This window comes from Allohahella marinimesophila (assembly GCF_039538005.1).
Taxonomy (GTDB): Bacteria; Pseudomonadota; Gammaproteobacteria; order Pseudomonadales; family Oleiphilaceae; genus Allohahella; species Allohahella marinimesophila.
Genome location: NZ_BAABBO010000019.1, coordinates 57,672 through 115,342, shown reverse-complemented (window position 1 = coordinate 115,342; position 57,671 = coordinate 57,672). Strand labels below are relative to the sequence as shown.

Sequence of the window (57,671 nt, the reverse complement as noted above, 5' to 3'; positions counted from 1 at the left end):
AGGCGGAGGCCTCGATCAGCATCTTGAACATGCGGTAGAGTGCCTGCTTGGCCTTGGGCATGAACACCAACAGCTGAGGATCCGCCGGCAGGTCATCAAAGCTGATCTGACCGAGCCCGGTGACTGCCGATGTGACCCTGGTAGCCTCTTGTGGCCAACACGACAGATAGCGGTCGGCAGCAGCAGCTGTCTCAACGATGGCTAGCCGATGTTCTGCTTCAAGTGCGGCCGGGAGGGCATCCGCCGGCGGCCATATCAACACGCAGTCGGGCCGCAGAAGATCCGCCCGCTTGTGAATGGCTGCAGAAGGCGGCGAGAGCTCGTCGCTGGCGCTGACAGATATACCCTGTGATCCTATGAAACGAACCTGCAAGTTCAATAATCCTTTTTCCATTTCAGCTCGACGCCGCCGAAACCACTCTGTCCACCAGTAGAGGTTTCAAGGCTGATGTTTGGCCTGAGTTCAATTTCGACGCTACCTTTCCAGGGTTGGTTGACCTCTGGTGTGCGCTCCAGTTCAAGGTACACTTTATCACTGATGTACTTGCCCACGCCGACATTTACGCCCTTGCCCTCATCTGTTTCCTGTGTACCCACGGTGAGGGAGTCGACACCGAGCAATTGCTGTGCACTGCCAAGCGGGTCGAAGCCACCGCCACCGCCCTGCAACGATCTGACCGCTGCCGCCAGCTGCACAGCCTGTATGGGCGTGATGCTCTGAATCGACTTGCCGAACAGGATGCGCGAAATGATTTCATCCTGAGGCAGCGTAGGTACTGAACTCAATTCGATCTTGAGATCTGCGGTAGTACCAGACACCTGGGCCTGATAAGTGTAGGTATCGTCGGCATATTCACCGGTGATCACCAGAGCGACAGCATCGTTGGCAAAGGACACCTGCCCCCGTACAAGTTCGAAACGCTTGTTGAAAAGATCCATATGCCCGCGTTTGATGCCAAGCTCGCCGGAGTAGATTGGATTACTGGCTGTGCCGACGACCCTGATCTTTCCCTGTAACTCGGCGTCGAGACCACGACCTTTCAGGAAAACCTGCTGCGGCGCATTAATGATGATATCCAGCGGAATCGTCGGCATCGCGCTCTCCGCAGCGTCCTCACCCGGCGTCGTCTCAGCGCCGGCTAGCCCGCCAGAGGGTTGCTGGCCTGCCTGTCGGTCTGGCGAGCTATTGTCGACCACTGTAACGTCGATCGTAGGTATGGAGGACTTGAGGGCGTTATCGAGCAGAATTTTCATTGGCCGAGCTTCCAGCCTGCCGGTGACGGCAAGCTTCTCGGCATCACCCTCGGCAGACAAATCGCCACTAATCGTTGCACTCAGACCGGGTTGGCGTAAAAGATTGGCATCTTTCAGATTGACCCTGATGTCAACCGTTCGTGCCTGCCAGTCGGCCTCGCCGTCGAGCCCGATTCGACCATCTTCAGCGACCTGAATATCACCTTTTTCAATGGCGATACGGCTGCCATCGAGGGCCAGCCGCAAGTCGATATTGCTGAGCTCGGTACCGAAGGTTTTCTGTTCATAAAAGCCGTTCTGCAAAGCCAGAAAACCCTTGCCCTGAGGGCTCTCGGTGTCGCCCTGTACATCGAGATCCAGTTGCAGATCGCCGCGAATGGTCTGCAGCGGGTCGTTGAGGAACACATTGACGAAACCAAGCTGACTCGTGCCCTTCACCTGCAGGTCCAGCGGCCAGGCTGAAGTCGAGGTCGAATCACTGGCAGAAGACAGCATTCCGTACAGACGCTCACGATATGGTGTGAGGTTGGCCGCCACCGACAGCTCCAGTGGCTTCTGTACGTCTGTTCTCGCGTCGGCCATCTGAAGCTTTCGTAGCGCTTCCGACACAAAATCGACATCCAGCCTGAGCTGTTCATCGGTCGTTGCCCAGTCTGCTTCAATTTGCGCCTGCGCGGGTCCCGAGAGGCTTAGATCGGCCTCACGATTCGTACGCAACTTCCGGCGTTCTTTGAGCAATGCGTCAAGATAAGATGCCGGCTGAACGAAGGTGAAGCGACCGCTGGTTTGTAGCTGCTCTGGTTGAAGCGCTAATGTGAGTCTTCCATCGAGCATGCCAGTCGCTTCCGGCGGCAGCTCGAGCCCGGCCAGGCTCAGGAGCCGCAGATCGACATCAGTCACATCGAGCTCAAGATCTGTTCGGAGCCCTTCTATCTGCCCACTGTCCCGAAGCGCCTGCAGGTCAGCCTGAAGGCTACCCTGAAGCGCTATGACTGCATTGGGCGGCAACGCGGGTAGAATTCCAGGCTCTTCGGCGGACTCATCAGCGTCTTCCTCATCATCTTCAAGTCTGGCCTCGGCACCAGGACCGGGCCTTGCTTCCAGCGTCAGCTCTGAAATTGTCACGAGATCTTCTCGACGTTGGGCATCGAGCGCGACGCTGTACCTCAGGGTGTCGTAGAGGCCCTTGACGTCCAGGTCTATATCAAAGGCAGGGTCGGTCAACTCGCCCTCGGCCTGGGCATCGAGATTGATTCGTGCACTCAGATTGGCGAGTTGATCAACGGTGGCTTGCGGCAGGAAGGGCTTGACGATGTCGAGCTCGAAATCGTTGACACTGGCATCGAGCTTCATTGTGCCCTCGCCCATGGCGACCCACCCGGATACAGCCGAAGTCGAGCCCTGATAGGTCAGCTGACTGCTGGCAATGTCAATTCGCTGGCGTTCGCCAAGATCGGCTTTGAAGCTTGCGAACAAATCCGCAGGCCGACCTTCAGGACAGAGGCTGAGCTTGAGCTCACCAGCCACGACAGGTGTCGCAAAAGGTCCAGCAGCGGTGAGCTGCTCTACGGTGAGGCGGCCGAGATCACCTAGTCGTGCTCGGCGCGCTGTAATTGAACCGGCTATGGCGCTGTCAATCCCTTCCGAGGCCTTCGTCGCTGCCGCACACTGCAGGACCTGTGGCTCTGCAATCAGGGCGTTCACCTGGGGGATGTCCAGCGACAGCGCATCGGCCAAGGCAAGCGCTGTGTTCAATGGCACCGCCAGAGACTTGAGCTGAACATCCATCTTCCCAGCATCGACCTTTCCAGCCGCCCGCAGCGAAATATCCGCCCACTCCAGCTGCGTATCGGCAAAGGTCAAGGCTTCGCCAGCAATACCCAGGTCACTGGAGAGGCTCAGTGGTGAGTCAAAGACCGCGGCGTCAGCCGCCAGAGCCCCGTCGGCAGTCAGACTGGCCGGCGCGTCCCAGGGGAAGCTGCCCTTGAGCGCGGCGTTCACCTCTTCGGGGCGAACCTCATCCAACGGCAAGGTGGCTGTAGCCTGTTCATCGAGGAGAGGCTGAATGAGCAGCAATGGCAGTGCTTCTATTCTGGCATCGAAGGCCAGTGCTTCACGACCAACCGTTGCTGAAGTCGCGACCAGACCATCCTCGACTTTCAGCTGCAAGGTTTCGATCTCGATTCGCTGGGACTCGTACTCGGTGCCGGCAGTTCGAGCCATCAGCTGCAACTCGGGCTGCCGAGTGAGTTTGACCGGAAGCCATTGGTTTAAAAGGGCTGGTGGTATCTGCGAAGTCTGCAGGCTCAGCTGTTTCATCGCCGGGCCGCTCTCCTGCGGAATGGCTTCCAGTTTCGCACTGATTCCCGGAAGTCCTGGCGCATCGGCAGCATCGGTCGTGCCGTCCTGCTCGTCGGCGTCCACGGCTTGAATGGTGAGTTCGGCCCGGGCCTCCGGCAGACTGGCTTCTCCAGCGATTTGCCAGACCAGGGGGATTTCTGCCTTCTGCTCAGGGCTGAGTGCATCACCTTGCAAGACATCATCTGTGATCTCGATGCGATCGATCGCGAGACTGTTGACTATGACATGGGGCAGCCCTGAGCTGTCGACTTCGAAGAGTTGGTCAATCAACTGATTCACCTGAGCCTTCAGGTCAGTGGGCGCTTCCTCTTCGTCGACCACCTCCTCTTCGGCCTCAGCCGCACCCCAGGCCGCGCCATCGGAATTGATCCAGATCGAATCGGCAGTCAGGGCTTCGACGATGTATTTCTCGTCCAGCGCCTCGCTCCAGAGAACATTCAATTCAAAGTTACTGGCATTCAGGAGTTCGACTGCAGTGCCACTGGCACCGTCTGCAGTTGTCGCAGTCTGTTGCGTCGACACCGCAGTCGGATCCGACGCTGACTCACTGCCGGAATCAGCAGGCGCAGTGTCAATGCGGCTGACTGTCAGGTGTCCGATCAACCAGTGAGTCAAACCCGGGCTCTCGACATTCCCGAGCTCGATTCGCCAGTCGGTAAAGTCGTTGGCGAGGGCTGCGCCACGTTCAGCCAGCCAGACACGACTGTCTGGCTGCGATAATGCCAGCACAAGTGCCAGCAGAAGAATGATGATGAAGGTGAGCAAGGCAAGCAGACCACCGAGTGCCCATCGGCCGATACGCAGCAGCACGCTGCCGGTTCGTGACAATGCAGACATCAATACGCCTCCCCTATGCTGATATACAGCTGGAAACTGTCGTCGATACCATCACGACGGCTGAGCGGAAAGCCGAAGTCCACCCGGAAGGGCGCGAAGGAGGTGTAATAACGCAGGCCGAAACCGGCACCGTATTTCAGATTCTGATCAAATCGTGGCGCAGACTCTGGCATGGCCAGACCACCGTCGAGGAAGAGCACAAAGCCGAGATTTTCGCCGATGTGAAAGCGGCCTTCTGTCGCCATTTCAATGAAAGACAGGCCGCCTACTGGATCACCCTCTTCATCCAGCTCACCCAGTGTCTGAAACTTGTAGCCTCTGACCGATCCGCCACCGCCCACATAGTAGCGCTCATCCGCTGGCACGGAATCGATATTGGCACCCGAGATCGAACCGACGCCCGCTTTCAAGGCCAGCGTAGGCTTCAGTGACCAGCTCTCAGCAGTAAAGTAGGTCGTGGCCGAAATATTCGACTTGATGAATCGTGTGTCGGTGTCCTTGAGGTCCATGAAGGGTTCGACACCAAGGTTGAGCGTGGCACCATCACGCGGGTCGAGTATCTGGCTCGTGGTATCGAGCCTGAGGCTCGTCGGAAATGACAACAGGACATACTGCTCAGTTTCGCCTTCATCATCGATTTCACTGAGCCTGAAGCGAGGACCAGCACTCGCGGCACGATTTTCAGTGATCTGCCGCGTGACGATAGCTGAGGTTTCTACCGACTTGGATCTGAACGCTTCGAGATCACGCTGACTGGCGCTGGCCGAAATTTCCAGCTTCTGGTTTCTGGCGTAAAACTTCGGGAGGGTCAGTTTTGACGTCAGCGCCTGTGTCACCTCGGTCAAGGTCAACTCCGTCTGCAGCAGCTGGCCGGCCCCGAAGAAATTCCTGTGCTCCCATCCGAGCGAAACGCCGACACCCTCATCACTGGTATATCCGCCACCGGCCTTGATCGTGCGGTGACTCCGCTCCTGCAGGTCGAGCATCACATCGACGGTGCCGGCTGATCTGTTCAGTGTAAGGTTCTGATCCACCCGGGCGATCAGATTGGTCCTCAGAAGCTCGAGACGGGCTTCATTCAGCTTTGACCGATTGAAACATTCACCGGACACCAATGGCAGGTCTTCGCGTAGAAAGCTTGGGTCCACTTCTTCCAGGCCCTGCATGTCCACCGTGCCCACCTTGACCTGGGGGCTATCCTTGACGCGGAAGGTGATGAACGCCAGCTGGTCTGGCGGATAGATACTGGCTTCATAGTCAACGTTGACTTCATAAAGGCAGTTCTGGCTCGACACGAAGGCTTCAATCTCATTCTTCGCATTGAGGATGCGATCGGCCACCAGACCGTCGCCCTTCTTGAGCCTGAGATCCGAGAGGCTAGGCACTTTGATACTCTCGGGGGACGTCAGCTCCAGCTTACGAATGCGATACAGGGGGCCTGGCTCGATGGTATAGAGCAGACGGCGATCGTCGCTGTTCGGGTTCTGGAGTTCTGGCTCGACACTCCCCTCGTAGTAGCCCTGGGAGCGGAGATACTTGAGTATGAATTCGCGCTCGGCGTCCATGTATTGCTGAGGCGTTTCGTAGAACTCGTAAGCAGGGTTCTGCCCACGATAGGTCTCCAGATCTTCGGCAATGGTGTCTGCCAGATCCTGTTGGCTTTCGCTCTTGAGCTTGAACTCGGGATGCTTGTCGCCGAAAAATGGCAGGTCGATTGCTGCAGCCGGTCCACTGAGCAACACAAGCAGGAAAAAAGCGGGTATCGCGGATTGATGATGCATAAATACCGTTAGTTGTAATTCTGAAGACTTGCAGCCAGCACTGCCCGAATATCCTGCCTGATAATGTCAGGCTGCAAGACTGTAGCGCGGCTCCCGAGGGAGAGAATCCAGTTTCTAAGCTGGATAGTACGACGAACCCGTACTCGAACGATTGCTTCTGTGGCGGACTCAAGCGTAACGGTTTGTGTCCCGTTCAGCGGATAATCACCCAGGTCTTCGAGCAATTTGTCACCCTGCTGCCGCGAAATCAGTAGTTTCAGCTCGTAGTTACCCCTGTCTGTGTTGTCGACGAATACATCCATGTGCCCCGCATCGAGATAGGCCTGCAGCGAGAAGTCGTCATCCGAAAAGCTTTGTCGAAGCAATTCGACGTGGCGGATTCGATGCAACAGAAAATGGCGAAATTCGCCAGCTTCGTTCCGCGCCACAAGATACAGCTTTGGCAGCATGAGCACGACCCCTAAAGGGCTGAGACGATAGGTCTTGCCGGCATTGCGTTCTGCCGGAGCCACACTGTAGACAATTTCAATTCCCTGCCCCCTGATAATTGCCTGGTAGATGGTATCCAGCCAGCGCATATCGAAATCTGGAGACTCCAGCGACTGTCCGCGCTGGTAGAACTCGATGGAGTCCCTGAGCCGAAGATAGTGCTGAGGCGCGAGTTTTCGCTCGGACCGCTGCAGAACCCGCTCCGCTTCAGCGAAAAACGCGGTCATCTCATTGAGGGTATTCTGTGGCAGCAGATGGGAAAGATGCTTCGCGGTCATTGCAAAGGCGACAGCCAGGTAGCCCGGCATCTTTTCGAAATCGAAGCGCTGTCTGTCCAGCGGATCTAGCATCCACGCCCGTCCCTTCCCCGCAGCAGGCACGCTTCGCAGGCCAAAGGGGTTGAGCGGATCGTCCTCATCTTCGTCCGCCTCACGCGGGTAGGCATCGAAGAACCCAGGGTCATCACCCAGCAGAAACTTCAGATCGCGTTGCACTACCCGGAGCTGACTATCACGCCGGCGACCGCCATCGTCATCGAGATAACCCTGATCCTGAAGATGTTCAAGGATGGCCTCGGTAGAGCGTGGGGTAGAGGTCCGACGCAGAAAATCGAGAATGGCGAGTCGTCTGACAAAAGTCTGCATACTGTGATTTCATCCAGTTGACGACATAATTTGTCGTTTTGCTGGCTTAGACTAGGCTCGTCGATCGGAAATGTCCATCTCCCGGGCAATTCCGGGTTCATTGTTTATCGAGGATCTGCGTATGTATCGAATCAATGCCATCACCAGCCGGGGCACCCGTTTCCGTTTTCGAATCACCAGCAGCCACATCGATGATCTCAGCAACATGCTGGATAAAATTTTCGCCGGGACGGCAATGCACCTTGTGCTGATACAGCCGATAAAATAGCCTTGCGGCGATGAGCCACAATCACACCCCTCGCCTGCACTGGATTCGGCAGCTGCTTTCTGCAGATACGACTGGACCCAGCGGCGTCCCGACCAGACCCGCCAGCGCACAGATGGTCATGTTGACCGTTCTGATGTGCACCCTGCCGGGTCTGCTTGCCATGCTCTGGTTTTTTGGTGCTGGCGTGCTGCTTCAGCTCTGTGCAGCGCTGGCCGGTGCACTCGCCATGGAGAGTCTGGCGGCCCTGCTGAGAGGTCGATCAGTCTGGCGTCACCTGAAGGACGGATCCGCGTTGCTGGCAGGATGGCTGGTCGGCCTCTGTTTTCCACCGCTGGCACCTTGGTGGCTCGCAAGCCTCGCCGCAATACTGGGTGTCGGGCTCGGTAAGCATGTTTATGGTGGGCTGGGACAGAATATCTTCAATCCGGCCATGACTGGCTATGCACTCGTACTGGTATCGTTTCCCCTGCAGCTGACTCAGGGCTGGCCGGATGCGGCGACCGGTTCTGCGGTCATGCTTATCGATGATAGAGGTCAGGTACTTGCCGACGCCATCTCTGCCGCAACACCGCTCGATCAGTACAAACAGGCGCTGGTACGAGACCTTTCCCAGGGGGCCCAGCTCACGATTGATGCTACAACCTTTGCATGGCAGATGATCAACCTGGCTTTTCTGGTTGGTGGCTTAATTCTTCTATCCCGGGGCCTCATACGTTGGCAGATACCTGTGAGCATGCTGACGGCCTTTACGCTCTGCAGTCTGATTGCCAGTCCATCCGGCGATCAGGTCCTGTCGTTCTCCCTGTTTCAACTGAGCTCCGGTGCTGTAATGCTTGGTGCATTCTTTATAGCGACTGATCCTGTTACGGCCGCCACCAGTCGCCAGGGACAGCTGCTGTTCGGGGCGGGTATCGGCCTTTTGCTGTTCCTGATCCGACGCTACAGCGCCTGGCCTGATGGCATAGCCTTCGCTGTTTTACTCATGAATCTGTGTGTGCCGCTTCTGGACTACTATACCCGCCCCAGGGTCTACGGCCATTCAAAGGCCACTCGGGGCATACAGGGGCGATGATGCGTTTCCCGCAGTCGCCAGCCGTCACGCTCGCCCTGTTTGCAGCGGTCTCTGCTGCACTGGTCACAGCGGTATACCTGCTCACACGGGCCCCTATTCAGGCGGCAGAGGCACGTTGGTTCCAACAGAGACTGTCTGCAGTGCTTCAACCGGCCACGGGTTTAGAGCCGGTCGATTATGAGGACATCGTGCAGCTGCCGGACAGGCAGCGCTGTCCACAGTGCTGGCAGAACAGCGAATTAATCGATCCGGCTCACGCCATTCATTTGAACAGTCAAAGTGCTGGCGCCCCGGTATTCGCCATACCCACCTTCAGCAGTCGCGGTTACAATGGCCGAATCGATGTCATCACCGGGGTAGCTATAGTGAGGGAGCAGCAGTCGCCAGCCATCGTCGCAGTCCAGGTCAGTCGACATCGGGAAACGCCAGGTATCGGCGACAGGATAGAGGCTGACAAGAGCGCATGGCTTGAGAACTTCCGTGGAAAAGCGACGGTCAACGACATCGATGCGCTCAGTGGTGCCACCATCAGCGCATCGGCGGTAGAAGATGCTGTTGAGAAGGCGCTGCGATTCGCGCGCCAGAACCGTGATCAGTTGATGAGCCACACAGGCTCATGACAACAGCCGCCACTTCCGTAACGCAGACTTCTCCCGCCACTGCGACCCCTGAAGCAGGCCGGCTGTTCAGGCAGGGCCTGTGGACCAACAATGCAGCCACCGTTCAGCTGCTGGGACTCTGCCCACTGCTGGCAGTGAGTAATACGGTGCAGAATGCGCTCGGCCTTGGCCTGGCGACGTTGTTCGTATTGATGCTGTCCAGCACACTCATCTCGTTACTACGGCACTCTATTGCAGCAGAAGTTCGCCTCCCTGTTTTTGTGCTCGTCATTGCTTCGGCGGTCACCTGTGTCGAGCTGCTCATGCAGGCCTATTCGATATCACTCTATCGCAACCTCGGCATTTTCATCCCACTTATCGTGACGAACTGCCTGATACTCGCTCGTGCAGAAGCATTTGCCAGCCGACAGCCAGTGCCGATGGCGATCGCGGATGCCGCCGCCATGGGTATAGGCTTCCTGCTCGTCATAGTCGTTCTGGGCGGAATAAGAGAGTGGCTCGGCATTTCGCTACAGGTATTGGTAGTTACACTGCCACCAGGCGCATTCATCGTATTGGGCCTGTTGGTAGCCTGTGTCAGAGGTATCCGGACATCATGAATAAACAGACACGGCAAAAGATGTTCGAGATTTTCCGGGAGGAAAATCCGGAGCCGAAGACAGAGCTTGAGTACGCCGACGAGTTTCAATTGTTGATCGCAGTCATACTCTCCGCGCAGGCCACTGACGTTGGCGTTAACAAGGCCACCAGAAAGCTGTTTCCCGTTGCACCGACGCCTCAGGCCATTCTGGATCTCGGACTCGAGGGCCTCAAATCTCACGTGCGCACCATTGGTCTGTACAACACCAAGGCTGAAAACGTCATGAAAACCTGCCGGCAGCTCGTCGAACAGCATGAGGGCCAGGTGCCAGCTGACCGGGCGGCGCTGGAAGCCTTACCAGGCGTCGGCAGGAAAACCGCCAACGTGGTTCTGAATACAGCCTTTGGTCAGCCGACGATGGCTGTCGATACGCATATTTTCCGGGTGAGCAACCGCACAGGATTAGCGCCGGGCAAGACTGTTCTGGAAGTCGAGAAAAAACTATTGAAGAACGTGCCGAAGGCATTTCTACAGGATGCCCATCACTGGCTCATCCTGCATGGTCGTTATATCTGCATCGCCCGCAAACCACGTTGCATGGCCTGCGCTGTAAGTGATCTATGCGACTACAGGCACAAGAACCTGTAGCCACCAGTTATGATCAGCTCTCTACGAAAGCGCGTTCGATAACATAGTGACCGAAGTCGCCCTGCCTGGCTTCGACGAAGCCACGCTCATCCAGAATCTTGCAGGTGTCCTTCAACATGCTCGGGCTACCACAGACCATGAAGCGGTCGCTTTCGAGGTCAAAAGTCGGCAGACCAATATCCTGGAATAGCTGTCCGCTTTCCATGAGGTCCGTCAGACGGCCCTTGTTGTGGTAAGGCTCGCGCGTCACGGTGGGATAGTAGATCAATTGATTCTTGATCAGCTCTCCGAAGAACTCGTTCTGCGGCAACTCATTCTGAATCATATCCTGATAAGCCAGTTCCGACACGAAGCGCACACCGTGAGTCAGAATGACCTTGTCGAATTTTTCGTAGGTCTCAGGATCCTTGATGATGCTCATGAAAGGCGCGAGACCGGTACCGGTGCTGACCAGATACAGGTTTCTACCTGGCAGCAGGTGGTCGATGAGCAACGTGCCCGTTGGCTTGTTGCTCATGACAATCGGGTCACCGACCTTGATCTTCTGCAGCTTCGATGTCAGTGGGCCGTCCTGAACCTTGATGCTGAAGAACTCCAGTTCTTCCTCGTAGTTCGCGCTGGCAATACTGTAAGCCCGCATCAAGGGGCGCGCCGCACCTTCCTGCTCCAGGCCGATCATGATGAAGTGGCCGTTCTTGAAGCGAAAGCTGGGGTCCCGGCTGGTTTTGAAACTGAACAGGGTATCGTTCCAGTGATGTACGCTTGTGACCGTTTCCGTTCTGAGATTTGCCATTCCAAAGACCCCGAATAAAGAGAATGTGACTGCCTTAACCTGACTGCAGCCATACTATCGCGTACGGTTTCTACTGGAAAACCTATTATTCGGATATACTAAATCGGATTAACCGATAACCAAGGAGGCGAGCCATGCGTTTCACGCTCAGACAACTGGAGGTGTTCCTCGCCACCGCCCGCCTGGGTAATCTGAGTCAGGCCGCTGAAGCGCTCTCCCTTTCCCAATCAGCCGCCAGCGAATCGCTGAAGACACTCGAACAGCAGTTCGACATTCAGCTTTTCGATAGAACCGGTAAAAAGCTCAGACTCAATGATCTCGGCGCGGTGCTTCGCCCGAAAGCGCAGGCCCTGTTGGACCGAGCTATCGACCTCGAACTGGACCTGCAGCATCATCAGGATGCAGGCGGACTCAACCTGGGCGCGACGATGTCCATAGGGAACTACAACGCGATCCCTTTGCTGGCGAGATTCGTCGACCTTTATCCTGCTATATCTCCTACTCTTGAGATAGCCAATACCAGGCGGATATCGGAGAAACTTATCAATTTTGAACTCGATGTCGGACTCATCGAAGGAGAGATCAATCACCCCGAGCTTATCATCGAGCCCTGGCAGGATGACGAGCTCATTCTCGTCTGCGGGGCCAGACACCGACTGGCTGAAGCAGGTATTCAGGAGAGCGGGCAGGCTGCCGTACAGACTTTGTCAGATGATGAGCTGCGAGACGCTGAATGGATCCTTCGCGAACAGGGCTCGGGGACCCGACAGACTTTCGAGCGCGCAATGAGTGGGCTGCTGCCGCAGTTGCACGTTCGCATGGAACTTCAGCATATCGAAGCCATCAAGCAGTCAGTCGCGGCTGGGCTCGGTATTTCCTGTCTCTCGCGACTTTCGGTGGAGGATATGCTGGAAAGCGGTCGTCTGGTCGAGCTGAAAGCAGAAGCCAGGAACTTCAGACGACAGTTCTTCCTGGTTTGGCACAAGAAAAAGTTTCTCACTGCAGCCATGGCTGCGTGGATCGATCTGTGTCGGGAATCTGCCTGAGCATTATTAGACAGCTGAGAGGCTTGTTTCTAGAATTAGGCTTTGCTGGCATAGATCATGCCACCCATGTCAGCTCAGAGGACCACGACCATCACCATCCCGATTCGCTCACTGCTACTGACTGTTGCATCAACCTGCCTGCTCTGGTCGTCGAGCGCAGGCGCGGACAGCGAAATCACGGCGAAGTCAGCTCCGGCGACAGCTCTCTATGTCACCAGACCGACGAATGCCGATCAGGATTCCACGGCCTACGTCTGGCAGATGGTCAACGCAGCCTACCAGTCGCTGGACATAGAACTCGTCCCCATTGACGTACCACTCGCACGCATGTATGTCATGGCTGACCAGGGCGCTGCCGATGCCGCTCTGGCTGGCGTAGCCGAACAGATAGAACCGCGCTACACCAACCTGATACGCGTACCGGTACCGGTATTTGAAAGTCGGTATCATATCTATGGTTTTGATCGGAATAATAGCGTCAATAGCTGGGTGGATCTGGGTACTGAGACCATTGCGGCCATTCGGGGTTTTGAAACCATCAAGCGCTACCTGCCGCAAGAGCAGATCATCTGGGTCAATTCAGCAGAGCAACTGCTCGGTATGCTCGAGAAGAAAAGAGTGCGCTACGTGGTGGGTCTGGAAAATCAGATGACAGCCGAACTGGCTCAGACCATGAGGCCAACTTCAAAGCTGGTCAGGCGCTTGAACGACGCCCCCTTGCATGAGGTCGTGCTCTATCATTATCTGGCGCCCAGGCATGCGGGCTTGAGGGAGGCCCTTGCGGAGGCTATCGAGAAGGAAAAGGCCAAAGACCTCATCGACGGAGTAGATCGGCCGTTGTTAGACGAGCCGATCGATTCCAACTAAACCGTGCCGACGCAGAGACGTCGACAACGGTTCAACTGACCAGTGCGTCTTACTTCTTGCCAAGCATGGCAGTTTTCAGATCTTCCTGGGCTGGCTTGTCAGACAGCCAGATACCAAATACAGCTTCCTTGAATTTCATGTCAGACTCGACGGTCTGGAGAAGCTCTTCGTTCTTGTACAGTTCGATGCCAGTGCCTGGCACATAAACCAGGTCGAATACGTCGTTTTCCTGAATTTCTTCATCGAACGCGCTCATGAACTGGTCGATTTCCTTCTGCAGTGGCGCCATGTTGCCATCTGTAGAGGCTTCGAAACCTTCCATTGTCGCTTCTTTCATCTTTTCGCTGGTGACCATTCCGGATACCACGTGCAGCTTGACAGCCATTGGCTTGTCTGCAGACACGACAGCTGCGCCGTCGTTCATTGACTCAGGCAGGTAAAGGCCTCCAACGTAGACATTGAAGAACCACTTTTCACGGATGCCAGCGCCATTCAGGCGAAGATCAGTGCCAGCGGCTTCCATAGTGTCCGGAATTTCTACGTCGGCTACTGTTGCGGCCTGCGAAATTGTGCTGACCGAGAGCGCAATGGCTGCACCGGCAATCAGATTCTTGATGGTGTTCATTCTTTGATCCCTTCGTGATGAATATTTATTAGAGTTGAGCCTGCTCGTATCTGAGTAGCTTTTTCTTCCCAGCTTTCCGCATTGGTCAACCGGCCTGTAATGGGCAATCCCTGTCCAGCTCTCTGGCTGAATTCGGGACCCGGCCAGTCTGCGGCGCGCTCGGCAGTGTAACAAGATGTTAAACGGTGAAATGCAGATCAGTTCTCACTCCAGTCATGGATCCACCACTCGCGAAAAGTACCTATGTAACGATCTACGTCCGCTAAAGTGGCGTAAGATACCCGGGAGACACATCCAAGCCTGCACAACCAAGGCATCGGTGGAGAGCTCTCAAGTTGTAATCAATTATAGAAATGGAGCATACAAGCATGGAAATCTCTAAGGTAATGGCCAGGTTCATGACGCTTCTGACTGCAGCAGTCTTCACAGTAGGTCTTAGTGCCTGCGATACAGACGGCCCAGCAGAAAATGCCGGCGAGAGCATGGATAATGCAGCCACTGATACAGGCAATGCTATCGAAGACGCCTGTGAAGATGTCAAGGAAGGTGCGGGCGCAGACGATACTGACTGCTGATTTCGCTGGCGTGGTGGCCCGTCGGGCCCTCACGCCCCTTCTCTAATGCCAGGCCAGGCATATCCAGTCAAGGCCCACCATGAATATTGATGTTGCCCCCCTCAAGATTATCAAAGATCAGATCGAAGCTTTCACTACCAGTCTCATTGCCACACTGCCAAATATCCTCGCAGCGCTTGTCTTTCTACTGTTGGTCTGGCTTGCTAACAGGTTGATCGGCTCTGTCTATAGCCGTGTGCTGGCACGCACCCATATGCGGTCATCGCTGAAAGCTGCCCTTGAGTCCCTGGTCAGTGTGCTGGTCTGGACGATCGGCATTCTAATAGCCGCCACGATAGCCATGCCAGACCTCACACCGACGAAATTGCTGGCCGGCCTCGGTCTTGGCTCTATTGCTGTCGGGCTTGCGTTCAAGGATATCTTCGAAAATTTTCTCGCAGGCATTCTTATTCTCCTGCGTGAACCGATGCGTATTGGCGATTATATTGAAGTTGAAGGCATCACTGGTGAGGTCAAGAAAATCACCCTGCGTGACACCTATCTACGCCAGGTCGATGGCGACCTTATTCTGCTGCCCAACTCCATGCTCTATAAAAATGCTGTATCGGTACACACCGACTGGGAGCGCAGACGTGTCACGATCATTGTCGGTATTGCTTATGGCGAGGACGTGGCGGAAGGCCGCCGTGTTATGGAAGCCGCATTGAAAGGTCTTGACACCGTAGATCAGCAGCGACCCATCGAGGTCTTCGCCCAGGCCTTCAATTCAAGCAGTATCGACTTTGAAGTGACCTGGTGGACCGGATCCAAACCTGTGGAAATACGGCGGTCAAAAGACAAGGTTGTGGAAGCCGTCAAATCTGCCCTGGATGAGGCTGGTATCGAGATCCCGTTCCCTTATCGCACACTGACCTTCAAGGAGCCGCTATCGCTCAAAGGCAGCAACGATAACGACTATGAGCGCGGCGAAGATGGTGGCAGCTCCAGCGATTAGCCCCCAAACCACAGACATTAAAAAGCCCGGCTAATCACCGGGCTTTCTATTGTCTCCCAACAGGCGCCTACCTGAGTAGACCCCTATCTGGCAGATTGGTACTAGCCGAACAGTGTTTCGCCGGACAGACCTTCCTTCTCCATCAGCTCGCGCATTCTCTTCAGCGCTTCGACCTGAATCTGACGAACACGTTCACGGGTGAGACCGATTTCCTGGCCGACTTCTTCCAGAGTGCTCATCGGGTAGCCTCTGAGACCGAAGCGTCGTGAGATCACCTCCTGTTGCTTGTCAGTCAGCTCGTCGAGCCAACGATCAAGACAGGAGTTCATGTCATTGTCCTGTAATACCTGCGCAGGATCTGCACTGCCTTCATCTGCAACGGTGTCGAGCAGCGACTTGTCTGCATTGCCTGCCAAGGGTGAGTCGACAGATGTGACGCGCTCATTGAGGCCCAGCATGCGCTTGACGTCCTTTACAGGGCGCTCGAGCAACTCAGCGATATCCTCAGCCGTTGGCTCATGATCGAGCTTTTGAGTGAGCTCTCTGGCTGCTCTGAGGTATACATTGAGTTCTTTCACAACATGAATCGGCAGACGGATGGTTCTGGTCTGGTTCATGATGGCGCGTTCAATGGTCTGACGAATCCACCAGGTCGCATAGGTAGAGAATCGGAAGCCACGCTCCGGATCGAACTTCTCGACCGCACGAATCAGACCAAGGTTGCCTTCCTCAATGAGATCCAGCAGCGTCAGACCACGATTGACATATCGTCGAGCGATCTTGACCACCAGACGAAGGTTGCTTTCTATCATCCGCTTACGACCGCGCTCATCACCCTTGCGGGCCAGACGGGCGAAATGCACTTCTTCTTCAGGCGTAAGTAGTGGAGAGAAACCAATCTCGTTAAGGTAGATCTGAGTCGCATCAAGGTTGCGATAGGATTGCCCATCAGCCAGTTTGAATCGACCGGAGTTCTTCAACTCATCGAAGGAATCATCGTCGCTATCGTCGTCAAGGCTATCCTGCGCATCGTATCCTGCATCCATGTCTTCCTGCTTCTCAGCAGTCTCATACTCGAATGCATTCTCTTCTGCATATACTTTTGCGTTAGCTGCCATTGTCATTCCAACCTTTTCTGTCTGCCCCGGCGCCCCGAATCAGGGACCGCCGCCGGCTTGCGCTGCTGTTGATGTGCTGCTGAGCACTCTTCGTTGCCTCTCGCTCGCACACTCATTTTGTTCAGAACACTATCCAGTCCTTGCGCACAATTTCCGGCTTTCTGATGTCTTACAGGGATCACCTGTTCAACGTTTGGGCAGATAAGCCATCGGGTCGACCGGGACGCCTCGCTTGCGGACTTCAAAGTGCAGCTTGACGCGGTTGGTTCCGGATGACCCCATCTCTGCGATGGGATCGCCTGCCTTCACTGTGCCACCCTCAGCCACCAGTATCTTGCTGTTATGAGCGTAGGCACTCAGAAACTCTTCATTGTGCGTTATGATCACGAGCCGCCCGTAGCCGAGTAACCCACTGCCTGCGTAAACCACTTCTCCCGCTGCAGCGGCGACTACCGGATCGCCCTCTTTGCCTGCTATGTCGAGCCCCTTGCTCCCATAGCCTGCATTGCTGAAACCTTCAATAATTGGGCCAGCGTGTGGCCACCTCCACAGTGCAGGTGCTTTACCAGTATGTTTGGTAATTGCGGGTTTGGCGGTTTGTGTTTTTTTGTTACTGGCAATGGAAACAGGCCTTTGCGGGGGCTTTTTAACAGGCTGTTGAGCGCGGGGTTTTGAAGACACAGTGGAACTCGGCTTCCAGGCGCCGGTATCTTCAAGCGTTATGAGCTGGTCGGGGTACACTTTGTAAGGCGCAGCGATATCGTTCTCGGCGGCAAGCTCACGAAAATCTCGCCCATACCGCCAGGCGATCGAATAGAGCGATTCCCCCGGTTGAACACGATGGGAACCCCAACGAACTGGCGGGTTGAAGCTTGGATCCTGATAGATATCAGGTGAGGTACAGGACAGGAGCGCAAGGACGAGAACGCAGAGAAAGAGGCGGAGCGGCCTAGACATCTGTACCTACAGCCGGGGAAGCCCAGACAGTAGCAAGAGAGGCGACGATTGGCTTAGCACAGTTCATGCCAGATCTCCTATACACACAGTTACAAAGAAGCCAGAATTTGGCAGTTTCCAGGCTACAAAAGACCCTTTTTAATAACTGAAAATGCAGTAAAAGCCGACACCATATAGCTAAATAGCGTAAAGAACGAGAGATGACCCGCCCTAAGTAACTAATATGCCGACATATTCTCAATTATTCTAGCCGCGTCCTCCAAGAACATCTCAATGGTAATGCTACCACCAGTAACGCCTCTGAGAGGAGCGGTAACACCACTTCCTACCAAGTTGAGTCCATCTACCAAGACTAGTTGATAAGCGGCTAATTTAATTGGCCTGGCGCCTTGAAGCGATTGAGCACAACGATCAGCACCACGCCTGCAAGCGCGAGCAGGACCACTGCAAGAATTTGTGGATCAAGTCCACTTCCGGAGGCGAAATCGGCTGGGCCAACATTCACTTGCACCAGTGGCGTCTGCTCACCATGGCTGTTGGTGCGATAACTCACGGTCTCTTTCCAGGGCCAGACTTTGTTCAGCGCGCCCAGCATGAGCCCCGTGAGCGCCACCATCAGCGTGGTGTAGTAACGAGCCATCAGGAAGCTCAGCACGCGTGAAAACAGCAGGAGCCCCACCACACAGCCGGCTGCAAAGATACTGAGAATTTCAAAATCGAAGGTCTTGATAGCGTCCATGATCGGTGGATAGAGACCGAACATGAGCAGCAGGAAGCTCCCTGACAGTCCGGGCAATATCATCGCCGAAATAGCCACCACACCACCAACGAACAGGTTTAGAAAGTTCGGCTCGATGCTTACCGGGGTCAGATCCGTAATCAGCCACGCCATCACCGCAGAGACGATCAGTACAATCCAGTGTCTGACCTGAATGGTCCCGGCGACTCGCAGAATAAAGATGGCAGATCCCAGTATGAGGCCAAAGAAGAAGCCCCAGAGTAGATGCGGATAAGTGGCCAGCAGGTGCGAGATCAGACTGGCGAGCAAAACGATACTTGTTAGCACGCCTCCAAATAGTGACAGTAGAAAGGTCCCGTCCATGCGCTGCCATACTGCAGTGAACCCTTCCTTGCGGAACAGTGGCCACAAAGCCGGGCCAATACTGCTTAGCGCGATCAGAAGTCTCTGGTAAATCCCTGTTATAAAAGCAATTGTCCCACCGGAAACGCCCGGTATGACATCTGCAGCGCCCATTGCCATCCCTTTCAGAAACGTCACTATCATCAACTACCCACCAAGCCACTCAGTAAAGGAACAAAACGAACTTCTTCAATTTTCGTACTCACGAAATCATCACCCTGTCGACGAATCGTGGTCAGGTGCTGCCTCTCTTCGCCGACAGGCAGTATGAGCGTTCCGCCATCGACCAGCTGATCGAGTAAAGGCTGAGGTACTGCGCCGGGCGCTGCTGTAGCAATGATGACATCGAAACGTTGCCTGCGATCTGGCCAGCCAAGCATGCCATCAGCCAGTTGGCAATGAACGTTATTCATGCCAAGTCGACGAAAACGATCCTGGGCCTGGGTAAGCAGTCCCGATATGCGCTCAACGCTGTACACCGTTTCGCAACACTGAGCCAGGACTGCGGTCTGGTAGCCGGAGCCGGTACCTATTTCCAGTACCTTCCTGCGTCGTGGCGTTACGGTGTCGGAGACTTCACTGGCCAGCGCATCACGAATCGCCGCCACCACAAGCTGCGTCATTCGGGCGACGATGTAGGGCTGGCTCAGTGTCTGGTTGTAACCGATCGGCAAGGACGCGTCTTCATACGCGCGATGTGACAAGGCTTCATCGACGAAAATGTGCCGCGGTACTTCAGCCATGGCAGCCAGCACGACCGGATCGGCGATGCCCTTGTCTTTCAGGCGCCCAATAAGTCGCTGCCGGGTACGCAGAGAGGTCATACCGATACCATTGAAATTTTCCCCGGCCTTACCGCTCGATGGGCCGCGCTTTGTTGGCTCAGTCATGATCAACGCTGCTGATCCAGTTCTGCAGAGATTCGAAAGCATCATGCCGTGTCATATCCGCGTGTATGGGTGTGACGGACACGTAGCCCGCTTCAATAGCCGCAAAGTCGGTACCTTCGCCAGCATCGTCACCAGCACCGGCCAGCGCGAGCCAGTAGCGCTTGCGACCGCGAGGGTCGAGTATCTCCTGAGGCGCTCCGCCTTTGGCACGATGACCAAGCCGGGTGATGCGGATGCCCCGAAGGTCATGGAAGGGCACGTCGGGCACGTTGATATTCAATACAGTTCGAGGTGGCACCGACAGGCTCTTTGGACTCTCCAGCAGTTGACGCACGACGCGAGCGGCGGTGTCAAAATGATTGTTGCCCGCGTTTACCAGCGAAATAGCGATGGCTGGATAAGTCAGGAAACGGCCTTCCATGGCTGCAGCTACGGTACCTGAATACAGCACATCATCACCAAGATTGGCATGGGTGTTAATGCCTGAGACCACACGATCCGCATCGAAACCGAAGCGGCCGCTGAGACCGAGGTGAACACAGTCAGTCGGCGTGCCGTCCACCCACATAAAGCCATTGGCTGCCTTTTGCAGCATCAGTGGGCGATTCAGTGTAAGCGAATTGCTCGCACCGCTGTGGTCACGCTCTGGAGCGATGACCCGAATCTCGGCAAGGTCTTCGAGTGCGTCGGCCATCGCCGCCAGTCCGGCGGCATAAACGCCGTCATCATTGGAAAGAAGTAGTTTCATTGCGAGGGCGAGCATCCTGTATCAAGTGAGCGACCTGGGAAAGCGCCACAGACGCATAAGCGCCCGGAGGCAGTCCGAAGCATACCACCAGTGCGCCATCTTGCCAGTCCCAGCTCAGGTCTGTAGGTGTCATCCACAGTGCGCGCGGTGTATCACGCTCACCCTGGGAATGAAGTGCTTCGAGCCAGCCAGTATAGTCGCCCCAGGCCTGTTGACGAAAAATTTCGCTGGCAAGCGGTGCCTCGGGCGTATTGTGACGGAGCGGACCACCCGGAAGGAGGCCTGCCGGGCCACTCATCGATGATGCATCGGCTGCGAGCGCTTCGTCACCTTCAACAAGCGTTCGTGCGAAGCCAGCGGCCTGCCTCGACGCCAACAGACAATTGAACAAGTGCGCTCTGGCAGCACTGATATACATCGGATTGATGCGCCGCCCCTTCCCCTTTCCGCCTCGGCCACGCCTGCCGCGGGTATCTCGGGTAGCTTCGCGTGAGTCAGCTGCAGGTTGGCAGAAATTGAGTTCAAACTGGGTCAGGTTGCCATGATCGAAACCGAAGCGCTGGCTGCCGAAATAGTTTGGGAAGCCTTCGAGTCGCAAATATTCGAGGTCCGCCTCGACAGCCGTCTGGACCACCGAGCCGGCGGGAATGTCTCTCAAAGTGATGCGGAAGTCATTGCCGACATGCTCACCCCTGCGAAGTTTTTTGGCATATCGACCGATATGCAGTATCTCGCATCCCTCAAGTGCCCAGTCTCGCCAGTCCGGCGCATCGCGCTTGCCCAGGTAGATCGAAAACCACTGACTGGTGACCGCCTGCCTGTCTTTCAAACCAAAGAACCCGACATCTACCTGCCTAACGCCAGCGAATGCGGCGATACTGTCGGCGACCCACTGAGTGTTCTGCAGGCGCTTCCGCACCTTTAGCAGGTGGTGCTCACCCTCTTCCGTCTCCGGCTGCCAGCGTTCCTCGACAATGAAATCTTCAGGCACGATTTTCCAGTGGGCTTCCAAAGGCGGAGTAGCGTATTTTGGAGGGCAAATATATCGATCTATGCGTGCAAGATCATCCGCCAGCTTTTCGGGTGACGGCATCAGGAGAGCGACTCGATCAGGGCAACTGCATGGCAGGCTATGCCTTCCTGGCGCCCAACGAAGCCAAGCTTTTCGGTCGTGGTGGCCTTCACATTGACCGAGGACAGACTGACTTCGCAATCCTCAGCGATATTTCGCTGCATCTGCGAGACGTGTTCGGCCATTCTCGGCGCCTGCGCGACGATAGTGGAATCTATATTACCCACACAGAAACCGATATCCCGCAGACGGGCTATCACCGTTCGCAAGAGTTCCCGGCTATCGGCATTCTCGTAGTCGGGATCGGTATCTGGGAAATGACGGCCGATATCACCAAGACCCGCCGCGCCAAGCAAGGCGTCGCAGATCGCGTGAATGAGTACGTCACCATCTGAATGCGCTAGCAGGCGGCGTCGGGCCGGTATATGAACCCCGCCTATGACTATGCTTGCGGACGTATCGCTATGGGATAGTGCTTCGGCATCACCGTCAAATGCATGGACGTCGTAGCCGTGGCCAATTCTCATGGATCATCACCTGGACAGGTTAAGCCGGCGTTACGTGGATGCCGGCGCTCTGGCGAGAGCCATGCCATCCTCGTGCTGCTGACGATATATGAAGGCCGCGAGGGCGAGATCCTCGGGCTGCGTTATCTTGATGTTATCACTCCGGCCCGCCACCATCAGCACCTCGTATTCAAACTGCTCGAGCGCACTGGCTTCATCGGTGACACGGGAGCGGTCAGCCTGCTCGAGTGACTGACGCAAGACAGCATATCGGATCACCTGAGGCGTGAGCGCTCGCCAGAGCAGATCACGTGACACGGTTTCTGTGATCGGCAGGTCGTCTCGCCGTGCCCATGGCACACAGCGCTTGAGCGTATCGCTGACAGGCGTGCCGAGAATGGCACCGGCGCGGCTGCCAGCGGCAGTAGTCAGCACAGCGTCGAGGTCTGCCCCGCACAGGCAGGGTCTGGCCAGGTCGTGAACCAGAATGAGATCATCGTCGGCAGCGCGGCCGGACAGGGCCTGCAAGGTGTTGAGCACAGTATCGGCACGTTCTAGACCGCCGGTGGTCATGACTTCAACACGATCTTGCTGCGCGGGATCGAGCAATTCGCACACAGCTGCCGCCCTCGAGTCGCCTGGCGCAATCGCCACAATGAGACGTTGGAGGCCGAGCGCAAGCAGACGTTCGAGCGTACACTGCATCACCGATTTACCATCAAGCAAGTGCAGATACTGCTTCGGTGTTGCAGCGCGCATGCGGCGACCTGCACCGGCAGCCGGCAGTATGGTCCAGACGGTCTTCACTTCAGACATGATCGGCAGCACAGGGGTGGATGGCTGATATTGATGACCACGGCCTGAGATCAATCCGTGACGATATAGAAGGTCTCATTATGACCGATAAGACCAAGCTGTTCTCGAGCGCGCTCGGCAATGACTTCGTCGACATGCTTGAGTTCCTCGACTTCCGCCCTGAGTTGCTCGTTACGCATGAGAAGCTGGTTATTGCGCTCAGCCTGTACACCAATCGCGTATCTGATGTCGCTGAGCGAGTTGAGGGATCCATGGGCGAACCAGAGACGGTATTGCAGGTACAGAACACTCACAGACAGCAAGGCCCAGAGCACGATCTGCACATACGGCACGTGCACCATCGGACTACGCGACTGCTCATCTGTAAATTCACTGCGGCCAGCTGGCTGCATCACCGACATTCTCTAGCTACTCGCTTCAGGGGAGCTCCGCAAAATACAAGGCTCCAGTGCGAACTAGCTTAGCAGGTATGGCGGAAATTTCTGTAGTGTACGGATGTCCAGTACCAGGTCAGAGTGGCTGACTGATTGTGTCAGCCACTCTCCTCGGCGCTAGCGGCTGGCTTTGATTTCAGCCATTCCACGATATACCGCTCGTGAACCGAGCTGCTCTTCGATGCGCAGAAGCTGGTTGTATTTGGCGACGCGATCAGAGCGGCAGAGTGAACCTGTCTTGATCTGTCCCGCAGCAGTCGCTACTGCCAGATCCGCTATCGTCGTGTCTTCGGTTTCACCAGAGCGATGGGAAATAACGGCGGTATAACCGGCGTCCTGGGCCATGCGAATGGCTTCGAGCGTTTCGGTGAGGCTGCCGATCTGATTGAACTTGATCAGAATCGAGTTCGCAATCTTCTCATCGATACCCCGCTTGAGGATCTTCGTATTGGTGACAAACAGATCGTCGCCAACCAGCTGAACTCGGTCACCCAGCTTCTTGGTCAGAATAGCCCAGCCCTTCCAGTCACTCTCGTCCATACCGTCTTCAATAGAGACGATGGGGTATCGATCGCACAAGCCAGCGAGATAAGTCGCAAACCCTTCGGAATCAAATGACTTACCTTCACCTGACAGGTTGTACTTGCCGTCCTTGTAAAACTCGGAGGCAGCACAATCGAGCGCCAGGGTGACATCATCGCCAAGCTTGTAACCCGCTTTCTCGACGGCCACCTGAATGACTTCGAGTGCCGCTTCGTTCGATGGCAGGTCCGGTGCAAAGCCGCCTTCGTCACCAACCGCTGTGCTCAGGCCACGGCTCTGCAATACCTTCTTGAGGTTATGAAAGATTTCCGCGCCAATTCTCAGGGCTTCAGCGAAGGTCTTGGCCTTCACTGGCTGAATCATGAACTCCTGGATGTCGACATTGTTGTCGGCATGCTCGCCACCGTTGAGGATATTCATCATCGGCACTGGCATTGAATATCTGCCGGGGGTGCCGTTTATTTCCGCGATGTGCTCATAGAGAGGTACGCCTTTCTCGATGGCCGCGGCTTTCGCCGCTGCGAGGGACACGGCGAGTATGGCGTTGGCACCGAGTTTCGCCTTGTTTTCTGTGCCGTCGAGATCGAGCATGATGCGGTCGAGGCCTTCCTGGTCGGCTGCGCTCTTACCCAGTAGCGCCGGCGCTATACTGCCATTGATAGCGTCGACGGCCTTGAGAACACCCTTGCCCATATAGCGGCTGGCGTCCTGGTCCCGCAGCTCGAGCGCCTCGCGCGAACCCGTGGAAGCACCCGATGGAGCACAGGCACGCCCCATGACACCCGATGTCAGCGTGACTTCAGCCTCGACGGTTGGGTTGCCACGTGAGTCCATCACTTCGCGTCCACGTATCCCAGCAATTTCTGCCATTCTCAAATCTCCGTTTGTCATCTCAAAGAACAATAAGGGTCAACTGTGTTCGCCGCTCAGGCGGTATCGAGCTGAGCGAACGATTTCACGAGCTCGTCCAGAGCCTTGACCTGTTGTAGAAAGGGCTTTAACTGAGACAGCCGCAGTGCGCAGGGGCCGTCACATTTCGCGCGTTCGGGATCCGGATGGGCCTCGAGGAACATGCCAGCCAACCCGACGGCCATGCCTGCCCTGGCCAGGGTCACGATCTGCTCGCGTCGTCCGCCAGCGGCCTCAGCCAGTCCACCAGGCTTTTGCAGCGCATGAGTCACATCGAAGACGACGGGAAAGCCTGTCGACTTCATGATATCCATGCCGAGCATGTCGACCACGAGATTGTTATAGCCGAAACTGGAGCCACGCTCGCAGAGAATGATCTCGGCGTTGCCAGCCTCCTGGCATTTCTTCGCAATATGAGCCATTTCGCGCGGCGCGAGAAACTGTGCTTTCTTGATATTGATGGGCTTGCCAGTCTGCGCCATGGCGGTAACCAGGTCAGTCTGGCGGGAAAGAAAGGCTGGCAGCTGAATGATGTCGACGACCGCAGCTACAGGGGCGGCCTGATGCGGTTCATGCACGTCAGTAATGACGGGCACCTTGAAGGTGTTTCGAATCTCTTCGAAGATGCGCAGGCCCTCATCCATACCCGGACCCCGATAGGAGTTGATCGAAGAGCGGTTGGCCTTGTCGAAGGAGGCCTTGAAAACATAGGGAATGCCGAGCTCTGCACAGACGGTCACATAGTGTTCAGCAATCTGCATGGCCAGGTCACGCGACTCCAGCACATTCATGCCACCCATCAGGGCGAACGAACGTTCATTGCCAAATTCGACAACGGACGTCTGGCCCGACCCTACCTTGATGATCCGTTGCTGCATTTCGGTCATTCTTTCGCCTCATGATAGGCCAGCGCGGCTTCGACGAAGGCCTGGAACAATGGATGGCCATCGCGCGGCGTCGAGTTGAATTCCGGGTGGAACTGGCAGGCCACGAACCAGGGATGATCCCGCACTTCAATGACTTCTACCAGCGCCTTGCCGTTGGAGTCTGTATTCGATGAATAGCCTGCGACCGTCAGACCGGCCTTTTCCAGATCCGGTAGAAGATTGTTATTCACTTCATAACGATGACGATGCCGCTCACGTATCGTAGCCGAGCCATAGCAGCTGCGAACATGCGTACCCTCCACAAGACTGCAATCCTGGGAACCAAGCCGCATGGTGCCGCCGAGGTCTGAATCGACATCACGAATTTCCGTCTTGCCAGAAGCATCGACCCACTCAGCGATCAGGCCAACGACCGGATACTCGGTATCGTGATTGAATTCGGTACTGTTCGCGGTCGGCATACCGACGACATTGCGTGCATATTCGATCACCGCCACCTGCATGCCGAGGCAGATGCCGAGATAAGGCACCTTGTTCTCACGGGCAAAACGCACAGCCTGCAACTTGCCTTCTATACCGCGCTCACCAAAGCCGCCCGGCACAAGAATGGCATCGGCACCTTCAAGTGCATCAGTGCCCTGCTGTTGAATCGACTCCGAATCGATATAGTTGATATTGACCCGCGTTCGCGTCTGTATGCCGGCATGCATGAGCGCTTCGTTCAGAGACTTGTACGCATCCAGCAGCTCCATGTACTTGCCGACCATCGCGATGGTGACTTCGTGCTGCGGGAACGTCTGCGCGTCCACTACTGCCTGCCATTCGGACAGATCAGCTGCATCACACTTCAGGCGCATTCGCTCTACAATGAACTCATCGAGACCCTGTGCGTGCAGCATCTTCGGAATGTTATAGATGGTCTTGGCATCTTCAAGTGAGATGACAGCACGCTGCTCTACGTTGGTAAACAGGGCAATCTTTCTTCTGGCGGACTGATCTATCGGCTGTTCGGAACGGCAGATCAGAATGTCAGGCTGCAAACCGATAGAGCGCAGTTCCTTCACCGAGTGTTGCGTCGGCTTCGTTTTAACTTCGCCGGCAGTGGCGATATAAGGCACCAGTGTCAGGTGCATGAGCATGGCGCGATCGCTGCCCACTTCCAGCTTCAGCTGTCGAGTGGCTTCAAGAAACGGCAGTGACTCGATGTCACCGACGGTTCCGCCGACTTCGACGATGGCCACGTCGGCATTGCCCGCCCCTTCGACGATGCGACGCTTGATCTCGTCGGTCACATGCGGGATGACCTGCACGGTTCCGCCCAGGTAGTCACCGCGGCGCTCCTTGCGCAGCACGGTTTCGTACACACGGCCAGTGGTGAAGTTGTTCTTCCTGGTCATGCGTGTACGAATGAAGCGCTCGTAGTGGCCAAGGTCGAGGTCAGTCTCGGCGCCATCTTCTGTCACGAAGACCTCACCGTGCTGAAACGGCGACATGGTGCCGGGGTCGACGTTGATATAAGGATCGAGCTTGAGAATAGTGACCTTGAGATTTCGCGCTTCAAGTATCGCCGCCAGAGAGGCTGATGCAATACCTTTGCCCAGAGAAGAAACGACACCACCGGTGACGAATATATAGCGCGTCATACAGATTCCAGGCTACTTGAGAAAGGAGAGGCGAAACGGCTTCTTGCTGAATTCACAGTGAATGCCATTTGCGTGCTTCGATGGCGCGCCAGAATACCAGATCGCTGGTCTGTCCATCAACCGATCAGGAGCACCAAATAACATCACGCCGTCTAGCATGAGTAGCCAACGTCGAAGTTCTGGCACAAATCTGGCATCAATGCCTGTACCGGCGCCAATGCGTCAACTTTTTGCCGCTGCCCATCCCTTGCAAGGCGGGCACTATCGTTATCCTTATCTGGAGCTGCAAGCGAATGATACTCACGCTGGTACTCGGCAGCCTGTCAGGCATATTCTTCATTGTGCTGGCGGTCATGCTCTCGACCGACAACCCGATGATCTTTTTCAACATTCCCGGGCTGATACTGGTGGCTGGTGGCTGTTTCGCCGCCCTCTTCGCGGGATACCCGGGCAAGGAGATCAAGGCTGCCTTGAGGGCAGTGAAAACGCTTGGGCATCCAGATCATCTCAACGACGTTCAGCAGATTGACGAACTGGTACAGTTCGCCCGCGACTACAGCCGAAACGACGTTCGCAAGATAGAAGCCCGACTGCACCAACACATCAATCCATTCCTGGCCATGGGCATGCAGATGATCATTGCCAAGCTACCTGTAGCCGATGTGGCGGGCACGCTGGCCTGGCGTATCAAGCGGCTGAAAGCGCGTGAGCAGGCAGAGGCCAGAATCTTCCACGCCCTGTCATCTTACGCGCCGGCTTTCGGTATGGTCGGCACCCTGCTCGGCCTGGTCAATATGATGCTGGTGCTGGACGCCAAGAATCTCGATCTCATGGGCGGACATCTGGCCATCGCGCTGGTGACCACCTTCTATGGCCTGCTTCTGTCGAATCTCTTCTTCAAGCCGATTGCCACCAAGCTCGAGCGTCGAACCGAGAAGCGACTTCTACACATGAGTCTGATACTCGAAGGTCTCACCCTGATTGGCCTGGGCCGCAGCCCCGCTTTCATTCGCGAAAGTCTTTACTCTTTCGTGACACATTACGACGATGAGCTCGGCGCCAGACATTCGACCAAGCATACCGGCCACAGCGACAGCGAGTCAGCTCATGCCACGCTCCCCTGATGTCTCCCGCTCTGGCCGGCTGAATCGCTTCCAGCACGCTGGCGGTGGCAACGAGCAATCCGCACAGATTCTGGCGAACTCACATCTCGGCGCCCTGGACGATCTGACCGTGCAGGATAACGAGGGTGATGCCTGGCTCACGAGCTATCTTGATGTCTTCGTGCTTATTACGGCCGTGTTTGCGCTCATGCTCGCCATTCAGGCTCAGCCGATCACCGAGACCGAGGAGAAGAACATTACGCCGACCACCGGAGAGCCGGTGCTCAGCGAACTCGAGCTTATTCAGCCAATCATACCGGCGCAGATCACCGGCAGCCGGGAGCAGAACGCCTGGTATCAGAGTATTCGCGATGCCGTAAACGAGCAGCAGCTGGAGGGTTTCCTGAGCCCTAGTTTCGAAGAAGGCTTTGCTGAACTCGAGATTGGCAGCAATGTCCTGTTCGACTCTGGCGATGCCGTGTTGCTGACCTCTGGCGAAGATGTGCTGCGCGCGGTAGTGCCGATTCTTCAGAAAAGTTCGGGCGCCATTCTCATCGAAGGCCACACTGATTCGACACCGATCCAGACAGCGCGTTTCAGTTCTAACTGGGACCTGGCCGCCAGTCGGGCCACTGAAGTGCTGCAGTTTCTGGCCGAGAATGGTATAGAAGGACCACGACTCAGGGCGATCAGCTATGGCGATACCAAGCCGATGGCGCCAAACGATACGGAAGATAACAGGGCGAAGAATCGGCGTGTGAGCCTGGTGATTCAGGCGCCCTGATTCGCGCAGCCACGCCAGGTCGGGTTGCTGCGGTCACTGTTCAGGCTGTAGAAGGACATCGCCCACAAGGACCTTGCCAGCGCGGTTCAGGGGCTCAAAAAGCCCCTGTGGTGATCTTTGTGGTCAGTTGACCGGTGTGATCGTCACGGCGTCGAGGTACATCGTATAGCTTGGTGATGGACCAAACACGTGCAGACGAAGCTGGGTGACGTTACCCGTTGTGTTGAGCTTGAAGTTGCCTTCGAGCGAATTCCAGTAGCCGGCGTTGCCTGAGCGGCTAATCAGCTTCTCCCACCGGGCGCCTCTGTCGTCGACGATATAGGCCCACAGTTCATTGTTGGTCGAGCTGCCGTAGCCGGTAAGACCAACCTGCCCCTTGAAGGTGTAGTCCTGACCAGTCTTCAGCACGCCGCGTACGTTCAGGCCTGGGCCGGAGTACCAGCTGGTGCGGTTTGTGGAACGCAGTGAATAGCTACCGGCGTAAGCCGTTTGAACTCGAGCGACGTTGCCGCCCATGTAGGTTTGCCAGCCATCAGTAGTCTGCTCGAAGGTGGCCTTATAGCCGGTGGCCGGTGGCGTAGGCGTGGTAGGCGTGCCGCCGCCGTCCGTGCCGCCGCCATCATTGCCGCCACCGGTCGTTTTGGTGGGGCGGAATGCTGCGAGTTGAGTTGCCAGCGCATTCAGGTTGCCCACGGCATCTGCGCCATTCGACTGATTTCGGCTGACGCCACAGGGCTGGTTTTCGCAGGTCCGGATGTTCGGATTGGAAAAACGCTGCAACTGATTGCTGGTACCGTAAGACTGAGGGTAGGCCATGACGGTACTGAAGGAGCCGTAAACACCGTGTCCGCGTGCCCAGTTCCAGATGCCGCCGCCGGTACCCTGAGCCGCTGAATGGCCCAAGGCAAGGTTATGACCGATTTCATGAGCAAAGGTGCTGTAGCCACAATCGACACCAACCAGGTTGAAGGCGAGTGATTCAGCGTTGCTATAAAGCTGGCCGTTGCTGTTCCCTGAAGGAACATATCCAATACCGCAAACATAACCGCCCTGCATTGGCTGTCTCAAATTCAGCACGCTGACGACGTCAGCACCATATTGTTCGCGCATTGCGGCAACTTCGCCATTTCTGCGCAATGCGTCGAGGTTCTGGCTGTTGACATAAGTCCAGCCCTTGCTGATTGGCTTGGCAGCCACCAGACGCAGGCGCAGGTTCACACCACTATTGATGTAAGCCTGATTGTTGTATTCGATGTAAGACACGATTCTCGCATTGATGTCGCGGCCATTCGTGGTCTGACTGACTTCAGGCTGGTACAGCACCAGCACATCGATCGTTTCGGGCGCGGCCTGGGCCGCAGCAGACATGGCAAGGCCGGTGACGGCGCTCAGCACTCCGAACTGCATTTTTTTTGCAAAGGTCATATCAGCTCCTGTGAAGCTTATCTTTCTTATGTTGAGGGTGTAGTGCTCGTAGTGTGGGGTCAGGAACCCTGACCCCGTTCAGGTAGCGGCATTTCCACTGGTGCTACCTCAATACCATCGGCTATGGGGACTGCGCGTGCATTGACGTCAGCCTCATTGACGAGACTACCCTGGCCGGTGCGATTGTTGACGATTGCGGTATAGACGCCTGTCGACGTCGACACCACGAAGATGGTATCGATTTCACCGCGGGTGACGATGACGTTGTCATCCGGATGGCCGTCGTTCAGGCCACCCTTGAAAACGTTAATACCATCAAGCGGGCTATGCGTGGATTCAATGGTGGCTTCAGGCAGGGGCTGCAGATCGGGAATGGGCAGCGTGACCTTCTGCCCCACCTGAAGGGATTGCAGAGCTGCGGGATCAGTCTGGATAGCCAGACCTTTGACGCCATCGACCTGGATGGGCTCTGCGTCGGCAACTGACCAGGCTGATAGATCGGCAGCAACGGGCTGGTCAAGAGGCGCGTCATCGCTGGCCTCGTCGGCGTCGGCCTGGGTATCTGGCTGCACAGGTTCTTCTGGCAAAGAGGGCTGCTGGCCCGCGGCGGCGCTGTCCGCGTCATTGAAAGGTCGATCTATCAGCGGTCGTTGGGCGCCACCATTATCAACCGGACTGGCCGGTTTGCTGGCCGTTGAAGAAACAGGCGCTGGTTTATCGTCGACCTGGATAAAGAGTACAGCGCCTACAGCAACAAGCACGCAGGCGGTCATGAGGATAATCTTGTTCATCTCGAGCCACTCTAGCTAATAAAGCAGAAGCGGCATGCTTACTTATTGTAGGACGATCCGAATCGGTCAAAGGGCGTAAGCCCCCCGTTTGAGGGAGAGAAATGGGACACAGTTCGGTAAATTCATGAATGAAATGAGGTTTTTGGCCTGATCATCCTGCCTCAGGCCTCCTTCAACCGCCGCGTATCGATCACATTCGGCACTTGCCTGAGACGATCGAAAATCTTGTTCAGCATACCCAGACTTTCAATCTCAACCGTAAGCCGCATCGTCGCAGTACTATTCTCCTTGTCGGAACGCGTAGAGACCGCCAGTACGTTGACACGATCGTTGCCGAGCACATTCGAGATATCCCGAAGCAGACCAGGACGATCATAGGCTTCGACTTCGATATCAATCGGATAGGTTTCCTGGGCACTGCCCCAGCTGACCTCGATGATCTTGTTCGGCTCTTGCGCTTCAAGCTGTAGGACGTTGAGGCAGTCTTGCTTGTGGATGCTCACCCCTCGACCAAGCGTTATGAATCCGATAATGTCATCACCTGGCACCGGCTTGCAGCAGCTTGCCCGATGCGTCAGCAGATTACCGACGCCAAGAATCCTGATCGACTGGGTGTGGTCTTCAAGTCGAGCAGGCTTGCCGCGCTTGCGCGGTGAATCGCCCGCTTCCTCGAGCGCACGCAGCAGGGAAGCCTTGCGAGTCTGCTGCCCCGGCTTCGGCGGTATCCGACCATCGAAATCCAGTTCCGGCGAACGGGCTTCCAACATCGACTGCGCCTCCTGCACCACCTGCATGGGCTTGAGATCACCGGCGCCTATTGCCGCGTGGAGATCTTCCACACTCTGAAAGTGCAGAGACTTTGCGAGCAAGTCACCGCTGACGCTATCGACCGAGAAACGCTTGAGCATTTCATGTAGCAGCTGCGCGCCTGACTCCACGTGCTGCTCACGGTTCTGCATCCTGAACCAGTGGGCAATCTTGGCGCGGGCCTTCGAGGTCTGGGTGTAGCCGAGATCGGGATTCAGCCAGTCGCGGCTTGGCTTGGGCTGGCTTGAGGTCAGCACCTGCACCTGCTCACCAGTCTTCAGCTTGTAATTCAGCGGTACGATGCGCCCGTTAACCTTGGCGCCACGACAGCAATGCCCAATCTCGGTATGCACCTTGTAGGCGAAATCTATCGGCGTGGAGTTGGCCGGCAGATCGACGACATGCCCTTCAGGCGTGAACAGGTAGATCCGGTCTGACACAAAGTTGTTCTGCCACTGTTCGACGAGATCATGCGTGGTTTCGCCGGTCTGGTCGCCAAGATCCTCCTGCCATTCGAGTACCTGACGTAGCCAGGCGATCTTGTCCTCGTAGCTCTGGGACTTCTGATCCAGATCCGTGCCCTTATACAGCCAATGTGCACAAACGCCGAGCTCGGCATCCTGGTGCATGGCGTGGGTACGAATCTGCACCTCCATGACCTTGTTACCAGGTCCCGCAACCGCCGTATGCAGGGACTGATAGCCATTGGACTTGGGATTGGCAATGTAGTCATCAAATTCGTGAGGAATGTGGCGCCACAGCGAGTGCACCGCACCCAGGACTGAATAACAGTCTCGTATGGTCGGCACCAACACCCGAATCGCCCGAATATCATAGACCTGAGAGAAGTCGATACCCTTGCGGTGCATTTTTCGCCAGATGCTGTAGATGTGCTTCACGCGGCCATCGACGTCGGCCTGAACGCCCTGCTCCTTGAGTTCCTTCGAGAGGGCTTCGATAACTTCGGTGATGTACTGCTGCCGGTCGATACGACGCTCGTCCAGCTGCTTGGCAATCTTCTTGTAAGCCGACTCGTGCAGGTAACGGAACGACAGGTCCTCCAGCTCCCACTTGAGCTGGCCGATGCCGAGGCGATGCGCGAGCGGCGCATAGATATCGAAGACTTCCCTCGCCACACGATGGCGCTTGTCCGGCTCGGCATCTTTCACGGCCCGAATGGCGCAGGTACGCTCCGCCAGTTTGATGAGCGCGACACGTACATCGTCGATCATGGTGACCAGCATGCGCCGCAGATTATCGACCTGGTTCTGGGTCTGGCCCAGCACGCTGCCCTGCAGGGGATGCCGCAGGCTCGAGATGGCAGCCATCTGCAGCACACCCTCGATCAGATGTTCGCAGGCACTTCCAAAGCGCTTGCCGACGGCTTGCAGGGTGATTCTCTTTTCGCGGACGGAGCGGTAAAGAATGGCCGCGATGATGCTTTCACTGTCGAGGTGGAGCTCGGCCAGTATCACTGCCATTTCCAGCCCCGTTAGAAAACTGTTGCTTTCGGCACTCCAGCGGCTGCCTTCGACCTCTGCCTTTTCGGCGAGCGACTGAGCGACTTCGCAGGCCTCGAGAATGGCTGCTGAGTCTTTCACAGGCGTAAATCGGCCGAGCTGTTCCAGCCAGCTGGGAATATCTACACGGCCGTTACTGCCGACCGGATAGTCTTCGCGTACCTTGACCACGGTATTATCGACTCCGTTCTGTCTTCTCGAAAAGCGCCATCGATTCGACATGCGCTGTTTGCGGGAACATATCCATTATTCCCAATCTACGCAGCCTGTAGCCCTGGGTTTTCAGAATGGCTGCGTCACGGGCCAGTGTCGCCGGATTGCATGATACATAGAGTATCGCCGACGGCGAAAAAAGCCCGATGGAGCGTACCACATCTTCGGCGCCAGCTCTGGGAGGGTCAAGTAACACTTTGTCATAATGTCGTATCCACTCAGCACCACCATCTGCATTTCGCAGTGCTGCAATGTCGAACAGATCACCAGCGGCGAAGGTAACATTGTCAATGCCATTTTTTCTGGCGTTATGCTCGGCCTGGGAAGTCATGTCCAAGCTGCCCTCGACGCCGCTGACCTGAGCGGATAGCCGGGCCAGAGGCAGCGTGAAATTACCTAATCCGCAGAACAGATCCAGCACGCTCTCTTCCGCCTGAGGCTGAAGCCAGGCCATGGCCTGGGACAACATCTCGCGGTTCAGTGGCATGTTCACCTGAGTGAAGTCCGTCGGTCTGAACTGCATCGACAGATCAAACTCTGGCAGTTCGTAGAACAGCTCACCAGCAGGGTCAGCGACCTTTTCCGGATCCAGATAGCTCGCCAGCGGCTTCACAGTGTCTGGTCCCTTTGATTGGCCATACATCAGGAAGTCGTGTTCACGACCAAATTGTTCAAGCAGCTCGATATCGCCATCTGCGAGCGGCTCCAGGTGTCTGATAATCAGAATGACTGCATTCTCACCTGCCGCCAGCTCGACCTGCGGCACCGCCTCGCGCACTGAGAGCTGGCTCAGACAGGCCCGAAGTTCGGTAATGTGTTCACCGACTGCCGGGATGAGTATCGGACATTGGCTAAGATCAGCCAGAAAACTGGAGAAGCGCTCGCGGAAACCGACCAGGGTCTCTTCTTTCTTGAACACATAGCGAGCGCCCATGCGTGCCTTGGAGCGATAACCTGCCGGAGCAGACCGCAGCGGTGGAGCGACCTGCTCAGGTACATCTGCGCCTGCGTGTTTGAACAGCTCCAGCACCACTGCCTGCTTGTGCTCGAGTTGCAGGCTCTGCGGCATGTGCTGTAGCGAACAGCCGCCACAGAGTTTCGCGTGCGGACAGAAGGGCTCAATGCGATCGGCACTGGGCTCGAGCACCTCGATAACACCACACTCGTCGTAAGTTCGGTGCACACGGAGCCGACGGGCCATGACGACTTCGCCAGGCAAGGCCCCATCGACGAATTGGGTTTTGCCATCCAGCCTGGCGACACCGCGCCCCTCATGACTGAGGGACTCTATCGTCAACTGAACTGGCGCAGGGTCAGGCTTTCGTCTTGATACACGGCGCTTGCTCATTTGAACACGCCTGTCGACAGATAGCGGTCTCCGCGGTCGCAAATAATGGCGACGATCACCGCCTTTTCTACTTCAGCATCGATTTGTAGCGCACCGACCACAGCGCCGCCAGAGGACACCCCGGCAAAGATCCCTTCTTCTGTTGCCAGCCTCCGCATGGCCACTTCTGCAGCGTTCTGTTCAATATCTATGATTCGATCCACCCGTGATTTTTCGAAAATTGAAGGCATGTAGGCTTCAGGCCAGCGACGAATCCCGGGGATCGAAGCACCCGAGGCAGGTTGCAGCCCAATGATCTGAATGTCTGGATTCTGTTCTTTCAGATATCGCGACACGCCCATGATAGTTCCTGTCGTCCCCATGGAGCTGATGAAGTGCGTGATCCGACCACCGGTCTGCTGCCAGATTTCGGGACCAGTCGTCTTGTAATGAGCCAGCGGGTTATCGCTGTTGGCGAACTGATCGAGCACAATGCCCTCGCCCTCGGCTTCCATCTTCTTTGCCAGATCGCGCGCACCTTCCATACCCTCTTCACGCGTCACGGAGATGAGCTCAGCACCATACGCACTCATGGCGGCCCGGCGCTCTTCACTCATGTGAGCTGGCATGATCAGCTTGAGGCGATATCCCTTCATGGCAGCCACCATGGCCAGTGCAATACCGGTATTGCCGCTGGTGGCCTCTATAAGGCAATCGCCCTGCGTGATGCGGCCCCGGGCCTCGGCCTCACTGATCATGCTCAGGGCGGCCCTGTCCTTCACCGAGCCAGCCGGATTCGTACCCTCGAGCTTGCCGAGCACGACGTTGCCCGAGACCACGGGATCTCTCGGCAGGCGCTGCAGGCGTACCAGAGGCGTGTTGCCTACGAGAGAGGCAACGGTGGGCCATTTCGGGGAGTCTGAAGCGGTATCAGGGGACTGATCCGAGGGGGAGACGGGGGACATAAAGTCGCTCTATGATGCGAAAGGGTTGCTAGAATACAAAAACATCCAACGCAGAACCACGTTAAATATGATTGACTATCCCGGGGAGCAGAACTTTCTCAGCTATTTCGGCTCGGCCGGGAAGCACTGGAGTTTGCGTAGAAAGATCTTCACCTACGTGATGATACCAGCTGCACTCTTTGCCATCGTCATCGGCAGCGTATTCATTACTGCGCGAATGATGGAACTCGAGCGCATTGTCACTACCAGATCGCAGGAGACTACCGACCAGCTGGTGAACATGAGCGCGCTCCTGCTTGAGCGCAAGGACCAGGCCACCCTTAGTCTCATTGCGGGCGGAGCAATTCAGAAGGACGGTGTGCGTTCGGTCGTCATCTATAACCAGCGCGGAGACATCGCAGCCCATGCCGGTGCCATGCCGGCAGCCAGGGCGAGTCAGCGCAATCTGCTGAACACCCAGGGCAGTCGCCGCCGAATTGGCGATTACCTGCAACTGGTCGAGCCTGTCTGGGCCACCCCCCCAGAGTCTGATAACGCCAATGCCCGCCCCATGCCCACGGGATGGGTGGCCGTGGAGTTTGCCTATACCCCGACGCAGCTGGCTCAGTCCCGGGCCATTCTCCTCACCGTCCTGGGGATCTTGCTTACGGTTTTTCTCAGTGCCGTGCTCGCCTCGAGGCTCTCGCGTCAACTGACCCGCCCCCTTGCCCACACCGTCGACGTCGTCTCCCGCATCAAACGCGGCGATAGCGGCGCGCGGCTCGATATCGAAGGCAGCCGTGAAATTGAGCTGCTTCGGGACGGCATCAACAGCATGGCCGACACGCTAGAGCATGCCCACAGCGAGCTGCAACAGAACATCGACCAGGCGACGGAGGATCTGCGTGAAACCCTGGAAACGATCGAAATCCAGAACATCGAGCTGAATATCGCGCGGAAGGAAGCCCTGCAGGCGAGCAAGATCAAGTCCGAGTTCCTGGCCAACATGTCGCACGAAATTCGTACTCCGCTCAATGGCATCATCGGTTTTGCCAGGATTCTGCTGAAATCACCACTGACGCAACAGCAGAAGGACCACGCCACGACCATCGTGAAATCCTCCGAAACACTACTCAGCGTCATCAACGATATTCTCGACTTTTCACGGATTGAAGCTGGCAAACTTCTGCTCGACCACAGTGAGTTCAACGTTCGCGATACCATCGACGATGCCATGACACTGCTTGCGCCGGCAGCCCATGAAAAGAATCTTGATCTTGCAGCCATGGTCTATCTCGATGTGCCTGCCATCCTCGTGGGTGATCCGCTGAGGGTAAAGCAGATCATCCTCAATCTCATCGGAAACGCCGTCAAGTTCACCCGGCACGGCGAAATCGTACTGCGGGTCATGCTGGAGGATCAGGAAAGCAGTGGTCAACATGTCACTATTCGCATTTCTGTCTCTGATACCGGCGTCGGTATGTCAAAAACTCAGCAGCGGGCGCTGTTTCATGCCTTTTCACAAGGGGATGCGTCCACCGCTCGCCGCTTCGGTGGCTCGGGCCTCGGTCTGGTCATCTCAAGAAAGCTGGCAGAACAGATGGGTGGCAGCATCAGCGTCGAAAGCACGCTGGGTGAAGGCTCGACCTTCTCGGTTCTGCTCAGGCTCGAGAGCCTGGGCCAGTTCGCTACTGGCAAGCGGCTGGCCATGGCATCGGACGAAAGCCTTGCACCGCTGGATTATGAAGGGAGCAGACACTACGAGGCCCCGCCGGATCTTTCGGGCGAGCGGCTCATCTATCTCGAATATCAGCAACGCACCGCCATGGTGACTCAGCAGATTCTGCAGCAGTGGTCTGCAGACGTCGTGATCGCCGAGTCGCTCGACGATCTCTGTGAAGCCATCGTCAAGGCACAGAAGGCCGGCAGGGGCTTTGCTGCAGCGATAATGGGCATTACCTCATATCAGCTCAGCAGCGCCGTGCACCTGGCGGCGGTGGAGCGGATCGAAAAACAACTCGACTGCCGTGTTGTATTGCTGACCCCCACCATAGACAGTGTGAGAGAGCACGCCGCCATTCTCAATGCCTGCACGGCCTACGCACTCAAACCCATCCCCCAGCGCAAGCTGGCCGCCATGATGATGATGCTGCTCACGAAGAAGGACAAGGGCTATGCCACCTCCAGACAGCCACAGTCTGCCCGCCTGTTCCGGCCCAAGCCCCGCGTCATGGCAGTGGACGACAATGCTGCCAATCTTCGCCTGATCGAAGCGCTGCTCACGGATATTGGGGTCGAGCCCGTGGCAGTGACGAGTGGCTACGAGGCCTTACGCCTCCTTAAAGAGACGACCTGCGATCTGGTGTTCATGGATGTGCAGATGCCGGGTATGGACGGCATGGAAACGACCCGACTCATCCGGAGCCTGTCAGGGCCAATAGCGCATATCCCAATACTCGCTCTAACGGCTCACGCGCTCAATGAAGAGCGTGAAGAGTTGCTGAATAACGGCTTCAATGAATATGTGACCAAGCCTATTTCCGAATCGCAGTTGCTCGATCTGCTCAGCCGTTATCTGCAGTTTACCCAGCCTGCCAAAGTGGCGGACGAAATACACCAGGTCTACAGCAATTTCTCCGGCACGGTACGCCCTTCACAGAAGGCTGCCCCTGAGCCCTGCGTGGACATCGAATCATCGGTCAGACTGGCTGCGGGCAAGCGTGATCTGGCGGTGGAATTGCTCTCGATGTTGCTGGAGAACCTTCCAGAAGATGAGGAACGCTTCCGTAAGCTCGAGCGCGCAAATGATATCAAGGGGCTGGAAGAGGCCGCACATAAACTGCATGGGGGTACACGCTATTGCGGTGTGCCCCTGCTGCGAGCTGCGGTGGCCTCGCTGGAGATCATGCTGAAACAGAAGCAGCCCTGGGTCGAGCCGCTGAAACAGACTTATGCAGAAATTGACAGACTCCTGTACTGGGCCGATCAGACAGACTGGCAGCCGCTGATGCTTGGCGCCCCAGACGGCTTGAGCCGCAGCTCGGCCGGCTAGACGCTGGCGTCCATGAGTGCGCGCATTTCACGCACTGCCGAATCCAGGCCCATGAGCACCGCGCGAGCGATGATGGCATGGCCGATGTTCAGCTCCCTGATATGCGCCATGGCTGCGATAGGTCGAGTGTTGTGGTAATGCAGGCCATGGCCTGCGTTGACCAACAGGCCTGCCTGATGCGCAAAAGCCGCGGCTTCACGAAGCGCTTCAAGGCGCGTCTCGACATCGCTACCAGTCGCTTCGGCATAGTCACCTGTATGTAGCTCTACCGCCTGGGCGCCAACTCGTACTGAAGCTTCGATCTGACGTGGGTCAGGGTCGATGAACAGCGACACCCTGATTCCATTATTGCTGAGTCTGGAGACATAGTCCTTCAGCGCCGCCTCTCTGGCGCAGACATCCAGCCCGCCTTCAGTCGTGAGTTCTTCGCGCTTCTCGGGCACGATACAGCAGTCCCGCGGATTCACTTCGAGCGCGAGGGTGAGCATCGCATCGGTCGCCGCCATTTCGAGATTCATCGAGGTCTGTAGCGTCTGGGCGAGGAGCCTCACATCGCGCAGCTGAATATGTCGTCCGTCTTCGCGCGGATGAACCGTAATGCTATCGGCCCCGGCCTGCTCAGCGATGGCGGCCGCCATCACAGGATCGGGATAGATGGTACCTCGGGCCTGCCTCAGTGTCGCAACGTGATCGATGTTTACACCCAGCAGAACTCTGCGTTTAGTTGTCATGATGCCTGTGGTCCTCGTTTGTCGATTCTGATTGAGCTCCTCGCAATGTAGCAAGCCGCGCCAGGTCCAGTCGGGCGGCATCCTGGATTAGCTGGCGGGTGTTGAGCGTTCGGCCATCAAGACTCCTGTCAATGACAGCTGCAGTCAACTGTCGTGCCAGCCCCAATGCCCCGTTGACCTGCCAGTCCGCTGCACCGACGGCCTGAAGGAGGCGCCCTGAAGCGCTCAGGATGGCAAGATGGGACGGCTCACCCACCGCCTGAACTTCGGGCAGCCAGCCTGTTGAGCTGATGAAAACATATCTGATTCCCGCTTGGATCTGGTCGCCAGCGGCATCCGATGCAAAACCCGGGTGCAGTCCGAGCTCAGTAGTGAGGGTCAGCTCAAATTCTCGCATGAGGCGTAACGCAGGGTCCTGCGCTGAAAAGGCAGCCACCGCATCACTGGCTGCGGCGGGCTCATGCACGCTGTCGACAAGACGCTGGAGACTCGAGGTATAGAGGGCAAATATCTCGGGCACACGCTCTTCTTCAGGCAAAAGCAGGTAGAGTAATTCGTTGAAATAGAGCCCGACAAGTGCCGCTCGCCCTCTCAGACCGAAGCCACGGCCGGCGAAGTCGAGCGAGGAGAAGTTTTTCAGATCGCTGCGGCCGTACTGGGAAAATGAATAAGGCTGAAATGACTGCAGGCTATCGGCGGCCGAACGGCTTTTACCTCGGCTACCATGAACGACACCACTGACCTTGCCACTGGAGGCAGTCAGCATCGTTGCGATGACACTATTTTCGCGGTAGCGCCTGCCGTGCAGCAGCCAACCTTGCTGGGCTACAGCAGAGCTGCCGCCGCCCGGAGCTGTCACCGCTCATCGTAGCCGAGTGTTTTCAGTGCCCTTGCACTGTTACTCCAGCCGGACTTCACCTTGACCCAGGTCTTGAGCATGACGGTGGAACCGGTGAGATGTTCGATATCACGACGCGCGTCTGTACCAATGCGCTTGAGCTTGTCGCCTTTGCTACCAATGAGGATCTTGCGCTGCCCCTCTCGTTCGACCCAGACGATCATGCCGATGTGGAGGGTCTTGCCTTCCTGCCCCCATTGCTCGATTTCAACAGCCACGCCGTATGGCACTTCGTCACCAAGCTGGCGCATGATTTTTTCGCGCAGGATTTCTGCACAGAGAAAACGGATACTGCGATCGGTGATTTGATCATCAGGAAACAGGTGAACGCCTTCAGGCAGATAGGCAGCAATTTCGGCTTCAAGCTCATCGAGCTGCCAGCCTTTCATGGCCGAGATTGGCACGAAGCCCTCGAAGTTGAAGCTCTTGCGAAGTTCATCGATGAAAGGCAGCAGCGAAGTCTTGTCCTCGAGTTCATCGATCTTGTTAATCAACAACATCACCGGACGCTGACTGGCTGTTGCAGCTTCAAGTACCATGCGGTCTTCTTCGGTAATTCGAGTTCGATCGATCATGACGATAATGAGATCGGCATCGTTCAAGGCACTCAGCGCAGCCTTGTTCATGACTGCATTGAGAGAATTCCGCTCATTCTTGTGAATGCCCGGTGTATCGACGTAGATGTACTGAACCTCGTCGATGGTCTTCACGCCTAGAATCTGGTGGCGCGTGGTTTGTGCCTTTTTCGAAGTGATGCTGATCTTCTGACCCAGCAACTTGTTCAGCAAGGTGGACTTGCCGACATTCGGTCGCCCGACTATGGCGACATAGCCGCACTTTTGCCCTGAAGCCGCACCTTCGGAATTCATTTTTTCAGAAGCAGTATTTTCAGCGGCTGTTTTATCAGAAGCTATTTCATCAGAACTCATGACTTTTCAAGACCTTCGAGGTGTTTAAGAGCTTTGGCCGCCGCTTTCTGTTCGGCGAGGCGGCGGCTGGGACCTCGTCCTGAAAACACATCATCCAGACCATGGACTGTACATTTGACCACAAAAGTCTGCGCATGTGCCTCGCCGAGCACCTCGAGAATCTCGTAAACCGGGAGTTCGCTCTGACGGCTCTGCAAAAGCTCCTGCAGCCGGGTCTTGGAGTCCTTTCGAGTATCTTCAGGTTTCAATGCATCGAGACGTGACGCAAACAGGCCGGCGAGCAGCGTTTTGGCTGTTTCGAAGCTACTGTCCAGGTAGACAGCGCCAATGACCGCTTCTAGACCATCAGCGAGAATGGATTCGCGCCGGAAACCACCGCTTTTGAGTTCGCCCGAACCTAGACGCATGGCATCGCCCAGACTGAGGTCGCGGGCAACTTCGGCGAGTGTCACACCCTTGACGAGGCTCGCGCGCATTCGACTGAGCTGCCCTTCCCTTGCGTCGGTGAAACGCTCATAGAGTGCCTCAGCGACGACGAAGTTCACAATGGAGTCACCCAGAAACTCGAGGCGCTCATTGTTGCACTTTCCATAGCTCCGGTGAGACAGGGCGAGCTCAAGCAGACTTTCGTCTCTGAAACGGTAGCCCAGCTGTGTCTGCAGTTTGTCGAGCGTCTGGTCGGTTCGTAGCACTACTTCTTCTTGCTGTCCTGTTTATGTTGGAAGCTGAGCACGGCGTCGATATTGGCGACGATGTTCTTGCGCACTTCGTAGTCGATGCTCACTGTCGTCACATCGTCCTTACGCTCGATCTTGATAGCCTCGGGTGGAAGGCTACGGATGTTGTTGATAGTGAGAAGACTTCCCAGACTGGTGAGTATTTCCTTATTCGTCATGTCAGCAAAATTTTCTTTTTGCGAGAGACTCTCAAGCGATCCTGATACCGAACTGTCTTCGATGTATACCGGTATGAGCTTGACCGCCACAGTAATGAATGACACCAGCACCAGCAAATAGAATAGATACTGCATCATTGATGCCCCTGCCTGTGCTTTCGGCAGTGCGATCGATTTCATAGAAGACCTGGAGACAGTCTGACACATACGCATAGTCCTGGTAAGTAAACGTAGTCTCAGTATAGCTGTATCGTGGAACTTGCGACTGACGACCGGGTCAGACCAACCCCATCAGTCTGGCTTTTCCTACTCGATGAGTCCCGAGCGCGAAAACGAGGGAATCGAGAAGAAACTCTCCCAGTGCATCCAGATGGCAAAGGCACGGCCAACAATGTTGTTCTCTGGCACCATCCCGATATAGCGGCTGTCGCGGCTTCTGTCCCGATTGTCGCCGAGCAGGAAGAAGTGGCCAGCAGGCACCTTCCACTCTGCGCGAAGTCCCGAGGGGCCACTTTCTTTCTGTATTCTGTAAGCAGACCCGCCGAGCGACTCTTCGTAGATGAGTTCCTTGGGATTATCCGGCGGCAGCGCTGCGAGCAATCGCTGCTCGACAGGCTCGCCATTAAGGTAAAGCTCCTTGCCCAGCAACGTCACCGTATCCCCAGGCAAACCAATGACGCGCTTGATGTAATTGGTCCGATTATCCTCGGGGTTGCGGAAGACCATCACATCACCCCGCTCTGGCTCACCAAGATCAAGGATCTCAGTGCCGACGACGGGCAGTCGCAGGCCGTAAGTAAACTTGTTGACCAGAATGAAGTCACCGACCTCGAGGGTTGGCAGCATCGACTGTGAAGGGATCTGAAACGGCTCGACGATGAACGAGCGCAATATGAGCACGATGAACAGAATGGGAAAGAATGATCGACAGTACTCGACGACCAGCGGCTCGACAGGCTCTCGAGCCGCAGTGTCGTGACTGCCTGCACCATCGACCGTCCAGCCCTGACTGACCCTGCCCTCGCCTGCTGGCGCCGAAGTACCGGCCTGCTGCGTCACCACCTGTCGTTTCTTCGCGAAAAACACAGCATCTATCAGCCAGACAGCGCCCGTGATTAGGGTCAGCGCTACCAGAATGAGCGAGAAGTCGAAATCCATCATGTACGAGTATCCGTTTTCAAGGCCGCCGCTACCATGAGGACTGGCTTGGCTGGCGCAACTTTAACTGTCGATCTTCAAGACTGCAAGAAAGGCATCCTGAGGGATCTCCACACTGCCAACCTGCTTCATCCGCTTCTTGCCTTCCTTCTGCTTCTGCAGAAGCTTCTTCTTTCGCGAGACGTCGCCACCATAACACTTCGCTGTCACGTTCTTTCTCAGCGCCTTGACCGTAGTTCGAGCGATGACCTGGCCGCCAAGGGCTGCCTGTATCGCAACGTCAAACATCTGGCGTGGTATCAGCTCCTTCATTTTTTCGGTCAGCTGCCGCCCCTTGTGGGCGGCGTTGTCCCGGTGGATGATGAGCGCCAGCGCATCGACTTTCTCGGCGTTGATCAGCACGTCCAGGCGAACCAGATTAGCGGCCTGGAAGCGGATAAAGTGGTAGTCGAGCGAAGCATAGCCACGACTGGCGGACTTCAGCTTGTCGAAGAAGTCCAGCACGACTTCTGCCATTGGAATCTCGTAGCTCAGCGACACCTGCTGCCCGAGGAACTGCATGCTCTTCTGCACGCCGCGCTTCTCGACGCAAAGACTGATGACGTTACCAAGATAGGCTTGCGGCACGAGAATGTTAGCTTCCACGATTGGCTCGCGCATTTCCTCGATAGTCCCCAGATCTGGCAACCTTGAGGGATTGTCGACAGAGACTACTTCATTCTGCTTGGTCAGTACTTCGTAGATAACGGTCGGTGCAGTGGTGATGAGATCGAGATCGTACTCACGCTCGAGACGCTCCTGAATGATTTCCATGTGCAGCATACCGAGGAAGCCACAGCGGAAACCGAAGCCGAGCGCATCTGAGCTCTCTGGCTCGAAAAAAAGCGAGGCGTCATTCAAGGTCAACTTGTCCAGCGCGGTGCGGAAATCCTCATAGTCATCCGACGACACAGGGAACAGTCCCGCATAGACCTGGGGTTGCACCCGCTTGAAGCCCGGCAGCGAACTCTTGCAGCCATTTGACGCATGGGTAATGGTGTCACCAACCGGCGCGCCGTGAATATTCTTGATGCCAGCAACTACAAATCCTACTTCGCCAGGGCCAAGCTGTGGCTGCTCGGTCCGCTTTGGCGTGAATACGCCAAGCGATGTCACCAGTTCGACGACACCGTTGGACATGATCTTGATCTTGTCGCCTTTCTTCAGGGTACCGTGCTTGACGCGCACCAGGGAGACGACGCCCAGATAAGGATCGAACCAGGAGTCAATGATCAGTGCCTGTAAAGGCCAGTCTTCTTCAGTCTCTGGTGGGGGAATCCGCGCTACCAGCTCCTCGAGGATCTCCTCGATGCCGATACCAGCCTTCGCGCTGCACTCGACGGCATCGGTCGCATCGATACCGATGATTTCCTCGATTTCCTTACGCACCCGATCAGGCTCAGCCTGCGGCAGGTCCATCTTGTTCAGGACCGGCAAGACTTCCAGCCCCATCTCAATGGCGGTATAGCAGTTGGCCACCGACTGGGCTTCTACGCCCTGGGCTGCATCGACAACCAACAGCGCCCCCTCACACGCGGCCAGCGAACGGGATACTTCGTAGCTGAAGTCGACGTGGCCTGGTGTATCGATAAAGTTGAGCTGGTAAACCTTCCCGCTGCGGGACTTGTAATGCAGCGTGACGCTCTGAGCCTTGATGGTAATGCCGCGCTCGCGTTCGATGTCCATCGAATCAAGCACCTGGGCCTGCATTTCGCGCGCCTCAAGGCCTCCGCAGTGCTGGATGAAGCGGTCTGCAATGGTGGACTTGCCGTGATCGATGTGTGCGATGATAGAAAAATTTCTGATGGAATCGAGTTTCTTCACATTGCCGGTCCTGAAAAAAAAGCCCGTAATCATAACAAGACTACGGGCTTCTAGACAGCACTCAAATAAAGACGGGCTCGCTTAGTCCTCTATGCGCATCACAACGAAAGCAGGGTTGCCGTTCCGAACGATCAGTACCGGGATGGACTTGTCGCTCGGCAACTTGCTCGCAATCGCGCGCAAGTCACTGACCGAATTGACGCGTTCATTGTTGAGGGTGCTGATGACATCACCTGCCCTGATGCCGGCCGCAGCCGCTGGACCCGTCATCACGTTGGTAACCACGACGCCGCCACTCAGTTGGAGCTGGGCTTTTTCCTGAGATGTCAGATCTCGCACTTCCATACCGAGCGTGTTGCTGTCGGCCGAAGGCTTGGCACTTGGCGCCGCTGCGACTTCGTCACTGCCAGGCACCTGACCGACGATAATGTCCAGCGTCTGCCGCTTGCCGGCCCGGATGATTTCCATCTCGGCCTCGGTACCCGGCTTGACCCGACCGACCCTGTGAGGAAGCTCTGAAGACAGGTTGATTTCATCATCTTCGAACGACAGGATCACATCACCCGGCTTCAGGCCGGCCTTGGCCGCTGGCGATTCCGGCATGACCTGTGCCACGAGCGCGCCGTGCGGCTTGCTCAGCCCAAACGATTCGGCAAGATCCCGGTTCACTTCCTGAATGAGCACACCGAGCCAGCCGCGTCTGACCTGGCCGGTCTCGCGAATCTGCTCGACCACATTCATCGCCACGTCTATCGGAATGGCGAATGACACACCCATGAAGCCGCCCGAGCGGGTGTAGATCTGCGAATTGATACCGACCACTTCGCCATCCAGGTTAAACAGGGGTCCACCTGAGTTGCCAGGATTGATCGCCACATCGGTCTGAATGAACGGCACATAATTCTCGCTGGGCAGACTTCTGGCCAGCGCACTCACGATGCCTGCCGTCACCGTGTAGTCGAAGCCGAAAGGTGAACCAATCGCCAGCACCCACTCACCGACTTTCAGTTTGGAAGACTTGCCCAGCTTGAGCACCGGCAGGTCATCAGCCTTGACCTTCAACACCGCAAGATCGGTATCCGGATCGGTACCGACCAGCTCTGCCACCAGTTCCCGCCGATCGGCCAGGCGCACGATAATCTCATCCGCACCCTCCACCACATGATTATTGGTCAGCACGATGCCATCGGCTGAGACTATGAAACCTGAGCCGGTGGATTGCATTTGGCGTGGCATTGGCGCGTTTCCACCCGGCCCGGGCAGTTGATCACCAAAAAAATGGCGGAAGAATTCGGGGATTTGCTGTAGGTCAGGAGAGCCGCCATAGCCGGCAGGACTGGCGGATGATCGGCTGGCACTGATATTGACGACGCCAGGCGAGGCGTCTTCGACCAGCTCGGTAAAATCGGGCAAACTGGCTGCCTGAACGGTGCCGGCCAGAGTCAGGCACCAGACGAGGACACTGAACATCAGCGCTCGTTGCGGACGCGTGCATTGTCCACTTTGCATAACTTGAGGCATCAAAAATCTCCATATTGAGTGGGACCGGTCCGTAAACCGGTATTCCAGAGGAATCCTATAGTTGGGGATGCAGCCTTACCTCGCAATATCTCAGCGGTGACAGATTCTTAACCAAGCCTGCACCACCGACCATGCCAATTATTCCTGCGCCTGCGCAGAGCAGGTCCTGTCGTAGCGCACTGGCATCCGGATTGAGCCAGCTCAGACCCAGTACTGCCAGACTGGTGCCGACGATGAGTCCGAATAGCGGTAGCCCGTAAAGCAGCACCGTCATTTTTAACAAAGCGTGGCTGGGAATTTCAAGTCTGCAGAGTGCGCCGGGCGCTGGTGCAGCGGGCCAGTCATCGCGATTGATGAACTGGTCCAGCCTGAGCCGAAGACGGCTTCTGGAACTGCGACGCAATCGCAGCAGCAGGGATTGCCCACAACCCTTGCCCTGGTCACAGCGAGCACAGACCCCGGCAGCGCCACCGTCAATAGCCTCAAATTCGAGCTCCCCACTGGTGGTGGCAAGCACACGCACCATTGCCTGGATGGTTTGGCTATCTGTCGCAGTCGGGAAACAGTCCTGCCTGGAGACGGTCATGGTGAATTCGCCTTTTGCATCTTGCTGCTGGAGCGCTCAATAGCCGAGCACGACCCTATGATAAAGCAAATTCTCAGCAAGATGTCGGCGGCGCGCAGGATTCAACTCAATTGCCCTGCAGACTATACTCAGGCTGACGCTTGCGTCGATACTGTGGCAAAGTCGTCACCCAGACCGTAGCAAAAGACCTTTCAATGACATCAACGGATCAACATCACGTTTACGACGTGCTCATCATTGGCAGCGGCGCCGCCGGCCTGACCGCTGCGCTGAGATTGCCGCACGAGCTTTCAGTGGCCGTAGTCAGCAAGACTGAGTTGATGAGCGGTTCGACGCCCTGGGCACAAGGCGGGGTGGCCGCTGTCACTGAGGCTAGTGACTCATTCGAAAATCACATCGAAGACACCATGCAGGCTGGCGCTGGACTGTGCAAACCGGATCGAGTCGCTCAGGTTGTCCAGCAGGCGCCGGAGATGATCAGCTGGCTGGTGAGTCAGGGTGTGAAATTCGATCATGAGCTCGAGGCAGCGGTGAAGTCCTTTCATCTCACTCAGGAAGGGGGCCACAGCCATCGCCGCATCCTGCATGCAGCCGATGCGACCGGCCAGGCCGTTGGTACTGCGCTGGCCGCGGCGGTGAAAGCCAGATCGAACATCACGATTCTCACCAACAAGATCGCGGTAGACGTTCTACGCACAGCAGACACACGGGGCCGCCCGCACAAGCGCATCCAGCGCTGCAACGGGATGTACCTCTACGACATGTCCTCGCACAAGGTCGAGACCTGTCTCGCACGATTCACGCTGCTCGCCAGTGGCGGTGCCAGCAAGGTTTACCTGTACACTTCCAACCCTGATGGGTCGACCGGTGACGGCGTGGCGATTGGCTGGCGTAGCGGCGCAAAAGTCGCCAACATGGAATTCAATCAGTTTCATCCCACCTGCCTGTATCATCCCGATGCCAAATCCTTTCTGATCACTGAGGCCGTCCGTGGCGAAGGTGGTCTTCTGCTGCGACCTGACGGCACCCGGTTCATGCCACAACACCACGAACTTGCAGAGCTTGCGCCGCGGGATATCGTTGCCAGAGCCATCGACCATGAAATGAAGCGTCTCGGCGCCGACTGCATGTATCTGGATATCAGTCACAAGCCAGCCAGCTTCATCAAGGAGCATTTCCCTACGGTCTACCAGCGCTGCCTGAGCTTTGGCATCGACATGACGAAAGATCCCATACCGGTTGTGCCGGCTGCTCACTATACCTGCGGCGGTCTCGTGACTGACGAACACGCCCGTACTACGGTCGATGGACTGTACGCTGCCGGCGAGGTGGCTTCGACCGGTCTGCACGGCGCCAACAGAATGGCCAGCAACTCGCTGCTCGAGTGTTTCGTCTTCGGATCGGCCTGTGCCGATCATATCGGCGAGATGATCGCGGCGGGCAAGGCGCCCGACATCGGTGGCATACAGGTGATACCGTGGGATGAAAGTCAGGTCACCGACTCCGACGAGGATGTCGTGATCGCCCATAACTGGGACGAATTGCGCCGGACCATGTGGAACTATGTCGGCATTGTCCGCACCGACAAGCGCCTGCAGCGCGCCCAGCATCGCATCGCGCTCTTGCAGCAGGAAATCCATGAATACTACAGCCAGTACAGAATCAGCTGCGATCTGCTAGAACTGCGGAATCTGGCGACAGTAGCCGAGCTCATCGTGCATTCAGCACTCTTTCGCAGGGAGTCGCGCGGACTGCATTACACCCTTGATTATCCGAAGCGCAGCATCAGGACCTATGATACGATCCTGCAGCCGCCGTCCCTCAACCCCTTTGCCGAGTATTTCTAGGAGTTTGCATGATCGAACAAGCTGAGCTGAACAGGCTTTTCTGGCACAGCCGCAGGGGCATGCTGGAACTGGACCTGTTGCTGGTCCCCTTCGTGCAGGACAAAGTGGCATCGCTCGACCCGACTGCGCTCTATACTTACGAACGACTACTCGAGCACGAGGATACAGAGTTGTTCCAGTGGTTTCTGACTACGGAGCGCCCGGAAGACCCGCTACTCGCCGACATGGTCGACAGCATTCTGCGCTACAACGCCGACCGTGCCAGACAGCATTGAGCTCAGGCTCGGCCCTTCGCTGAGGCTCTTTTACTTCAGCTTCGGCATTGCCGCTTTGCTGGCTGTCACCATCGGCATCGCAGCAGTCGGTTTCAAGTTCAAGTTCGTGGTCCTGCTCGCGCTGGTGATCTACAGCTGGCAAATTCTCCGTGTGCATGCCTTCCTGCAGAGCCCGGACAGTCCGCTTCATCTGAAGTACGAGGCCCGGCATGCCGACCAGATTCTGGTGACCGATCGCAAGCAGACTTCGACGCCGTACCGACTGCAAAGCAGTACCTTTATTCACCCGCAACTGACCATTCTTGCATTGCGCCCCCTCAAGAGAAGCTGGAGTCCAAAGCACTGGATACCGCGATGTGTCCTGCTGTGTCCCGACAATTGCGATCCCACCGCCTTCAGAAGGCTCAGAACCAGTCTCCTGCATCGCGCGATACGGTAACCTGACGCTGGACAGAGTTGGCCCAGACAACGTAGATCAAATGAACATCATCCCAAACAGATCCTTGGAGGAACATAGAGCCGTGTATCTCAGCTCAGTCAATACCTCGACGGCCGTTCGCCTGACCGGCGTCGATAGTTCTAAATTTCTGCAGGGTCAGTTGACCTGCGATGTCTCCAGACTGGAAGACGGACAATGGACCTGGGCGGCCGTGTGTTCACCCAAAGGCCGTGTCATCGACGTATTCAAGCTGTTCAGGCAGCAGGCGGAGAATTACCTCCTGCTCTGCTGGTCGGAAGAAGCCAGTCAGCGGCTGCTGACCCACCTATCGAAATACAAGGTGTTCTTCAAGTGTGAATTCACCGCTGAGAAAGAGTTGCCCTGTGTCGGTGTCCTGTCCAGCCAGCGCGATATCCGCGCCGCCCTCGACCTCTCAAAAGCCTGGCAGGTCTTGGGGGCGCACAACCAGGTCTTGCAGGATGTGAAACAGGGCGGCCGTAGAGCGCTCGCCCAAAGCATTTCCAGTGAGCAATTGCATTGGGCGGAGCTGCTCATCTGCGGTGAAGCGAATGTTCCCAGCACGGATACCCGCGCCCCTGCCACGCTCGAGGCACTGCGCAAGCGCTGTTCTTCGCGCAAGGAAATCGATTACCTCTGGCAAGCGGGCATGCTGGCCCTGGGTATTCCACGTCTTGATGCCGAGCATAGTGAGGTCTTTACGGCGCATGCCCTGGGGCTGCATACCCTTGGTGCCATCAGTTTCAGCAAGGGCTGCTTTACAGGGCAGGAAATCGTAGCGCGCACCCAATACCTTGGTAATGCCAAAAAGTATCCGATCGGGCTTGCAGTGGTGGAGGCGCGTTTTCGAAATACGGCCGAATCTGACATCAATAGACTCTTCACGGAGCCCGCGCAGCTCGATACTTTCCTGGCGGAGAAGGCTGCCAAGGTGATCGAATGCTGTGATCTACCAAGCGACTCCGATTCAACAGCAGCTCCCCCAGCTGACGCTGGCGTCCATGCACTTTTCTCTCCATTCCAGAGAATCTGTCTGGCGATACTCGACCCCGAAAAAATATAAAATCAGTACACCTTTCAACCACAAAATAGCGTTTTTTCTGCTATACCTAATAGTGGAGTCTGGCGCGGGGATCACTGCGCCTGAAGTTTCGTCACCCCTCTGATTCACTGCTCTGGAATGAATGAATGTCTGACCTAGAACGTCAAATCAAACAGCAGATCATCACAGCTATCGATCAGGACAAGCTTGTGCTGCCAACGCTGCCAGAGGTTGCCCTGAAAGTGCGCTCTGTCGCCGAAGACCCGGACTCTACGATCGCCCATCTCGTGGCCGTTCTTGGCAATGATGCCGCCATTACTGCTCGGATCATCAAGGTCTGCAACAGCCCTCTATTGAGAGGCTCGCGAGAGATCAGCAACCTGAACATGGCCGTCAGTCGACTTGGCATGCAGTACACCGCCAACCTGGCGACGGCATTGGCCATGGAGCAAATGTTCCAGGCCACTACCGAGATGATCGATGTACGAATGCGCGAAATCTGGCGAACCAGTACGGAAATTGCCGGCATCTGCCACGTTCTGGCGAGTCACTTTACCAAGCTGAAGCCGGATCAGGCGACGCTGGCCGGGCTCATCCACAAGATTGGTGCGCTGCCAATCCTGACCTTTATTGAAGAACATGAAATCAGAATCAATGCGGTGCAGCTGGATAATCTGATCGATACTCTGCACTCACCGATAGGCAGTTACATCTTGCGCAAATGGGATTTCGCTCCAGAGTTGCGGATGGTGCCGAAAGAACATTCCAACTATACCCGTCAGGTGCCTACAGCCGACTATGCCGATCTGGTGATGGTCGCCAAGCTGCAGAGCACGATGGGCACAGATCAGATGGACACTTCACTGGACTGGACTACAGTCACGGCCTTTGAGCGCCTTGGACTGGATCCACAGGTGGACATGGGTGAGTCGGAGGATCTCACAGCCGAGATGGCGGCCGCTATGGCGCTGTTGAACAGTTGATGCCGGTCTGATACCGGTCTGATACCTGGCGCTGCCGAACTCGGGCTGGATTATTCCTGGCGAGGCAGCCAGTCAATCGCCCGCCCCCCCTTGCGCTCAATATATTCGTTCGCTGCCGAAAAGTGCCTGCAACCCAGGAAGCCCCTATGCGCCGAGAGTGGTGAAGGATGCGGCGCCTTGAGCACCAGATGGCGCGTTGTATCCACGGCTGCCGCTTTCTTCTGCGCATAGCTACCCCACAACAAAAATACCAGCCCGCTACGATGCTCGTTCAGAGCAGTCACGATGGCGTCTGTGACAGGCTCCCACCCCCTCCCCGCATGGGAGGCTGCCTGCCCGCCTTCAACGGTCAACACCGCGTTCAGCAGCAGCACACCCTGATCAGCCCAGGATTCCAGGCAGCCGAAGCCAGCGTCGGGCTTCAGTCCCAGATCGCTGCCCAGCTCCTTGTAGATGTTTCGCAAGGATGGGGGGACTGCCACGCCCGGCGGTACTGAAAAGCTCAGCCCATGTGCCTGTCCGGGACCATGATAGGGATCCTGACCCAGAATGACGACGCGGGTAGTGTCGAAGGGGCTGTGGCGAAGCGCTGCAAAGCAGTTGTCGAAAGCCGGATAGATCAGCTTGCCCTGCTGCTCTTCAGCGATCAGAAAATTTTCCAGCGCTCGGCTCGAATCCTGCGACAGCACCTGACGGAGGTGCGGCTCATAGCCCGGCGCCTGAAGGCTCAGGGCCTCATGAAGAAATCCCACGCTCGACCCTCCCTGGCCATTGATGTCCAGCTACTGCGCAACCGGACGCATGTGCGGAAACAGAATGACGTCACGAATGGAAGGCGCATCGGCGAACAGCATGACCAGACGATCAATACCAATCCCTTCTCCAGCAGTGGGCGGCATGCCGTGTTCCAGTGCACGAATATATTCATCATCGTAGAACATAGCCTCGTCGTCGCCGGCTTCCTTCTCCGCCACCTGTGCCTTGAAGCGCTCAGCCTGATCCTCAGGATCGTTGAGCTCCGAGAATCCGTTTGCCAACTCCCTGCCGCCTACGAAAAACTCGAAGCGGTCAGTGATGAAGGGGTTGTCGTCGTTTCGACGTGCGAGTGGAGACACTTCAGTCGGATATTCAGTGATGAAAGTCGGCTGGATGAGGCGGTGTTCAGCTACAGCGTCGAAAATCTCCACTTGAAGCTTACCCAGCCCCCAACCTGGCATCGTTTTGACCTTGAGCCGCTCGCAGAGCGCCCGAGCAGAAGCCTCATCGGAAATATCGGACTCACTGATATCATCGGCATGACGCAATATGGCCTGTACGACCGACAGACGCTCGAAAGGCTTCGAGAAATCATACTCGATCGTCTCAGTGACTTCGCCATCAGCATCTCTGACGGTATTGGTAAATACCGAGCTCCCCAGCACTGTCGTCGCCACGTGACGCAGCATATCTTCAGTCAGATCCATCAGATCGCGGTAATCAGCGAAGGCCTGATAGAACTCGATCATGGTGAACTCGGGGTTGTGCCGGGTACTCAGCCCTTCGTTGCGGAAGTTGCGATTGATTTCAAACACACGCTCCATTCCACCCACAATGAGACGCTTGAGATAGAGCTCTGGCGCTATGCGCAGGTACATATCGATATCGAGCGCATTGTGATGGGTCTTGAATGGGCGCGCCGTGGCTCCACCCGGTATGACCTGCAGCATGGGCGTTTCCACTTCGATGAACGCGCGCTCGGTGAGATAGTTGCGGATGCCACTGACCACTCTGGAGCGGATCTCGAAAGTTCTTCTCGACTGTTCGTTGACGAGCAGGTCGAGGTAGCGTCTACGGTACCTGGTTTCAGTGTCAGCCAGCCCTTTGAACTTGTCCGGCAGCGGGCGGAGTGCCTTGGTGATCAGCTCGGCTTTCGCAATATCGACAAAGAGATCGCCCTTGTTGGACTTCTGCAGCTGGCCACTCGCACCAACGATGTCGCCCAGATCGAAGCTCTTGATCAGCTCAAGCTGTTCAGCACTCAGGCTCTTGCGGTTGATGTAGAGCTGAATCTGCCCCGACACATCCTGAATCACGAGAAAGGAGCCGCGGTTGCGCATGAGTCTACCGGCCACGGTAACGGGGATGGCGAGCGCTTCCAGATCCGGCTTTTCCTTTTCACCATGCTCGGCCTGCAGCTGCTGACAGAGATGGCTGCGCCGAAAGGTATTACTAAAGCCATTACCGGGACCCGAACGCGCGGCAGTCAGCTTCTGACGCCGCTCAGCAATCAACCGGTTATCATCTTCACCAGGCGTTGCGGCCTCCGTCACTTCTTGCGAATTGCCGCGGGTGTCGTTCGAGCCTTGGTTTGTCATAATCGGTCGGTTGCCTTGGAAAAAGTGGGGTGAAGGATTATATAGAGCAGCCTGCCAAAATCAAACCAGGCAGGCTGTCGGCGCTACTGCCTAGAGGTTGCTCTTCAGACTGGCCTCGATAAAGGCATCGATGTCGCCATCCAGCACAGCCTGGCAATTGGACGTTTCAACGCCGGTCCGCAGATCCTTGATGCGCGACTGGTCCAGCACGTAAGACCGAATCTGGCTGCCCCAGCCAATATCGGACTTGCTGTCTTCGACCTTCTGCGCTTCGGTATTCCGCTTCTGCAGTTCCAGCTCATAGAGTTTGGCCTTGAGCTGTTTCATGGCCTGGTCCTTGTTCTTGTGCTGCGAACGGTCATTCTGACACTGCACAACTGTATTGGTGGGCAGGTGCGTGATTCGAACCGCGGACTCAGTCCGGTTGACGTGCTGACCACCCGCGCCACTGGCGCGATAGACATCGATGCGCAGATCTGCTGGATTGATCTCGATCTCGATATCATCGTCGACTTCAGGCGACACGAACACCGACGCAAAGGAGGTATGCCGACGATTGCCGGAATCATATGGGCTCTTTCGAACCAGGCGATGTACGCCGGTTTCGGTTCTTAGCCAGCCATAGGCGAACTCACCCTGAAAATAGATCGTCGCACTCTTGATACCAGCGACTTCGCCCTCGGAAGCTTCGATCAACTCGGTCTTGAAGCCACGGCGCTCGCCCCAGCGGAGAAACATTCGCAACAGCATTTCGGCCCAGTCCTGGGCTTCTGTGCCACCGGAACCGGCCTGAATATCGAGAAAGGCGTGACTGTCGTCCATCTTGCCATCGAACATGCGGCGGAACTCCAGCGCTTCGACTTCACTCTGTGTTGCTGCGATATCCTTGCGAACAGCCTCTAGGGTATCTTCATCATTCTCGGCCGCAGCCATTTCCACGAGGTCAGCGGCATCACTGAGCCGGGTTTCTGCCTCCAGCACCGTATCGACGATCTGCACGAGCTCGGCTCGCTCCTTGCCCAGGGCCTGCGCACGAGGCGCATCATCCCAGACCGAGGGCACTTCGAGTTCCCGGGTAACCTCTACCAGACGCTCCTGCTTCTGATCAAAGTCAAAGATACCCCCTGAGCGAACGAATCCGCTCCTGAAGATCCTTTATTTGGAGCAGATCCTGATTGACTTCCAACATAGCTATTATCTCTTCGTTAAACTGTGGTTATAACGTTAACTGATGCGGTATAGAACCCAGCTTTGCTTGGATGCCGCAGCAGTCACGACAATACGGATATCAGGCCTCGATGCCGCAATGCACAATAATCAACTGCAAATCACGTCGTCCCCGGAATTCGTTGATATCCAGACGGTAAACCAACCTGAGTGGCTTTGCTGTTCCTGCGCCAGCCCCAGCAGCCCAGCTCAGCCAGCTGTCTGGTGCATTGAACAGTAGCGCCTGCAGCGGCTGGCATTCGACGGCCTTCGCCTGCAGAGGCAGGACCATCAGCTTCAGGTGTTTCTCCGCCATTACGCGGATCTCGATGACCTTGAACAGACCGTCGAAGACGGGCTCGGGAAAAGCCTGGCCCCAGGGTCCGGCCGAGTCAATGACTTCAGCACTCGCAATACACAACTCCTGTGCGGCAAGATCGCCATCGGTATGTATGACCTGCTCAAAAGCACCCTCACCTGCAGCGGCCAGAATAACCTGCTCAAAGCGTGATTTGAATCGAGCGAAGTCTCTGCGGCGAATCGTCAGTCCAGCAGCCATGGCATGCCCACCAAAGGCAAGAATGAGCTCAGGCTCCGCACTGGCGACCATTTCGAGGGCGTCACGAATATGCAGGCCAGGTATCGACCTGGCCGAACCCTTTATCAGGTCGTCGTCCTCAACCGAAACACGCTCGCCTGCAGGCGCAAAAATCACTGTTGGCTTGTGTTGTCGGTCTTTCAGACGACCCGCGAGTATACCAATTACACCCTGATGCCAACTCTCATCAAACAGACACACCGTCACACTCTTTTCAGCATCTGAGGCATCGATGTTGGCGAGAATCTCATCAGCCTGCGAACGCATGGTCGCCTCCACCTGCTTTCGCTCGGTGTTGAAGCGATCCAGACGCCCAGCAATCTGACTGGCTTCCAGCGCGTCTTCACAAAGGAGGCACTGAATACCCAGTCTCATGTCATCCATACGCCCCACCGCGTTCAGGCGCGGCGCAATAGCATAGCCCAGATCCTTCGCGGTCATCCGCTCCGGATCGCGGCCGGCGACGCGTATCAGGGCAGCAATTCCAGCACAGCTTCGCCCCTTGCGTATCCTGGACAGGCCCTGCGACACCAGCGTTCGATTGTTCTGATCCAGCGCCACCACGTCGGCCACGGTACCCAGGGCCACGAGATCGAGCAGATTGCCCAGGTTGGGGAGCTTTCTGTCGCCAAAATGCTGGCGTGAGTGCAGCTCACGTCGGGTGGCCAACATGACATAGAAAATAACACCAACCCCGGCAGTCGCCTTGGAAGGAAAGCTGCATCCGGGCTGATTGGGATTGACGATGACCTTCGCGGCAGGCAGAACGGCGCCAGCAAGGTGATGATCAGTAATGATCACCTCGATCCCAAGCTCTGCGGCCAGCGCCACCCCTTCAACGCTCGAGATACCGTTATCCACCGTGATGATCAGTTGCGGAGGTGTCGGCAAGGCGGCAATCTTTTCAACTATAAGGGGCGATAGGCCATACCCGTCGGAAAACCGGTTAGGTACCAGGAAGTCAATCTGGCTGCTACCAAAAAGCCGGAGCGCGCGAACAGCGACAGCGGTACTGGTTGCGCCATCACAATCAAAGTCGCCCACAACGAGAATACGCTTCGCATCTTGCACGGCAGTAGCAATATGGCTGGCAGCCTCCTGGACACCGAGGAGATCGTCTGGCAGAAGCAGGCGATCAAGGCCGTAGTTCAGGACTTCGTCAGCCGATAGATTACGTCCGCGAAAGATACGGTCAAGCAGACTATCTGCGTCCGGAGAGGCCGCACCCGGCACAGGTCTGCGAC

General features: G+C 56.4%; 53 protein-coding genes (2 of these 53 cut by a window edge). 16 read left to right on the top strand and 37 right to left on the bottom strand.

Features of this window, described 5'->3' with window-relative positions; all coding sequences use genetic code 11:
* From ABD735_RS18375 to ABD735_RS18355, 5 genes are all read right to left on the bottom strand, one after another.
* Positions 1–373: the 5' end (the start) of a class I SAM-dependent methyltransferase gene (locus ABD735_RS18375; protein WP_344809210.1), read on the bottom strand. It extends 830 nt beyond the left edge of the window; 373 of the gene's 1,203 nt are visible here — the first part of the coding sequence; it begins with the start codon at positions 371–373; the stop codon falls past the left edge of the window.
* Positions 374–375: 2 nt separating this feature from the next.
* Positions 376–4,452, bottom strand: coding sequence for a translocation/assembly module TamB domain-containing protein (locus ABD735_RS18370; protein ID WP_344809208.1), 4,077 nt, complete (start codon positions 4,450–4,452; stop codon positions 376–378).
* Positions 4,452–6,233, bottom strand: coding sequence for an autotransporter assembly complex protein TamA (locus ABD735_RS18365; protein WP_344809206.1), 1,782 nt, complete (start codon positions 6,231–6,233; stop codon positions 4,452–4,454). The genes ABD735_RS18370 and ABD735_RS18365 overlap by 1 nt, the downstream gene beginning before the upstream one ends.
* Positions 6,234–6,241: 8 nt before the next feature.
* A complete protein-coding gene (locus ABD735_RS18360) occupies positions 6,242–7,366 on the bottom strand; it encodes a helix-turn-helix transcriptional regulator (RefSeq protein WP_344809204.1) in 1,125 nt (374 codons plus the stop codon).
* A 97-nt stretch (positions 7,367–7,463) separates the two neighbouring features.
* Positions 7,464–7,655: a hypothetical protein gene (locus tag ABD735_RS18355; protein ID WP_344809202.1), complete on the bottom strand. Its 192-nt coding sequence runs from the start codon at positions 7,653–7,655 to the stop codon at positions 7,464–7,466.
* Between ABD735_RS18355 and ABD735_RS18350 the strand changes: the two genes are divergently transcribed.
* Genes ABD735_RS18350 through nth form a run of 4 tightly spaced genes read left to right on the top strand, consistent with a single transcriptional unit; the run spans position 7,645 to position 10,554 of the window.
* Positions 7,645–8,706 (top strand): RnfABCDGE type electron transport complex subunit D, encoded by a 1,062-nt coding sequence (locus tag ABD735_RS18350; protein WP_344809200.1) that lies wholly within the window; start codon positions 7,645–7,647, stop codon positions 8,704–8,706. The genes ABD735_RS18355 and ABD735_RS18350 overlap by 11 nt on opposite strands.
* Complete coding sequence (locus tag ABD735_RS18345) at positions 8,703–9,326, top strand: RnfABCDGE type electron transport complex subunit G (RefSeq protein ID WP_344809198.1); 624 nt, start codon at positions 8,703–8,705, stop codon at positions 9,324–9,326. The genes ABD735_RS18350 and ABD735_RS18345 overlap by 4 nt, the downstream gene beginning before the upstream one ends.
* Positions 9,323–9,925 (top strand): electron transport complex subunit RsxE, encoded by a 603-nt coding sequence (gene rsxE, locus ABD735_RS18340; protein WP_344809196.1) that lies wholly within the window; start codon positions 9,323–9,325, stop codon positions 9,923–9,925. The genes ABD735_RS18345 and rsxE overlap by 4 nt, the downstream gene beginning before the upstream one ends.
* The gene (nth, locus tag ABD735_RS18335; RefSeq protein WP_344809194.1) at positions 9,922–10,554 is read left to right on the top strand and encodes an endonuclease III; all 633 of its coding nucleotides are present in this window, start codon (positions 9,922–9,924) and stop codon (positions 10,552–10,554) included. The genes rsxE and nth overlap by 4 nt, the downstream gene beginning before the upstream one ends.
* 13 nt (positions 10,555–10,567) lie before the next feature.
* Here the strand turns inward: nth and ABD735_RS18330 are convergent, their stop codons facing one another.
* On the bottom strand, positions 10,568–11,347 hold the full coding sequence (locus ABD735_RS18330) for a ferredoxin--NADP reductase (protein ID WP_344809192.1): 780 nt from the start codon (positions 11,345–11,347) through the stop codon (positions 10,568–10,570).
* 134 nt (positions 11,348–11,481) lie between these two features.
* Between ABD735_RS18330 and ABD735_RS18325 the strand changes: the two genes are divergently transcribed.
* Both ABD735_RS18325 and ABD735_RS18320 read left to right on the top strand, forming a co-directional pair.
* Positions 11,482–12,393 carry a LysR substrate-binding domain-containing protein gene (locus ABD735_RS18325; RefSeq protein ID WP_344809189.1) on the top strand — a complete coding sequence of 304 codons (912 nt, stop codon included), beginning with the start codon at positions 11,482–11,484 and terminating at the stop codon, positions 12,391–12,393.
* Between the two features lie 66 nt (positions 12,394–12,459).
* Positions 12,460–13,260, top strand: a complete 801-nt coding sequence (locus tag ABD735_RS18320; RefSeq protein ID WP_344809187.1) for a hypothetical protein — start codon at positions 12,460–12,462, stop codon at positions 13,258–13,260.
* Between the two features lie 49 nt (positions 13,261–13,309).
* Here the strand turns inward: ABD735_RS18320 and ABD735_RS18315 are convergent, their stop codons facing one another.
* Complete coding sequence (locus ABD735_RS18315) at positions 13,310–13,885, bottom strand: chalcone isomerase family protein (protein WP_344809185.1); 576 nt, start codon at positions 13,883–13,885, stop codon at positions 13,310–13,312.
* Between the two features lie 368 nt (positions 13,886–14,253).
* Between ABD735_RS18315 and ABD735_RS18310 the strand changes: the two genes are divergently transcribed.
* Both ABD735_RS18310 and ABD735_RS18305 read left to right on the top strand, forming a co-directional pair.
* A complete protein-coding gene (locus ABD735_RS18310) occupies positions 14,254–14,460 on the top strand; it encodes a hypothetical protein (RefSeq protein ID WP_344809183.1) in 207 nt (68 codons plus the stop codon).
* 79 nt (positions 14,461–14,539) lie between these two features.
* The gene (locus ABD735_RS18305; protein ID WP_344809181.1) at positions 14,540–15,454 is read left to right on the top strand and encodes a mechanosensitive ion channel family protein; all 915 of its coding nucleotides are present in this window, start codon (positions 14,540–14,542) and stop codon (positions 15,452–15,454) included.
* 101 nt (positions 15,455–15,555) lie between these two features.
* Here the strand turns inward: ABD735_RS18305 and rpoS are convergent, their stop codons facing one another.
* The 12 genes from rpoS to pyrG all read right to left on the bottom strand — a co-directional run bounded on the left by rpoS (position 15,556) and on the right by pyrG (position 27,118).
* Entirely contained in the window at positions 15,556–16,572 is a 1,017-nt protein-coding gene (gene rpoS / locus ABD735_RS18300) for an RNA polymerase sigma factor RpoS (protein WP_344809179.1), read from the bottom strand.
* Positions 16,573–16,758: 186 nt separating this feature from the next.
* Positions 16,759–17,529 carry a peptidoglycan DD-metalloendopeptidase family protein gene (locus ABD735_RS18295; protein WP_344809177.1) on the bottom strand — a complete coding sequence of 257 codons (771 nt, stop codon included), beginning with the start codon at positions 17,527–17,529 and terminating at the stop codon, positions 16,759–16,761.
* 367 nt (positions 17,530–17,896) lie between these two features.
* Entirely contained in the window at positions 17,897–18,814 is a 918-nt protein-coding gene (locus tag ABD735_RS18290; RefSeq protein WP_344809175.1) for a DUF368 domain-containing protein, read from the bottom strand.
* Positions 18,814–19,560 carry a protein-L-isoaspartate(D-aspartate) O-methyltransferase gene (locus ABD735_RS18285; protein WP_344809173.1) on the bottom strand — a complete coding sequence of 249 codons (747 nt, stop codon included), beginning with the start codon at positions 19,558–19,560 and terminating at the stop codon, positions 18,814–18,816. Before ABD735_RS18285 ends, ABD735_RS18290 begins: the two co-directional genes overlap by 1 nt.
* A complete protein-coding gene (gene surE, locus ABD735_RS18280) occupies positions 19,553–20,308 on the bottom strand; it encodes a 5'/3'-nucleotidase SurE (protein ID WP_344809171.1) in 756 nt (251 codons plus the stop codon). Before surE ends, ABD735_RS18285 begins: the two co-directional genes overlap by 8 nt.
* Complete coding sequence (gene truD / locus ABD735_RS18275) at positions 20,286–21,401, bottom strand: tRNA pseudouridine(13) synthase TruD (protein WP_344809169.1); 1,116 nt, start codon at positions 21,399–21,401, stop codon at positions 20,286–20,288. The genes surE and truD overlap by 23 nt, the downstream gene beginning before the upstream one ends.
* Positions 21,401–21,907 (bottom strand): 2-C-methyl-D-erythritol 2,4-cyclodiphosphate synthase, encoded by a 507-nt coding sequence (gene ispF, locus ABD735_RS18270; protein ID WP_344809167.1) that lies wholly within the window; start codon positions 21,905–21,907, stop codon positions 21,401–21,403. The genes truD and ispF overlap by 1 nt, the downstream gene beginning before the upstream one ends.
* Positions 21,908–21,937: 30 nt before the next feature.
* On the bottom strand, positions 21,938–22,702 hold the full coding sequence (locus ABD735_RS18265; RefSeq protein WP_344809165.1) for an IspD/TarI family cytidylyltransferase: 765 nt from the start codon (positions 22,700–22,702) through the stop codon (positions 21,938–21,940).
* A 50-nt stretch (positions 22,703–22,752) separates the two neighbouring features.
* The gene (locus tag ABD735_RS18260; protein WP_344809238.1) at positions 22,753–23,094 is read right to left on the bottom strand and encodes an FtsB family cell division protein; all 342 of its coding nucleotides are present in this window, start codon (positions 23,092–23,094) and stop codon (positions 22,753–22,755) included.
* 159 nt (positions 23,095–23,253) lie between these two features.
* Entirely contained in the window at positions 23,254–24,549 is a 1,296-nt protein-coding gene (gene eno / locus ABD735_RS18255) for a phosphopyruvate hydratase (RefSeq protein ID WP_344809163.1), read from the bottom strand.
* A 56-nt stretch (positions 24,550–24,605) separates the two neighbouring features.
* The gene (gene kdsA / locus ABD735_RS18250; protein ID WP_425548631.1) at positions 24,606–25,466 is read right to left on the bottom strand and encodes a 3-deoxy-8-phosphooctulonate synthase; all 861 of its coding nucleotides are present in this window, start codon (positions 25,464–25,466) and stop codon (positions 24,606–24,608) included.
* Positions 25,467–25,471: 5 nt separating this feature from the next.
* Positions 25,472–27,118, bottom strand: a complete 1,647-nt coding sequence (gene pyrG, locus ABD735_RS18245) for a CTP synthase (protein ID WP_344809159.1) — start codon at positions 27,116–27,118, stop codon at positions 25,472–25,474.
* Between the two features lie 293 nt (positions 27,119–27,411).
* Between pyrG and ABD735_RS18240 the strand changes: the two genes are divergently transcribed.
* Both ABD735_RS18240 and ABD735_RS18235 read left to right on the top strand, forming a co-directional pair.
* A complete protein-coding gene (locus ABD735_RS18240) occupies positions 27,412–28,242 on the top strand; it encodes a motility protein A (RefSeq protein WP_344809157.1) in 831 nt (276 codons plus the stop codon).
* On the top strand, positions 28,226–29,005 hold the full coding sequence (locus ABD735_RS18235) for an OmpA/MotB family protein (protein WP_344809155.1): 780 nt from the start codon (positions 28,226–28,228) through the stop codon (positions 29,003–29,005). Before ABD735_RS18240 ends, ABD735_RS18235 begins: the two co-directional genes overlap by 17 nt.
* Before the next feature lie 123 nt (positions 29,006–29,128).
* Here the strand turns inward: ABD735_RS18235 and ABD735_RS18230 are convergent, their stop codons facing one another.
* From ABD735_RS18230 to cysM, 5 genes are all read right to left on the bottom strand, one after another.
* Complete coding sequence (locus ABD735_RS18230; RefSeq protein ID WP_344809153.1) at positions 29,129–30,430, bottom strand: zinc-dependent metalloprotease family protein; 1,302 nt, start codon at positions 30,428–30,430, stop codon at positions 29,129–29,131.
* A 59-nt stretch (positions 30,431–30,489) separates the two neighbouring features.
* Positions 30,490–31,221: a hypothetical protein gene (locus tag ABD735_RS18225; RefSeq protein ID WP_344809151.1), complete on the bottom strand. Its 732-nt coding sequence runs from the start codon at positions 31,219–31,221 to the stop codon at positions 30,490–30,492.
* 161 nt (positions 31,222–31,382) lie between these two features.
* Positions 31,383–33,719 carry a GTP diphosphokinase gene (relA, locus tag ABD735_RS18220; RefSeq protein WP_344809236.1) on the bottom strand — a complete coding sequence of 779 codons (2,337 nt, stop codon included), beginning with the start codon at positions 33,717–33,719 and terminating at the stop codon, positions 31,383–31,385.
* Between the two features lie 4 nt (positions 33,720–33,723).
* Positions 33,724–35,109, bottom strand: a complete 1,386-nt coding sequence (rlmD, locus tag ABD735_RS18215) for a 23S rRNA (uracil(1939)-C(5))-methyltransferase RlmD (RefSeq protein ID WP_344809149.1) — start codon at positions 35,107–35,109, stop codon at positions 33,724–33,726.
* On the bottom strand, positions 35,106–36,053 hold the full coding sequence (gene cysM, locus ABD735_RS18210) for a cysteine synthase CysM (protein WP_344809147.1): 948 nt from the start codon (positions 36,051–36,053) through the stop codon (positions 35,106–35,108). The genes rlmD and cysM overlap by 4 nt, the downstream gene beginning before the upstream one ends.
* Before the next feature lie 67 nt (positions 36,054–36,120).
* Between cysM and ABD735_RS18205 the strand changes: the two genes are divergently transcribed.
* Positions 36,121–39,084, top strand: coding sequence for a response regulator (locus ABD735_RS18205; protein WP_344809145.1), 2,964 nt, complete (start codon positions 36,121–36,123; stop codon positions 39,082–39,084).
* Here the strand turns inward: ABD735_RS18205 and pdxJ are convergent.
* The 9 genes from pdxJ to ABD735_RS18160 form a co-directional block, all read right to left on the bottom strand.
* A complete protein-coding gene (gene pdxJ, locus ABD735_RS18200) occupies positions 39,081–39,815 on the bottom strand; it encodes a pyridoxine 5'-phosphate synthase (protein ID WP_344809143.1) in 735 nt (244 codons plus the stop codon). The genes ABD735_RS18205 and pdxJ overlap by 4 nt on opposite strands.
* Positions 39,805–40,674: a DNA repair protein RecO gene (gene recO / locus ABD735_RS18195; RefSeq protein ID WP_344809141.1), complete on the bottom strand. Its 870-nt coding sequence runs from the start codon at positions 40,672–40,674 to the stop codon at positions 39,805–39,807. The genes pdxJ and recO overlap by 11 nt, the downstream gene beginning before the upstream one ends.
* Positions 40,671–41,582, bottom strand: coding sequence for a GTPase Era (gene era / locus ABD735_RS18190; protein WP_344809234.1), 912 nt, complete (start codon positions 41,580–41,582; stop codon positions 40,671–40,673). Before era ends, recO begins: the two co-directional genes overlap by 4 nt.
* A gap of 56 nt (positions 41,583–41,638) precedes the next feature.
* Complete coding sequence (gene rnc / locus ABD735_RS18185; protein WP_344809139.1) at positions 41,639–42,334, bottom strand: ribonuclease III; 696 nt, start codon at positions 42,332–42,334, stop codon at positions 41,639–41,641.
* Positions 42,334–42,675 carry a DUF4845 domain-containing protein gene (locus tag ABD735_RS18180; protein ID WP_344809137.1) on the bottom strand — a complete coding sequence of 114 codons (342 nt, stop codon included), beginning with the start codon at positions 42,673–42,675 and terminating at the stop codon, positions 42,334–42,336. The genes rnc and ABD735_RS18180 overlap by 1 nt, the downstream gene beginning before the upstream one ends.
* Before the next feature lie 168 nt (positions 42,676–42,843).
* The gene (gene lepB / locus ABD735_RS18175; protein ID WP_344809135.1) at positions 42,844–43,698 is read right to left on the bottom strand and encodes a signal peptidase I; all 855 of its coding nucleotides are present in this window, start codon (positions 43,696–43,698) and stop codon (positions 42,844–42,846) included.
* A gap of 60 nt (positions 43,699–43,758) precedes the next feature.
* On the bottom strand, positions 43,759–45,591 hold the full coding sequence (lepA, locus tag ABD735_RS18170; RefSeq protein ID WP_425548628.1) for a translation elongation factor 4: 1,833 nt from the start codon (positions 45,589–45,591) through the stop codon (positions 43,759–43,761).
* Positions 45,592–45,639: 48 nt separating this feature from the next.
* On the bottom strand, positions 45,640–47,028 hold the full coding sequence (locus tag ABD735_RS18165) for a DegQ family serine endoprotease (RefSeq protein WP_425548630.1): 1,389 nt from the start codon (positions 47,026–47,028) through the stop codon (positions 45,640–45,642).
* Positions 47,029–47,134: 106 nt separating this feature from the next.
* Positions 47,135–47,665: a SoxR reducing system RseC family protein gene (locus ABD735_RS18160; RefSeq protein WP_344809129.1), complete on the bottom strand. Its 531-nt coding sequence runs from the start codon at positions 47,663–47,665 to the stop codon at positions 47,135–47,137.
* A 194-nt stretch (positions 47,666–47,859) separates the two neighbouring features.
* Here ABD735_RS18160 and nadB point away from each other — a divergent pair, with 194 nt between their 5' ends.
* The 5 genes from nadB to ABD735_RS18135 all read left to right on the top strand — a co-directional run bounded on the left by nadB (position 47,860) and on the right by ABD735_RS18135 (position 52,269).
* Positions 47,860–49,512 (top strand): L-aspartate oxidase, encoded by a 1,653-nt coding sequence (gene nadB / locus ABD735_RS18155; RefSeq protein WP_344809127.1) that lies wholly within the window; start codon positions 47,860–47,862, stop codon positions 49,510–49,512.
* An 8-nt stretch (positions 49,513–49,520) separates the two neighbouring features.
* Entirely contained in the window at positions 49,521–49,787 is a 267-nt protein-coding gene (locus tag ABD735_RS18150; RefSeq protein ID WP_344809125.1) for an FAD assembly factor SdhE, read from the top strand.
* A complete protein-coding gene (locus tag ABD735_RS18145; RefSeq protein WP_344809123.1) occupies positions 49,771–50,226 on the top strand; it encodes a protein YgfX in 456 nt (151 codons plus the stop codon). Before ABD735_RS18150 ends, ABD735_RS18145 begins: the two co-directional genes overlap by 17 nt.
* 82 nt (positions 50,227–50,308) lie before the next feature.
* The gene (gene ygfZ / locus ABD735_RS18140; protein WP_344809121.1) at positions 50,309–51,307 is read left to right on the top strand and encodes a CAF17-like 4Fe-4S cluster assembly/insertion protein YgfZ; all 999 of its coding nucleotides are present in this window, start codon (positions 50,309–50,311) and stop codon (positions 51,305–51,307) included.
* Positions 51,308–51,432: 125 nt separating this feature from the next.
* Complete coding sequence (locus ABD735_RS18135; protein WP_344809119.1) at positions 51,433–52,269, top strand: HDOD domain-containing protein; 837 nt, start codon at positions 51,433–51,435, stop codon at positions 52,267–52,269.
* A 50-nt stretch (positions 52,270–52,319) separates the two neighbouring features.
* On the opposite strand, the gene ung is transcribed toward ABD735_RS18135, so the two are convergent.
* The 4 genes from ung to recJ form a co-directional block, all read right to left on the bottom strand.
* The gene (gene ung / locus ABD735_RS18130) at positions 52,320–53,021 is read right to left on the bottom strand and encodes a uracil-DNA glycosylase (protein WP_344809117.1); all 702 of its coding nucleotides are present in this window, start codon (positions 53,019–53,021) and stop codon (positions 52,320–52,322) included.
* A 30-nt stretch (positions 53,022–53,051) separates the two neighbouring features.
* Positions 53,052–54,623 carry a lysine--tRNA ligase gene (lysS, locus tag ABD735_RS18125; protein ID WP_344809115.1) on the bottom strand — a complete coding sequence of 524 codons (1,572 nt, stop codon included), beginning with the start codon at positions 54,621–54,623 and terminating at the stop codon, positions 53,052–53,054.
* 90 nt (positions 54,624–54,713) lie between these two features.
* Positions 54,714–55,812, bottom strand: a protein-coding gene (prfB, locus tag ABD735_RS18120) for a peptide chain release factor 2 (protein WP_344809114.1) whose coding sequence is annotated in 2 segments (ribosomal slippage) — positions 54,714–55,736 and positions 55,738–55,812 — 1,098 coding nt in all. Because the reading frame shifts where the segments join, the coding sequence is not laid out codon by codon here.
* Between the two features lie 99 nt (positions 55,813–55,911).
* Positions 55,912–57,671, bottom strand: the 3' portion of a protein-coding gene (gene recJ, locus ABD735_RS18115; protein ID WP_344809112.1) for a single-stranded-DNA-specific exonuclease RecJ. Its footprint extends 73 nt past the window's final position; the window shows 1,760 of its 1,833 coding nt (coding positions 74–1,833); the start codon falls outside the window, past its right edge — the gene reads right to left on this strand; its stop codon occupies positions 55,912–55,914.

What these genes read in the sequence shown, in the direction of transcription:
- ABD735_RS18370 (WP_344809208.1), bottom strand. Translation starts at nt 4,452, where the DNA reads ATGTCTGCATTGTCACGAACCGGCAGCGTGCTGCTGCGTATCGGCCGA.
- ABD735_RS18365 (WP_344809206.1), bottom strand. Translation starts at nt 6,233, where the DNA reads ATGCATCATCAATCCGCGATACCCGCTTTTTTCCTGCTTGTGTTGCTC.
- ABD735_RS18360 (WP_344809204.1), bottom strand. Translation starts at nt 7,366, where the DNA reads ATGCAGACTTTTGTCAGACGACTCGCCATTCTCGATTTTCTGCGTCGG.
- ABD735_RS18350 (WP_344809200.1), top strand. Translation starts at nt 7,645, where the DNA reads ATGAGCCACAATCACACCCCTCGCCTGCACTGGATTCGGCAGCTGCTT.
- ABD735_RS18345 (WP_344809198.1), top strand. Translation starts at nt 8,703, where the DNA reads ATGATGCGTTTCCCGCAGTCGCCAGCCGTCACGCTCGCCCTGTTTGCA.
- rsxE (WP_344809196.1), top strand. Translation starts at nt 9,323, where the DNA reads ATGACAACAGCCGCCACTTCCGTAACGCAGACTTCTCCCGCCACTGCG.
- nth (WP_344809194.1), top strand. Translation starts at nt 9,922, where the DNA reads ATGAATAAACAGACACGGCAAAAGATGTTCGAGATTTTCCGGGAGGAA.
- ABD735_RS18330 (WP_344809192.1), bottom strand. Translation starts at nt 11,347, where the DNA reads ATGGCAAATCTCAGAACGGAAACGGTCACAAGCGTACATCACTGGAAC.
- ABD735_RS18325 (WP_344809189.1), top strand. Translation starts at nt 11,482, where the DNA reads ATGCGTTTCACGCTCAGACAACTGGAGGTGTTCCTCGCCACCGCCCGC.
- ABD735_RS18320 (WP_344809187.1), top strand. Translation starts at nt 12,460, where the DNA reads ATGTCAGCTCAGAGGACCACGACCATCACCATCCCGATTCGCTCACTG.
- ABD735_RS18315 (WP_344809185.1), bottom strand. Translation starts at nt 13,885, where the DNA reads ATGAACACCATCAAGAATCTGATTGCCGGTGCAGCCATTGCGCTCTCG.
- ABD735_RS18310 (WP_344809183.1), top strand. Translation starts at nt 14,254, where the DNA reads ATGGAAATCTCTAAGGTAATGGCCAGGTTCATGACGCTTCTGACTGCA.
- ABD735_RS18305 (WP_344809181.1), top strand. Translation starts at nt 14,540, where the DNA reads ATGAATATTGATGTTGCCCCCCTCAAGATTATCAAAGATCAGATCGAA.
- rpoS (WP_344809179.1), bottom strand. Translation starts at nt 16,572, where the DNA reads ATGGCAGCTAACGCAAAAGTATATGCAGAAGAGAATGCATTCGAGTAT.
- ABD735_RS18295 (WP_344809177.1), bottom strand. Translation starts at nt 17,529, where the DNA reads ATGTCTAGGCCGCTCCGCCTCTTTCTCTGCGTTCTCGTCCTTGCGCTC.
- ABD735_RS18290 (WP_344809175.1), bottom strand. Translation starts at nt 18,814, where the DNA reads ATGATAGTGACGTTTCTGAAAGGGATGGCAATGGGCGCTGCAGATGTC.
- ABD735_RS18285 (WP_344809173.1), bottom strand. Translation starts at nt 19,560, where the DNA reads ATGACTGAGCCAACAAAGCGCGGCCCATCGAGCGGTAAGGCCGGGGAA.
- surE (WP_344809171.1), bottom strand. Translation starts at nt 20,308, where the DNA reads ATGAAACTACTTCTTTCCAATGATGACGGCGTTTATGCCGCCGGACTG.
- truD (WP_344809169.1), bottom strand. Translation starts at nt 21,401, where the DNA reads ATGCCGTCACCCGAAAAGCTGGCGGATGATCTTGCACGCATAGATCGA.
- ispF (WP_344809167.1), bottom strand. Translation starts at nt 21,907, where the DNA reads ATGAGAATTGGCCACGGCTACGACGTCCATGCATTTGACGGTGATGCC.
- ABD735_RS18265 (WP_344809165.1), bottom strand. Translation starts at nt 22,702, where the DNA reads ATGTCTGAAGTGAAGACCGTCTGGACCATACTGCCGGCTGCCGGTGCA.
- ABD735_RS18260 (WP_344809238.1), bottom strand. Translation starts at nt 23,094, where the DNA reads ATGCAGCCAGCTGGCCGCAGTGAATTTACAGATGAGCAGTCGCGTAGT.
- eno (WP_344809163.1), bottom strand. Translation starts at nt 24,549, where the DNA reads ATGGCAGAAATTGCTGGGATACGTGGACGCGAAGTGATGGACTCACGT.
- kdsA (WP_425548631.1), bottom strand. Translation starts at nt 25,466, where the DNA reads ATGCAGCAACGGATCATCAAGGTAGGGTCGGGCCAGACGTCCGTTGTC.
- pyrG (WP_344809159.1), bottom strand. Translation starts at nt 27,118, where the DNA reads ATGACGCGCTATATATTCGTCACCGGTGGTGTCGTTTCTTCTCTGGGC.
- ABD735_RS18240 (WP_344809157.1), top strand. Translation starts at nt 27,412, where the DNA reads ATGATACTCACGCTGGTACTCGGCAGCCTGTCAGGCATATTCTTCATT.
- ABD735_RS18235 (WP_344809155.1), top strand. Translation starts at nt 28,226, where the DNA reads ATGCCACGCTCCCCTGATGTCTCCCGCTCTGGCCGGCTGAATCGCTTC.
- ABD735_RS18230 (WP_344809153.1), bottom strand. Translation starts at nt 30,430, where the DNA reads ATGACCTTTGCAAAAAAAATGCAGTTCGGAGTGCTGAGCGCCGTCACC.
- ABD735_RS18225 (WP_344809151.1), bottom strand. Translation starts at nt 31,221, where the DNA reads ATGAACAAGATTATCCTCATGACCGCCTGCGTGCTTGTTGCTGTAGGC.
- rlmD (WP_344809149.1), bottom strand. Translation starts at nt 35,109, where the DNA reads ATGAGCAAGCGCCGTGTATCAAGACGAAAGCCTGACCCTGCGCCAGTT.
- cysM (WP_344809147.1), bottom strand. Translation starts at nt 36,053, where the DNA reads ATGTCCCCCGTCTCCCCCTCGGATCAGTCCCCTGATACCGCTTCAGAC.
- ABD735_RS18205 (WP_344809145.1), top strand. Translation starts at nt 36,121, where the DNA reads ATGATTGACTATCCCGGGGAGCAGAACTTTCTCAGCTATTTCGGCTCG.
- pdxJ (WP_344809143.1), bottom strand. Translation starts at nt 39,815, where the DNA reads ATGACAACTAAACGCAGAGTTCTGCTGGGTGTAAACATCGATCACGTT.
- era (WP_344809234.1), bottom strand. Translation starts at nt 41,582, where the DNA reads ATGAATTCCGAAGGTGCGGCTTCAGGGCAAAAGTGCGGCTATGTCGCC.
- ABD735_RS18180 (WP_344809137.1), bottom strand. Translation starts at nt 42,675, where the DNA reads ATGATGCAGTATCTATTCTATTTGCTGGTGCTGGTGTCATTCATTACT.
- lepB (WP_344809135.1), bottom strand. Translation starts at nt 43,698, where the DNA reads ATGATGGATTTCGACTTCTCGCTCATTCTGGTAGCGCTGACCCTAATC.
- lepA (WP_425548628.1), bottom strand. Translation starts at nt 45,591, where the DNA reads ATGATTACGGGCTTTTTTTTCAGGACCGGCAATGTGAAGAAACTCGAT.
- ABD735_RS18165 (WP_425548630.1), bottom strand. Translation starts at nt 47,028, where the DNA reads ATGTTCAGTGTCCTCGTCTGGTGCCTGACTCTGGCCGGCACCGTTCAG.
- ABD735_RS18160 (WP_344809129.1), bottom strand. Translation starts at nt 47,665, where the DNA reads ATGACCGTCTCCAGGCAGGACTGTTTCCCGACTGCGACAGATAGCCAA.
- nadB (WP_344809127.1), top strand. Translation starts at nt 47,860, where the DNA reads ATGACATCAACGGATCAACATCACGTTTACGACGTGCTCATCATTGGC.
- ABD735_RS18150 (WP_344809125.1), top strand. Translation starts at nt 49,521, where the DNA reads ATGATCGAACAAGCTGAGCTGAACAGGCTTTTCTGGCACAGCCGCAGG.
- ABD735_RS18135 (WP_344809119.1), top strand. Translation starts at nt 51,433, where the DNA reads ATGTCTGACCTAGAACGTCAAATCAAACAGCAGATCATCACAGCTATC.
- lysS (WP_344809115.1), bottom strand. Translation starts at nt 54,623, where the DNA reads ATGACAAACCAAGGCTCGAACGACACCCGCGGCAATTCGCAAGAAGTG.